The 55,100-nt window shown below is 61.9% G+C and carries 38 protein-coding genes and 4 tRNA genes (1 of these 42 only partly in view); 25 read left to right on the top strand and 17 right to left on the bottom strand.

Going from position 1 to position 55,100, the window contains the following annotated elements; all coding sequences use genetic code 11:
- Positions 1-406: 406 nt before the first annotated feature.
- From EDD78_RS06185 to EDD78_RS06165, 5 genes are all read right to left on the bottom strand, one after another.
- Entirely contained in the window at positions 407-1,252 is an 846-nt protein-coding gene (locus tag EDD78_RS06185; RefSeq protein WP_132084342.1) for a prenyltransferase/squalene oxidase repeat-containing protein, read from the bottom strand.
- 234 nt (positions 1,253-1,486) lie between these two features.
- A tRNA-Gln gene (locus EDD78_RS06180) sits at positions 1,487-1,562 on the bottom strand.
- A 58-nt stretch (positions 1,563-1,620) separates the two neighbouring features.
- Positions 1,621-1,697: transfer RNA gene (locus EDD78_RS06175), tRNA-His, on the bottom strand.
- A 14-nt stretch (positions 1,698-1,711) separates the two neighbouring features.
- A tRNA-Arg gene (locus EDD78_RS06170) sits at positions 1,712-1,788 on the bottom strand.
- A 26-nt stretch (positions 1,789-1,814) separates the two neighbouring features.
- Positions 1,815-1,888 (bottom strand) — tRNA-Gly (locus EDD78_RS06165).
- A gap of 211 nt (positions 1,889-2,099) precedes the next feature.
- Between EDD78_RS06165 and EDD78_RS06160 the strand changes: the two genes are divergently transcribed.
- Genes EDD78_RS06160 through EDD78_RS06145 form a run of 4 tightly spaced genes read left to right on the top strand, consistent with a single transcriptional unit; the run spans position 2,100 to position 6,183 of the window.
- A complete protein-coding gene (locus EDD78_RS06160) occupies positions 2,100-3,596 on the top strand; it encodes a nicotinate phosphoribosyltransferase (protein ID WP_132084341.1) in 1,497 nt (498 codons plus the stop codon).
- A gap of 18 nt (positions 3,597-3,614) precedes the next feature.
- On the top strand, positions 3,615-4,886 hold the full coding sequence (gene obgE / locus EDD78_RS06155; protein WP_132084340.1) for a GTPase ObgE: 1,272 nt from the start codon (positions 3,615-3,617) through the stop codon (positions 4,884-4,886).
- A 3-nt stretch (positions 4,887-4,889) separates the two neighbouring features.
- On the top strand, positions 4,890-5,321 hold the full coding sequence (locus EDD78_RS06150) for a Mini-ribonuclease 3 (protein ID WP_242942103.1): 432 nt from the start codon (positions 4,890-4,892) through the stop codon (positions 5,319-5,321).
- A complete protein-coding gene (locus EDD78_RS06145; RefSeq protein ID WP_242942104.1) occupies positions 5,311-6,183 on the top strand; it encodes a YitT family protein in 873 nt (290 codons plus the stop codon). Before EDD78_RS06150 ends, EDD78_RS06145 begins: the two co-directional genes overlap by 11 nt.
- Before the next feature lie 100 nt (positions 6,184-6,283).
- Here EDD78_RS06145 and EDD78_RS13950 read toward each other — a convergent pair whose 3' ends face one another.
- Positions 6,284-6,436: a hypothetical protein gene (locus tag EDD78_RS13950; RefSeq protein WP_165873126.1), complete on the bottom strand. Its 153-nt coding sequence runs from the start codon at positions 6,434-6,436 to the stop codon at positions 6,284-6,286.
- A gap of 161 nt (positions 6,437-6,597) precedes the next feature.
- Between EDD78_RS13950 and EDD78_RS06140 the strand changes: the two genes are divergently transcribed.
- The gene (locus EDD78_RS06140; RefSeq protein ID WP_079698305.1) at positions 6,598-7,149 is read left to right on the top strand and encodes an NADH peroxidase; all 552 of its coding nucleotides are present in this window, start codon (positions 6,598-6,600) and stop codon (positions 7,147-7,149) included.
- A 77-nt stretch (positions 7,150-7,226) separates the two neighbouring features.
- On the opposite strand, the gene EDD78_RS06135 is transcribed toward EDD78_RS06140, so the two are convergent.
- From EDD78_RS06135 to EDD78_RS06125, 3 genes are all read right to left on the bottom strand, one after another.
- Entirely contained in the window at positions 7,227-9,083 is a 1,857-nt protein-coding gene (locus tag EDD78_RS06135) for a heavy metal translocating P-type ATPase (protein ID WP_132084339.1), read from the bottom strand.
- Between the two features lie 66 nt (positions 9,084-9,149).
- Positions 9,150-9,368 carry a cation transporter gene (locus EDD78_RS06130; RefSeq protein WP_079698309.1) on the bottom strand — a complete coding sequence of 73 codons (219 nt, stop codon included), beginning with the start codon at positions 9,366-9,368 and terminating at the stop codon, positions 9,150-9,152.
- Between the two features lie 59 nt (positions 9,369-9,427).
- The gene (locus tag EDD78_RS06125) at positions 9,428-9,826 is read right to left on the bottom strand and encodes an ArsR/SmtB family transcription factor (RefSeq protein ID WP_350308579.1); all 399 of its coding nucleotides are present in this window, start codon (positions 9,824-9,826) and stop codon (positions 9,428-9,430) included.
- A gap of 229 nt (positions 9,827-10,055) precedes the next feature.
- On the opposite strand from EDD78_RS06125, the gene EDD78_RS06120 reads away from it, so the two are divergent.
- The 8 genes from EDD78_RS06120 to EDD78_RS06085 all read left to right on the top strand — a co-directional run bounded on the left by EDD78_RS06120 (position 10,056) and on the right by EDD78_RS06085 (position 18,041).
- Entirely contained in the window at positions 10,056-10,538 is a 483-nt protein-coding gene (locus tag EDD78_RS06120) for a hypothetical protein (protein WP_079698311.1), read from the top strand.
- 29 nt (positions 10,539-10,567) lie between these two features.
- The gene (locus tag EDD78_RS06115) at positions 10,568-14,395 is read left to right on the top strand and encodes a VWA domain-containing protein (RefSeq protein WP_132084338.1); all 3,828 of its coding nucleotides are present in this window, start codon (positions 10,568-10,570) and stop codon (positions 14,393-14,395) included.
- Between the two features lie 243 nt (positions 14,396-14,638).
- Positions 14,639-14,842, top strand: a complete 204-nt coding sequence (locus tag EDD78_RS06110; protein ID WP_079698314.1) for a YwbE family protein — start codon at positions 14,639-14,641, stop codon at positions 14,840-14,842.
- A 17-nt stretch (positions 14,843-14,859) separates the two neighbouring features.
- Entirely contained in the window at positions 14,860-15,426 is a 567-nt protein-coding gene (locus tag EDD78_RS06105) for a hydrolase (protein ID WP_132084337.1), read from the top strand.
- A 106-nt stretch (positions 15,427-15,532) separates the two neighbouring features.
- Positions 15,533-15,895, top strand: a complete 363-nt coding sequence (locus tag EDD78_RS06100; RefSeq protein WP_132084336.1) for an arsenate reductase family protein — start codon at positions 15,533-15,535, stop codon at positions 15,893-15,895.
- Positions 15,896-16,942 (top strand): alcohol dehydrogenase, encoded by a 1,047-nt coding sequence (locus EDD78_RS06095; protein ID WP_132084335.1) that lies wholly within the window; start codon positions 15,896-15,898, stop codon positions 16,940-16,942.
- A 14-nt stretch (positions 16,943-16,956) separates the two neighbouring features.
- Positions 16,957-17,667 carry an MBL fold metallo-hydrolase gene (locus EDD78_RS06090; RefSeq protein ID WP_165873127.1) on the top strand — a complete coding sequence of 237 codons (711 nt, stop codon included), beginning with the start codon at positions 16,957-16,959 and terminating at the stop codon, positions 17,665-17,667.
- Positions 17,664-18,041, top strand: a complete 378-nt coding sequence (locus EDD78_RS06085) for a cytidine deaminase family protein (protein ID WP_286170763.1) — start codon at positions 17,664-17,666, stop codon at positions 18,039-18,041. The genes EDD78_RS06090 and EDD78_RS06085 overlap by 4 nt, the downstream gene beginning before the upstream one ends.
- Positions 18,042-18,170: 129 nt before the next feature.
- On the opposite strand, the gene EDD78_RS06080 is transcribed toward EDD78_RS06085, so the two are convergent.
- Positions 18,171-18,671 carry a nitroreductase family protein gene (locus EDD78_RS06080; protein WP_286170762.1) on the bottom strand — a complete coding sequence of 167 codons (501 nt, stop codon included), beginning with the start codon at positions 18,669-18,671 and terminating at the stop codon, positions 18,171-18,173.
- Positions 18,672-18,806: 135 nt separating this feature from the next.
- Here EDD78_RS06080 and EDD78_RS06075 point away from each other — a divergent pair, with 135 nt between their 5' ends.
- The 5 genes from EDD78_RS06075 (at position 18,807) to EDD78_RS06055 (ending at position 22,499) form a co-directional block, all read left to right on the top strand.
- A complete protein-coding gene (locus EDD78_RS06075) occupies positions 18,807-19,976 on the top strand; it encodes a winged helix-turn-helix domain-containing protein (RefSeq protein ID WP_132084331.1) in 1,170 nt (389 codons plus the stop codon).
- Positions 19,977-19,988: 12 nt separating this feature from the next.
- Positions 19,989-20,888 (top strand): helix-turn-helix transcriptional regulator, encoded by a 900-nt coding sequence (locus EDD78_RS06070; protein ID WP_132084330.1) that lies wholly within the window; start codon positions 19,989-19,991, stop codon positions 20,886-20,888.
- Between the two features lie 71 nt (positions 20,889-20,959).
- Positions 20,960-21,799 (top strand): zinc finger domain-containing protein, encoded by an 840-nt coding sequence (locus EDD78_RS06065; protein WP_132084329.1) that lies wholly within the window; start codon positions 20,960-20,962, stop codon positions 21,797-21,799.
- A gap of 8 nt (positions 21,800-21,807) precedes the next feature.
- Complete coding sequence (locus EDD78_RS06060) at positions 21,808-22,071, top strand: zinc ribbon domain-containing protein (RefSeq protein ID WP_132084328.1); 264 nt, start codon at positions 21,808-21,810, stop codon at positions 22,069-22,071.
- A gap of 11 nt (positions 22,072-22,082) precedes the next feature.
- The gene (locus EDD78_RS06055; protein WP_286170773.1) at positions 22,083-22,499 is read left to right on the top strand and encodes a DUF3788 domain-containing protein; all 417 of its coding nucleotides are present in this window, start codon (positions 22,083-22,085) and stop codon (positions 22,497-22,499) included.
- 134 nt (positions 22,500-22,633) lie between these two features.
- Here EDD78_RS06055 and EDD78_RS06050 read toward each other — a convergent pair whose 3' ends face one another.
- On the bottom strand, positions 22,634-23,464 hold the full coding sequence (locus EDD78_RS06050; protein WP_079698324.1) for an Mrp/NBP35 family ATP-binding protein: 831 nt from the start codon (positions 23,462-23,464) through the stop codon (positions 22,634-22,636).
- 11 nt (positions 23,465-23,475) lie between these two features.
- The gene (locus EDD78_RS06045) at positions 23,476-24,111 is read right to left on the bottom strand and encodes a TIGR04100 family radical SAM protein (protein ID WP_350308578.1); all 636 of its coding nucleotides are present in this window, start codon (positions 24,109-24,111) and stop codon (positions 23,476-23,478) included.
- A gap of 81 nt (positions 24,112-24,192) precedes the next feature.
- On the opposite strand from EDD78_RS06045, the gene EDD78_RS06040 reads away from it, so the two are divergent.
- The 3 genes from EDD78_RS06040 (at position 24,193) to EDD78_RS06030 (ending at position 26,228) form a co-directional block, all read left to right on the top strand.
- Positions 24,193-24,453 carry a DUF3781 domain-containing protein gene (locus EDD78_RS06040; protein WP_079698326.1) on the top strand — a complete coding sequence of 87 codons (261 nt, stop codon included), beginning with the start codon at positions 24,193-24,195 and terminating at the stop codon, positions 24,451-24,453.
- 170 nt (positions 24,454-24,623) lie between these two features.
- On the top strand, positions 24,624-25,850 hold the full coding sequence (locus EDD78_RS06035) for a 6-phosphofructokinase (protein ID WP_132084326.1): 1,227 nt from the start codon (positions 24,624-24,626) through the stop codon (positions 25,848-25,850).
- Positions 25,851-26,012: 162 nt separating this feature from the next.
- A complete protein-coding gene (locus EDD78_RS06030; RefSeq protein WP_079698328.1) occupies positions 26,013-26,228 on the top strand; it encodes a heavy-metal-associated domain-containing protein in 216 nt (71 codons plus the stop codon).
- A gap of 50 nt (positions 26,229-26,278) precedes the next feature.
- Here EDD78_RS06030 and EDD78_RS06025 read toward each other — a convergent pair whose 3' ends face one another.
- The 4 genes from EDD78_RS06025 to EDD78_RS06010 form a co-directional block, all read right to left on the bottom strand.
- Positions 26,279-27,307, bottom strand: coding sequence for a DUF4349 domain-containing protein (locus EDD78_RS06025; protein ID WP_159448908.1), 1,029 nt, complete (start codon positions 27,305-27,307; stop codon positions 26,279-26,281).
- Positions 27,308-27,525: 218 nt separating this feature from the next.
- Entirely contained in the window at positions 27,526-28,245 is a 720-nt protein-coding gene (locus EDD78_RS06020) for a 5'-methylthioadenosine/adenosylhomocysteine nucleosidase (RefSeq protein WP_350308577.1), read from the bottom strand.
- 110 nt (positions 28,246-28,355) lie between these two features.
- Positions 28,356-29,189 (bottom strand): endonuclease/exonuclease/phosphatase family protein, encoded by an 834-nt coding sequence (locus tag EDD78_RS06015; protein WP_159448909.1) that lies wholly within the window; start codon positions 29,187-29,189, stop codon positions 28,356-28,358.
- Between the two features lie 89 nt (positions 29,190-29,278).
- Positions 29,279-29,875 (bottom strand): GNAT family N-acetyltransferase, encoded by a 597-nt coding sequence (locus EDD78_RS06010; protein WP_132084324.1) that lies wholly within the window; start codon positions 29,873-29,875, stop codon positions 29,279-29,281.
- A 249-nt stretch (positions 29,876-30,124) separates the two neighbouring features.
- Between EDD78_RS06010 and lon the strand changes: the two genes are divergently transcribed.
- The 3 genes from lon to lysA are packed head-to-tail and all read left to right on the top strand — an operon-like array spanning position 30,125 to position 34,536.
- Positions 30,125-32,593 (top strand): endopeptidase La, encoded by a 2,469-nt coding sequence (gene lon / locus EDD78_RS06005; RefSeq protein ID WP_079698332.1) that lies wholly within the window; start codon positions 30,125-30,127, stop codon positions 32,591-32,593.
- Positions 32,594-32,623: 30 nt separating this feature from the next.
- The gene (gene yihA / locus EDD78_RS06000) at positions 32,624-33,247 is read left to right on the top strand and encodes a ribosome biogenesis GTP-binding protein YihA/YsxC (RefSeq protein WP_132084323.1); all 624 of its coding nucleotides are present in this window, start codon (positions 32,624-32,626) and stop codon (positions 33,245-33,247) included.
- Positions 33,244-34,536 (top strand): diaminopimelate decarboxylase, encoded by a 1,293-nt coding sequence (lysA, locus tag EDD78_RS05995; RefSeq protein ID WP_132084322.1) that lies wholly within the window; start codon positions 33,244-33,246, stop codon positions 34,534-34,536. Before yihA ends, lysA begins: the two co-directional genes overlap by 4 nt.
- Positions 34,537-34,592: 56 nt before the next feature.
- On the opposite strand, the gene EDD78_RS05990 is transcribed toward lysA, so the two are convergent.
- Complete coding sequence (locus EDD78_RS05990; RefSeq protein WP_132084321.1) at positions 34,593-35,723, bottom strand: CapA family protein; 1,131 nt, start codon at positions 35,721-35,723, stop codon at positions 34,593-34,595.
- A gap of 511 nt (positions 35,724-36,234) precedes the next feature.
- Between EDD78_RS05990 and EDD78_RS05985 the strand changes: the two genes are divergently transcribed.
- Positions 36,235-55,100, top strand: the 5' portion of a protein-coding gene (locus EDD78_RS05985) for a fibronectin type III domain-containing protein (protein WP_132084320.1). It continues 11,446 nt past the right edge of the window; the window shows 18,866 of its 30,312 coding nt (coding positions 1-18,866); it begins with the start codon at positions 36,235-36,237; its stop codon lies beyond the right edge, outside the window.

Raw genomic sequence — 55,100 nt, 5'->3', positions numbered from 1 at the left:
CGGCCATCGCCGTGGGCGGGCCAGTGAGATCTGTATAATAGTCGCTTTGCGACTATTATACCATGAGCGCAAAGCGCGAATGGTATAATTGGCCATCGCCGTGGGCGGGCCAGTGAGATCTGTATAATAGTCGCTCTGCGACTGTTATACCATGAGCGCAAAGCGCGAATGGTATAATTGGCCATCGCCGTGGGCGGGCCAGTGAGATCTGTATAATAGTCGCTCTGCGACTATTATACCATGAGCGCAAAGCGCGAATGGTATAATCGGCCATCGCCGTGGGCGGGCCAGTGAGATCTGTATAATAGTCGCTTTGCGACTATTATACCACAGCGGCGGGGGCAATGACAGATTTTGGCTGTACCTTCCCGGAAAATGTGAGAAGGCGGGGCTTTTCGGGGGCCGCTCACAGGGAGGCATGGCCCTGTATATTTCGGAGGATTTCCCGATAGCGGTTGGTGGCGGGCCCGCTGGGCCGGCCCTTGCGGCAGAAGGAGAGCCGTCCGAGCTTTGGCACCACCCGCTCGACGATTATCTGCCCATCCGACAGCTTCCCGTCGAGCACCCGGAGCGCTTCCAAAAACCGCGGGTCGCTGCAAGCGCACGCGTAGAAGGAGAGTACATAGAGATAGTAGAAGAGGTTATATCCCCGAAAGGGGTACTCGACTTGCAGGAAGAGGGAACCGATCCCGTAGTGGCAGGGCCCGGCGGGCTTGCGATAAGTCCAGTGCCAGAGCAGGAACCCGACAGCGCGTTCGAGCGCCGGCTCGGCGCGAAACGTTTCGCTCTGGCGGAAGGCGTCGAGCGCCACAAGGGTCGGGAAGGGGTTGGAATACTCGGTTTCCGGGCCGCGCCCGTAACTATACTTGTTGCAGCGCCAGCCTCCGTCGGGCTGCTGAATGTCCAGCAGGTGACGAAAGGTTATGTGCAGGCGCGGATCGTCGGCATAGCCCAGCCGGCAGAGCGTGGCGGCGGCGTGGGCGGTCTGGCAGGGGTAGATGGCGCCGGTGGGGTACAGCTTAAAGCGCCCGTCCGGCTGCCATGCGTCGAGGATCAGCCCGGCCACCTCCCGCAGCGGCGGGTCGCCGGGGTCCATCCCCAGCTCGAGCAGATAACTGGCGCTTTCCAGCGCCGAGAAGGGCGCCCCCTTGATCAGACGCTTGTCCGGCGTGGTCCAGAAATCCGCCCCGCCGTCATGGCGGTGGGAGAGGATCTCCTGAACGTCCGGCAGATATTGCTGTGAAACGGACATGCTGGCCGCCCCCTTTACAATTCAGTTTATTTCTGTGCGTACGCGACATCCTGCTCTAAAGTTTAGAATATCCGGATATGTCTTGTCAATTTATATTTTAGCCTGGGGGTGCCGTTAGCGCCCCGCCGAACGGCTTGGGGCGCTTTCCCCTAAGGGGACGTGACAACGTCAAGAGGGGAATCATCCCCCTATGAAAAAATAGTCGTTAAACCGAACCGGTTTAACGACTATTTTTGGTTGGGCTGGCTGGATTCGAACCAGCGGGATGAGGGAGTCAAAGTCCCTTGCCTTACCGCTTGGCTACAGCCCAATGTTTATATAGAAAATCCCCAAGTACAGAACACTGCAATTGGGGATTCACTTTTAAATGGGGTGGATAGTCGGATTCGAACCGACGACCTCCAGGGCCACAACCTGGCGCGCTAACCAACTGTGCCATACCCACCATATATCATTTTTTGGCGCGCCAGGAGGGACTCGAACCCCCGGCCTACTGCTTAGAAGGCAGTTGCTCTATCCAGCTGAGCTACTGGCGCATAAGAGCCCGCCGATCGGTGGGCCGTGGAGCGGGTGATGGGAATCGAACCCACGCTGCCAGCTTGGAAGGCTGGAGTTCTACCATTGAACTACACCCGCGCACCTGTCCCAAGCCGGGTCCTCCCGTTTTGCGACGAACTATATTTTAACAAACTTTGTAACCGATGTCAATACAAGAATCGCGCTTTGTGCGGGGAAAAAGCAAATTGGCTGTACAAAACAGGGAAAGGGTGGTAAAATAACTCTAGTTAGGCTGTCATCGCCAATACCTGTCCGGATACGCGTAAGGACCCAAAGGAGAGATGTGAAAATGAGCCCCCAGGATAAGCTCGGCAGAAACCTGAGCATGCTGACCGATTTTTATGAGCTGACCATGTCCAACGGATATCTGCAAAACGGCATGAAGGATACGGTCGCGGTCTTCGATATGTTTTTCCGCAGGATTCCGGACGGAGGAGGCTTCGCCATCTTCGCCGGGCTCGAGCAGCTCATCGAATACCTCTCGAATCTCTCCTTTACCGAGGAGGACATCGGCTATCTGCGTTCCAAGAACTGCTTTTGCGAGGAGTTTCTGGACTACCTGCTCCACTTCAAATTCCAGTGCGACATCTGGGCGATGAAGGAGGGCACCCCCATCTTCCCCGGCGAGCCGGTGGTGGTGGTGCGCGGACCGGTCATCCAGGCCCAGCTCGTCGAGACGATGGTGCTGCTTACCATCAACCACCAGTCCCTGGTGGCCACCAAGGCCAACCGCGTGGTGCGCGCCGCGCAGGGGCGCTCGGTCTTCGAATTCGGCTCCCGCCGTGCGCAGAGCTACGACGGCGCGGTGCTCGGCGCGCGCGCCGCATACATCGGCGGGTGCGACGCGACCGCCTGCGTCATCGCCGACCGGGACTATGGGATCCCCGCCGTGGGCACCATGGCGCACAGCTGGGTGCAGATGTTTAGCAGCGAATATGAGTCCTTCGCCGAGTATGCGAAGCTCTACCCTGATAATTGTACCCTTTTGGTGGATACTTATAATGTGCTTTCGAGCGGGATCCCCAACGCCATCAAATGCTTTAACGAGGTGCTGCTCCCGATGGGCTACCGTCCGAAGGGGGTGCGCATCGACAGCGGCGACATCGCCTACCTCTCCAAGAAGGCGAGAAAAATGCTCGATGAGGCGGGCTTCGACTACGTCAACATCGTGGCCTCCAACTCGCTGGACGAGTATATCATCCGCGACCTGCTCATCCAGGGGGCGAAGATCGACCTGTTCGGGGTGGGGGAAAACCTGATCACCAGCAAGTCCGATCCGGTGTTCGGCGGGGTGTATAAGCTGGCGGCGGTGCAGAAGGGGGAGGAATACCTCCCGAAGATCAAGATCAGCGAATCGATCGAGAAGATCACCACCCCCGGCTTCAAGATGGTCTACCGCTTCTTCAGCAAGGAGACCACCCTGGCGGTGGCCGACCTGGTGACGCTGCACGATGAGGCGGTGGACGCCTCCCGTCCGGTCACCATCTTCGACCCGATCGCCACCTGGAAGAAGAAGACGCTGCAAAACGTCGAGGCCGTCGAGCTGCTGACCCCCATCTTTAGGGGAGGGGAGCTCGTCTACCGCTCGCCCGAGCTTTCGCAGATTCGCAGCTACTGCCTCGACCAGGTGGACCACCTTTGGGACGAGGTCAAGCGCTTCGAGCACCCGCACACCTATTATGTGGACCTCTCGCACAAGCTGTGGAGCATGAAGAACGCCCTGCTGGAGGAGATTTCCTCTCAAAATACGGGCGCCCCTCAAATCAACGAGGGGACATCATTTTAATTTGAAACGGGGAACAGAATGTTTGTAGATATTGCAAAAATCCGCGTTAAGGCCGGCGACGGCGGCAACGGGGCGGTGACCTTCCACCGTGAAAAGTACGTTGCGGCGGGCGGCCCGGACGGCGGCGACGGCGGCCGCGGCGGCAACGTCATCTTCCAGGTGGATACCAACCTGTCCACCCTGGTGGACTTCAAGTTTAAAAAGCGCTACATCGCCCCCAGCGGCCAGAACGGCTCGGGCAGCCGTTGCTACGGCAAAAAGGGGGAGGACCTTCTCATCAAGGTGCCGATGGGCACCCTGGTGCGGGAAGCCGAGAGCGGCCGGCTGCTGGCGGACATGTCAGACTTCGAGCCCAAGGTGATTGCAAAGGGAGGCAAGGGCGGATGGGGGAACAGCCATTTCGCCACCCCCACCCGCCAGATCCCGCGCTTCGCGAAGCCCGGGCTGCCGGGGGAGGAGTTTGAGCTGATCCTTGAGCTCAAGCTCCTGGCCGACGTGGGGCTCTGCGGCTTTCCGAACGTCGGGAAGTCCACCTTGCTGTCCATGGTCAGCTCGGCAAAGCCGAAGATCGCCAACTACCACTTCACCACCCTGTCCCCCATCCTGGGGGTGGTCCGCGTCGGGGAGGGCAGCTCCTTCGTGATGGCGGACATCCCGGGGCTGATCGAGGGGGCGGCCGAGGGCGTGGGGCTCGGGCACGAGTTTTTGCGCCACATCGAGCGCTGCCGGCTGATCGTGCATGTGGTGGACGTCTCGGGTGTGGAGGGGCGCGACCCCAAGGAGGATTTCGAGGCGATCAACCGGGAGCTCCAAGGCTTTAGCGAGGAGCTCTCAAAGCTTCGGCAGATCGTGGCGATGAACAAGACCGACATCGCCACCGGGGAGCAGGTGGAGGAATTCCGCCAATTCATCACCGGGCATGGGTATGCCTGCTTCGAGGTGTCGGCGGCCACCGGAAAAGGGCTCCAGGAGCTCATGAACGCCGTCTGGCAGGAGCTGCTGACCCTGCCGCCGATCAAGCAGTACGAGCCCGACCCGGCGCCGATGGTGGACCCCGGGAGCCTTTCGGGCCGCCGCTTCGAGGTGAAAGTCGAGGACGGCGTCTATTTTGTGGACGCGCCCTGGCTCTCCCAGGTGCTCGGTTCGGTCAACATGGACGACTACGAGTCGCTGCAGTACTTCCAGAGAGTGCTGCGGGACAGCGGGATCATCGACAGGCTGATCGAGCTTGGGATCAAGGACGGGGACACGGTCTCCATCCTGGACTTCGAGTTCGACTATGTCAGCTGAGGATTGGAGGCGGTCGGAATAGAAAATCCGAAGCTGCTGAGCCCCCTCAACCTGGCTTTCGTGGGGGATGCGGTCTATGAGCTGATGGTGCGCCGGCGCCTGGTCGAAGGCGGCAGCCGCCCGGTGAGCGAGCTGCACGCCGAGGCGGTGCGCTACGTGCGCGCCGGGGCGCAGAGCATGTGCTATGAAACGCTCTGCGCAGTACTTAACGAGGAAGAAACGGCAATTTTGAAGCGCGGGCGCAACGCGAATTCGGTGCGCCCGCCCAAGAGCAGCACGGCGATCGACTACCGCCGGGCCACCGCGGTGGAGGCGCTGCTGGGGTATCTTTTTCTGTGCGGGGAGCATGAGCGCCTGCAGCAGCTGGTCGGGCTGATGATGGAAACGATCCGGCGGCAGGCAGAAAAAATGGAGGTATGTGAAGGTGAAGATTAGGAAGGAAACGGGGAAGGAGCTCGCGCTCGACTTCCTTTATGACATCGTGGGCGGCGGGATATTCGCCATCGGGACGCACTGCTTCGTCTCCCCCAGCAACATTGCTCCGGGCGGCGCGTCCGGTATCGCGATCATGTTCAATTACCTGTTTAATTTGCCGATCGGCACCATGATCTTCGTGGTCAATGTGCCGCTGATGATCCTGGCCTATAAATACATCGGCAAGGGCTTCACCCTGCGCACCTTAAAGTCGGTGGTCGTCAGCTCGCTCATGCTCGACGTGGTGGTCGCGCCCTTCTTTCCGCAATATGTGGGGGACGAGCTGCTCGGCTCGCTCTTCGGCGGCGTTATCACCGGCGCGGGGTTGGCCATCGTCTTTATGCGCGACTCGACCACCGGCGGCAGCGACATCGCCGGCAGGCTGATCCAGGTGCGCTGGCCGCATATCCCCATCGGGCAGGCCATGCTCTTCTTCGACGTGACGGTGCTGCTCGTCTCGATCCTGGTCTTTGGCTCGATCGAGTCGGGGCTCTACGGGCTGATCTGTATGTTCGTCTGCTCCAAGGTGATCGACGGGATCATCTACGGCATGGACAAGGGCACCATGGCGGTGATCGTCTCGGACAAGACCCGGGAGATCGCCGAGAAGGTGATGGAGGAGATGGAGCGCGGCGTGACGCTTTTAAAGGGTGTCGGCGCCTATTCGGGCGAGGACAAGGAGGTCGCGCTGTGCGCGGTGGCCCGCTCGCAGTTCCACCGGCTCAAGACCATCGCCTACGAGGTGGACCCCAGGGCGTTCATCATCGTCTCCGAGGCGGGGGAGATCCTGGGCGAGGGCTTCAAGGACATCAAAAAGGATTGATCGGAATAAAAAGAGAGGGCCGTCCGGTTGGACGGCCCTCTCTCTGATTTCAGGCGGTTAACGAATAGGTTCCCTAACGGATAAACACATTTCGAACAGCTTACTTGGAGCTCTTCGGGCAATTGTTGTTTTGCTCGTTGCTGTTCTTGTTCTCGGAACGGTTCTGGGAATTCTGCTGGTTGTTCTGAGAATTGGAGAAATTGGAATTGTTCTTGTTCTTGCTGTTGTTGCTGTTGTTATTGTTGTTGGACATTTTCATTTCACCTCACTTTTGTTAGTATTATCTGTCTGTAAAAGCGTTTTATACGCCCTTGGCAAGGAAAAATCCAATTTTTTTGTTTTCCGTGGTTGACAAAAATATACCATTATAGTATAATTAAACCAAACAAAAAAGAGTCTAGGGAGGAAAATATCATGAAAAAGTTTATCTGTACCGTTTGCGGCTACGTATACACCGGCGACGCTGCGCCCGAGAAGTGCCCCCAGTGCGGCGCTCCGGCTTCCAAGTTCACCGAGCAGAAGGAGCAGGCGGGGCTTTCCTATGCGGATGAGCACAGGATCGGCGTGGCCAAGGACGTGGACGCCGAGGTTGTCGAGGGCCTGCGTATGAACTTTACCGGCGAATGCACCGAGGTCGGCATGTACCTGGCCATGTCCCGCCAGGCGGACCGCGAGGGGTATCCCGAGATCGCCGAAGCCTTCAAGAGATACGCCTTCGAGGAGGCGGAGCATGCGGCCAAGTTCGCCGAGCTGCTCGGCGAGGTCGTGAATGCCGACACCAAGAAGAACCTCGAGCTGCGGGTCGCCGCCGAGAACGGCGCCTGCGAGGGCAAGAAGCAGCTCGCCACCCGCGCCAAGGAGCTCGGGTACGACGCGATCCACGACACGGTGCATGAGATGTGCAAGGACGAGGCCCGCCACGGCTGCGGTTTTGCGGGCCTGCTGGGCCGCTACTTCGGCAAGTAAGAACATACGATATCAGGAAGGCCGCCGGTCACTGGACCGGCGGCCTTCCTTTTCCGTATTGCCTTTTGGCAGAGTGCTCAGCTTTTTAGTCCTTTTGTCTTCAGCGCCCGCGAGGCGTTGAGGATGGCGATGACCGAGACGCCCACGTCGGCGAAGACGGCCTCCCACATATTGGCCATCCCCAGCGCGCCCAGCAGCAGCACCAGCGCTTTGATCCCCAGCGCGAAGACGATGTTCTGGCGCACGATCGCAAGCGTCTTCTTGCTGATCTGCATGGCGGCGGCGATCTTTACGGGATTGTCGTCCATCAGGACGATGTCCGCCGCCTCGATGGCGGCATCCGACCCCAGCGCACCCATGGCGATCCCGATGTCGGCGCGGGAGAGCACCGGCGCGTCGTTGATCCCGTCGCCCACGAAGGCCAGCCGGCCCTTGGGCGACTTCTCCCGCAGCAGCTGCTCGACCTTCTCCACCTTCCCGGCGGGGAGCAGCTCGGCATAGACCTCGTCGAGCCCGAGCTGGAGGGCGACCCCCTCGCCCACGGCCTTGGCGTCCCCGGTGAGCATCACGGTGCGGCGTACCCCCTGGCGCCTCAGCGCGGCGACGGCCTCGGCGGCGTCCGGCTTGACCTCGTCCGAAATCACGATGTGCCCGGCGTAGGCGCCGTCCACCGCCACATGCACGGTGGTGCCGATGTGGTGGCAGGGGTGCCACTTGACCCCGATCTCCTCCATCAGCTTGTCGTTGCCCGCGCAGACGACTGTGCCGTCCACCTGCGCGCGCACCCCGCGGCCCGAAAGCTCCTCGACCTGCTGCACCCGCTTGGCGTCGAGTTCGGCGCCGTAGGCTTCCTTCAGCGAGCGGGAGATCGGGTGGTCGGAATAGCTCTCGGCGAGCGCGGCCAGCTCAAGGAGCCGCCCTTCGGAAAACTGGTCGGGATGGATGGCGGTGACGTTAAAGACCCCCTTGGTCAGGGTGCCGGTCTTATCGAAGACCACGATTTCCGTGTCGGCGAGCACTTCGAGGTAGTTGCCGCCCTTGACCAGAATCCCGCATTTCGAGGCCCCGCCGATCCCGCCGAAGAAGCTCAGCGGCACCGAGATGACCAGCGCGCAGGGGCAGGAGATGACGAGGAAGATCAGCGCCCGGTGAATCCACTCGGACCAGGCCCCGCCGAGCAGCAGGGGAGGCAGCACGGCGAGCAGGGCCGCCGCGATCACCACCGCCGGGGTGTAGTAGCGCGCAAAGCGGGTGATGAAGTTTTCGGCCTTGGCCTTTTTGCTGCTGGAGTTCTCCACCAGGTCCAGGATCTTCTGCACAGTGGATTCGCCGAAGGCCTTGGTCACCCGCACGCGCAGCAGGCCGCTCTGGTTGACGCAGCCGCTGATCACGTCGTCCCCCGGCTGCACGTCGCGCGGGAGGCTCTCGCCGGTCAGCGCGGCGGTGTTCACCGCCGAAGCGCCCTCGAGCACCACGCCGTCCAGCGGGATCTTTTCGCCCGCCTTGATCACGATGGTGTCGCCCACTGCGACCTCGTCCGGGTCCACCTGCACCAGCTTGTCGTCCATCTCGATGTTGGCGTAGTCCGGCCGGATGTCCATCAGCGAGGCGATGGACTGGCGCGAGCGCCCGACGGCGTAGCTCTGGAAGAGTTCGCCCACCTGGTAGAAGAGCATGACCACCACGCCCTCGGGGAATTCCCCGGTGAAGAAGGCGCCGATGGTGGCCAGCGCCATCAGGAAGTTTTCATCGAATACCTGCCCGTGGGAGATGTTGCGCACCGCCCGCCAGAGCACGTCCCAGCCGATCACGGCGTAGGGGAGAAGGAAGAGCGCCATTCGCAGATACCCCGTGGCCGGGACCAGCAGCGCTAGCCCTAGGAGCAGGAAGCTGGCGACGATCCGGCAGAGCATCTTTTTTTGTTTCTTGTTCATGGAAAGGTTCCCTCCGTCAAAAAGATTGGGAAGAGCCTGTAAATTTCATGGAGTCCCGAGGGGCCGTCAAAGCTGGATGGTGCAGTCGGGTTCGACGCGCTTGCAGGCCTTGACGACCTTCGCCATAATTTCATCGAAGCGGCCCTCGTCGGCCTCGATGGTCATTTTCTGGCCCAGAAAGCTGACGGTGGCGGAGTGCACCCCGTCGATCCTGTTGATGGCGTCCTCCATCTTGGCGGCGCAGTTGGCGCAATCCAGGTCGATCAGCTTAAAATGTTTTTTCATGGTGTTTTCCTCCCGAATGTAAATTTATAATAACACAGTTAAGGAATCCCAAAGGCAAGCTATTCCGCGACGTGTTCCATCCCCTGCCCGAGGATGGTGCGCACATGGCTGTCGGCCAGGGAGTAGAAGACCGTCTTCCCATCGCGGCGGTATTTGACCAGCTTGCTCTGCTTGAGCGCGCGCAGCTGGTGGGAGATGGCCGACTGGGTCATGTTCAGCAGCTGCGCGATGTCGCAGACGCACATCTCCGACTCGAAGAGCACATAGAGGATTTTGATCCGCGTGGAATCGCCGAAAATCTTGAAGAGCTCGGCCAGGTCGTAGAGGATTTCATCGTCGGGCATCTGTTCGTTGACCTTTTTGACGATCTCCTCGTGCGCATGGATGAACTCGCAGCGCTCGACGCCGTTTTGATCGATCACGGAAATGCACGTCCTTTCATATGAGCTATTGTTCATATGTTATTATATAAAACTCCCTCACGGATGTCAACCCCATATTTTAATTTTTTGTGCCCGCTCGTGCGGGCGCTCCCCTCATTATACTATGCGGGCGGACCAAAAATGAAGTTCGCATGAGAAGGGGTCATAAAAAGAAAAAAGAATTTCGCTCGCGTTACCGGAATGTGACTGCGGCGTGCCATAATGGGCCTATAGAAAGAAAAAACCTGCGAAGGAGGATTCACGATTGCCAAACACAACCGGGATTCCACCCAGCAATGTGACCCGCACCCTGGTGTGCATAGACCGCTATGAAAACTGTGAGATTTACGGCAGGCTGATCAATCCCTTTGAAAAGGCGCCGATGGATTTTAACGGCGTGCTGGATATGGCCGGGCAGATGGAGGCGCTCTTCGACCGGCTGGCGTTCCCGCAGGCAAGCTTTCGTTACCGCAGCTTCAGCGAGGACAAGAAACCACAATCATACCGCCCCGGGGAGGTGCGCAGATATATGGACGAAATCATCTTTGAAAACGAACGCGGCGAGAAAGCCACCTTTATCATACAGGTGCAATTCCGCCAGAACGCCACCTGGCAGGGCACCATCCGCTGGGCGGACAAGAAAAAGGTGCAGCGCTTCCGCAGCACCCTGGAAATGATCAAACTGATGGACGACGCTCTGGGCGGCTTGGGCAGCGAGGTCGATCCGTCTTGGCAGGATGAAGACTGAGACAGCTTGTGATGGAGGCATAATTTAACATGAAAAAGAATAAGATCCTGGCGGCTGTCGCGGCTGCGGCCTTGTGCCTGAGCGCGCTGCCCGTCAATGTGTTTGCTGCGCCCTCCGATACCCTGAGCAGCGGTGCCGCGCTGACCGCGGCCCCGGCCGCCGGGGCCAACCGCGCGGATTATCCCGAGTATCCCAAGGAGGGCTCGGTGCAGATGCAAAAGAGCGCCGAGTGGACCGATTATCAAAAGGGCGAGGCCACGATCCACTTTTCGGTCGCCGGCGTGCCGGCCAACGCGGGGGTGGACGTGGTTCTGATCCTCGACCGCTCGGGCACCATGTCGGCCCCGGCCATCCAGGACGCCGTCTGCGGGGAGCCGACGGCGAACTACACCGAACGGGATATGCCGCCGGTCGGCCTGCCGGCAGGGTACTATAGAAAATACTATACCTGTCCGGTCTGCGGTTACGGCAGCACCATCACCTACAATGAAAAGGGCGGGCCGGTCAAGGTCAAGAAGAACGCCCACGGAGACGTGATCAAGCCGGTGCAGTACGTCCCCGCCGAGGGACTGCCCGAAACCTGTCCGGGCAACACCTCCAAGATGCGCATGCAGGTGGTCAAGGGCGCGGCGAAAAACTTCGTCGAGATCATGATGAAGGAGAACGCCGACGGCACCCCCTCCCAGAACAAGGTGGGGATGGTATCCTTTGACACCTACGCCCAGGTCGATGTGGGCATTTCGGGCCGGGATCAGAAATCGCAGCTCCTCGGCGCGATCGATGAGCTCTATCCCCGCGGCGACACCGATTACACCCGTGCGTTCGAGGCGGCCGAGCGGCTGCTCGCCGCCCGGGGGGAGAGCGACCGGCCGGCCTATGTGGTCTTCCTCACCGACGGCCTCCCCGACCCGGCCAACAAGACCGGGGTCGCCGCCGCCGCGCGGATCAAGCAGGACCTGAACGTCAAGATCTACACCGTCGGGATCGGGGACGAGGCGGGGGACGGCTCGCTGCTGGGCCGGCTCTCCTCCGGCGCGGGCTACACCTACCTGGTGGGGGATTCGGACGACCTGAGCGGGCTGTACGCCACCATCGCCGGGAATATGAAGGTGGCGGGCACCGAGGCGGTGCTGCGCGACCTGATCGACTCCAAATACTTTTCCTATGACAGCTCCCGCGCCGACGAACTGGTTGCCAGCGCCGGCGAGGCGTGGGAGGAGAACAACAACGTCGAGTGGTCCATCGGGGAGATCAACGAGAACGGCGCGACCCTCTCGATCCCGGTCAAGCTCGCCCCCTCCTATGTCAACAAGACCGGCAGCTACCCGACCAACATCCCGGGGGCCAGACTGCGGTACACAAACTTTGCCGGCCATCCCTGCGCGCAGACGGTCGCCTCCCCCTACCTGCCGGTGCAGGGTGGGATGATCCGGGTGGTGCCCTATCTCGTCGACGCCGAGGGCCGTACGGTCAACAGCGAGGGTACGGTCGTCCCCTTCACGCAGCGCGTCGAGATTTCGCCCTACTACGTCGAGGACCCCTCCTCCACGGGGACGGACAAGAGGTTGCTTCCCATCGGGACGCACATCGTCACCGCGCGGGAGAGCGTCCGCTACGGGAATATGGATTGCCAATATGAGCCCGCCAGCGCCCAGCACAACGGAAGCGCAAATCCGACGCGGGGCGTCGTCAAAAACGGGCAGACCGGGATTATTTTCTTCGGCTATCGCCTCCCATCCTACCCGGTGAAGGTGGAATATTACTACGGCGACATTCGCAGCGAGCATTTCCTCGGCGAGGCGGCGCTGGGCGATTACGCCTACGGCACCTCGATCGAGCAGCTGCGCGCTCAGGTTTCCCTCACCGCCCCCGCCGGGAGCGTGCTGCCGGACGGCTATCAGACCAGCGGGACCATCCATGAGACGTCCATGCAGGCCGTCACCGAGTTTGCCGAGCGCAACGTCATCCGGGTGGTCTTCCTGCCGGGCGCCGAGACCGGCTACACCGTCAACTATTACCGCGACCGGGTGAGCACCATCGGCGAGAGCGGATACCTGGGCAGCTACCAGGGCAGCGCCGCCGCCAACACCACCCTGTCCTTCGGCGAGACGGCGGACGAGGGGCAGCTGCTGTATAAGCTGCCGCAGGGCTATCACCTCAGCGAGGGGCAGGCCCGAAGCCTGCGGATCACCGGGGACGCGGCGGCCAACGTTTTGGATGTGCTCTATCTGCCCGACCCGGTCCTCCCGCCCGAAAAGATAAAATACACCGTGCGGCTGATGACCACCGACGGGGCGTACGAGATGACCGTCTATCAGGACTCCGCCGACGAGGACACGCTGCTGACGGAGATCGACCAGCAGAAGCTGGCCCGGTCTGCCGCGGCCCTGCCGGGCGGCAAATACCAGTTCAGCCACTATGAAAACCTCCCGCTGCGGCTGTCCAAGGATGGGGAGAACGTCGTTATCGCCTACTTCGCCCCGGTACCCGAGCCGCGCGCCGAGCTGGTGGTGAAGCATGTTTACCGGGAATATCCCCAGTTCGACTATACCGAGCAGGGACTGCAGGCCACCATCGGCGAGTCCTTTGCGGCGGGCAAATATGAAAATGACGCCCCCAATGGGAACACCGATCCGAAGCTGAGCTTTTCGCTCGAGCAGATCGAGGCCGACGAGGAGGACCTGCCCGAGGTGACGAACGCCCTTGCTGCGGCGCCGCAGGAGGAATACGACGCATTGGCGGCGCTCGAGGACGAGCGGGACGAGGCGCGGCGGCTTTATGATCTCGCCGCCGGCGTGCCGGAATTGATCGCGGGCTGCCGTGAGCAGGCCGCTGGGGAGGAGACTGCCGGGGAGGAGCCCGCCGGGACGGTCGATCCCGAGGAAGACGGCGGGGAGAACAGCGGCCTCGCGGCGCTTGAAGAGGCGGTGCGCGCGGCCGAGGAGAAGGTCCGGCTGCTGCGGGAGCGCCTGGACGCGCTGGACGGGGACCCGACGATCGGGGAATCGGAAGGCGGGTCCGAGGAAACCGGGCTTGCGCTTAAGGAAGCAAAGCAGGAGCTGGAAGCGGCCCGTGCGGCGCTGAACAGTGCCAAGGATGATTCCGATCCGGACGTGGACAGCGATCAGGAGCCCGCGGATACCGGCAAGGAGCCGCCCGAGGGCGGGCGCGACTGGACAGGGGAGCTGGAAAGCGCGGCCGGCGAACTGGGGCTTTCCCTCTCGCCGGACGATCTCGACGGCTTCGCCGCCTCGGCCCAGGCGCTCATGGAAGAGCTGCAGGGGCAGATTGAGGAGCTGGACAAAAGGATCGGGCGGCAGGAGGAGCGCATTTCTTCGCTCGGGCAGGCGGCCAACGCCGTGCTGCTGGCCCTGCCCCTTGCCGGGGAGGTTTCACCCCACGATCCGCTCGCGCTGTCCCCCGGGAAGCGCCTGATCGTCACTTATTACTATAAGGCGACGGTGCAGAAGGACGATCCGCCCACCCCGCCGACGCCTCCTGATCCGCCGACGCCCCCCACTCCGCCTACTCCGCCAACCCCGCCCGCTCCGGTGGAGCCGGACGACTACCGCCCCTCCCGCCCGAACGACCGGGACGACGACGAGGGCACCCACGGCCCTTACGCGCCGGTGCGCGTACCGTCCCAGGGTGAAACGGTGACCATCGAGGACGAGGCGATCCCCCTGGCGGCGCAGCCCCTGCTGCCGCAGGCCGGCGATCTTGTCACCATCGAGGACGAGATGATCCCTCTGGGCAAGCTGCCGGTTTCGGGCGGGCAGGCCGCCGAGGCCGCCTGCGGGCTTGGGATATTGGCTCTGGCCGCCGGGGTGCTGGTCCTGCGCCAAAGCAAGAAATGAGGTGCTCCCTGCGCAGCAGGGTAAAAATAGAAGCGGCTTGCCGAAATTGCGGCAGGCCGCTTTTATATGGTCCTGTGCAAAATTTGCCGCCGTCCCGGTTGCTTAAGTAGGGTGGATGGGCTACAATAGGGAAAGTAAAGAAAGGTTACTTTCAAGCATAGAGTTTTTGTGCCTATGCCGCCGCTGGCGGCAATTTCGCGCGGCGAAACCGGCACGAAACTTTCAGAAAGGGATGGTCATTTTATGCCGGACGGCAAGCTTCGAAAGGACATCGCCCCCGGGGCACTGGTGGACGTCGTGTTAAAATGCGACCAGCCCACCGGTAAGCTGACCCGCGGGCATGTCAAACGGATTTTAACCAAGAGCCCCAACCACCCGCACGGAATCAAAGTTATGCTCGAGGAGGGCGGGGCGGTCGGCCGGGTGCAGGCAATCATTGAGCAATAGGAAGGAGACGTGTAAAAATGGGAATGGTACCGACGATAGAACAGGCGCAGGAGCTGCTGCGGCAGTACAACAAGGAGGACTTCCACCTGCGGCACGCGAAGATCGTGTCCGGGGTGATGGGCTATTTTGCAAAGGAGTACGACCCGCAGAACGTCGAGTTCTGGAAGGTGGTCGGGCTGCTGCATGATCTGGATTTCGAGCAGTTCCCGGACGAGCACTGCATAAAGGAGCAGGAGCTGATGAAGGAGGCGGGGATCGACGGGAGAATTATCCGCGCGGCGGCCTGCCACGGCTGGCCGGCCTGCACCGACCTGAAGCCCGAGCATGTGATGGAGAAGGTGCTCTACGCCACCGACGAGCTCACCGGGCTGATCGGGGCGGTGGCCATCATGCGCCCGTCCAAAAGCGTGAGCGACCTCGAGCTCAAGTCGGTCAAGAAGAAATTTAAGACCCCTGCCTTTGCCGCGGGCTGCTCGCGCGAGGTGATCGCACGGGGGGCCGAGCTGCTGGGGATGGAGCTCGACGAGCTGATCAGTAAGACCATCCTGGCCATGCGCAGCCTGATGGGGGAGATGGAAATTTGAAAGATGAATCTTTCAAACTTATGGTTTTACGTTTTAGTGGTCTTACAACCGTCATTTCGGCTTTGCCGAAACCGACGCAATTCCCGGGAAAGGAATGATTAAAGATATGAAGACGGTTTTGTTCGTGTGGTATCCCAAGTGCTCCACCTGCCAGAAGGCCAAGCGCTGGCTGGATGAAAACGGCGTCTCCTATCAGGAGCGGTACATCGTGGAGGAAAGGCCCACCGCTGGGGAGCTCGCCGACTGGCATTCGCGCAGCGGCCTGCCGCTCAAGCGCTTTTTCAACACCAGCGGCATGCTCTATAAGGAGCAGAACCTGCGCGAGCGCCTGCCGGACATGAGCGAGGAGGAGCAGCTTGACCTGCTCGCGACCAACGGCATGCTCGTCAAGCGCCCGCTGATCGTGGGGACAGATTTCGCGCTGGCGGGCTTCAAGCCGGCCGAGTGGGAAGAGAGGCTGAAGGCTTAGATGAAGGACACCATGCTGGCCCTGGTCTGCCGCGAGGGAGACGCCCTTTCGCTCGAGGAGCGGCCGGTGCCGCGCTTGCAGGACCGGCGCGATGCGATCGTGCGGGTGACCCGCTCGACCATCTGCACGAGTGATTTGCATATCCGTGCCGGGGCGGTGCCCAGGGCGCTCCCCGGGGTGGTGCTCGGGCACGAGTTTGTGGGCGAGGTCGTGCGAGCCGGGGAGGATGTGCCCCTGCGCCCCGGCGCACGGGTGGCGGCCAATTGCATATCCTTTTGCGGCTCATGCTGGCACTGCCGCCGGGGGTACGTCAACAACTGCGAGCGCGGGGGCTGGGAGCTCGGCTGCCGGATCGACGGCTGCCAGGCGCAGTATGTGCGGGTTCCCTTCGCCGACACCGGCCTTACCCCCATCCCCGATTCGGTGCGCGACGAGGAGGCCCTTTTCGTAGGGGACATCCTCTCCTCGGGCTACTTTGGGGCCGGGCTCTGTGAAATCCGGGAAGGGGACACGGTCGCGGTGATCGGCGCCGGGCCGGTCGGCCTTTGCGCCATGCAGTGCGCCCGCCTGATGGGGGCGCGGCAGATTATAGCGGTGGAGCCCATCGAAGCGCGCCGCCGGCTGGCGCTGCAGCGGGGCTTGGCCGACGCCGCCCTCGACCCGGCAGAAGACGTTTGCGAACAGGTCCTTGCCCTCACCCACGGCCGGGGCGCGGACGGGGTGATCGAATGCGCCGGGGCGAAGGGGACCTTTTCCCTCGCCTGGCGGCTGGCGCGCGCCAACGCCGTGGTGGCGCTTTTGGCGATGTACGAGGAGGACCAGACCTTCCCCCTGCCGCAGATGTACGGCAAAAACCTGGTCTTTAAGACCGGCGGGGTGGACGCCGTCCACTGCGCGCGGCTGCTCGGACTGATTGAAGCGGGGAAGCTCGACACCAGCTTTCTTATCACCCACCGCGGCCCGCTGCAAAACATCCTCGAAGGGTACCGGGTCTTTGAAAACCGGGAGGACGGCTGCCTCAAATGGGTGGTCACCTACGGCGAATGAAAGGGAACGAAAGAATGGAAAAGCTGACCGGGCGGGTCTATTACCTGCCCCACGATGCGCGCACCGACCGCCCGGTGTTGGGCTACATAAGGGGCGAGCGGTACGCTCTGATGGTGGACGCGGGCAATTCGGCGGCGCACGCCGCCCTGTTCGAGCGGCAGCGCAGGGAGCTGGGGCTGCCCGCCCCGGCTTTCGTCGGGCTGACGCACTGGCACTGGGACCATGTCTACGGGCTGCATGCGCTCGGTGCGGTTTCGATTGCCAGCCGCCAGACCGGGGATTACCTCGCGCGGATGGCCCGCTGGGGCTGGTCCGACGAGGAGATGGAGGGGCGGATCGCCTCGGGGGAGGACATCCCCTTCTGCTGTGACAACATCAAGAAGGAATATCCCGACCGCTCGCAGATCGTGGTGAAGAACGCCGACCTCCTGTTTGAGGGCGGGCTGCGCCTCGATTTGGGCGGGGAGGTCTGCCGGGCGTGCCAAGTCGGCGGCCCGCACAGCCCGGACAGCGTGGTGTATCTGCTCGAGCGGGCGGGGGTCCTCTTTTTGGGGGACTGCGCCTGCGAGGACTTCCACCACGGCCCGGCGCACTACCCGCAAAAGGAGCTGGGGGAGCTGATCGGCCGGCTGGAAGCGCTGGACTTTGAGATTGCCCTCACCGGGCACTGGCAGCCGCAGAGCAAGGAAGAGATACTGCACGATTTAAAGGAGCATATATGGTGACGGATTGGAACGAGCTCTATGAGCTGGCAAAATCGAAGCGCGGTTCCCGCGCCCTTTCAAAGCATTCCGAGGCCGGGTCGGTGGCCGCGGCGATACTAAGCGAGCAGGGCCATGTCTACTGCGGGGTATGCATCGACACCCCCTGTTCGATGGGCTTTTGCGCCGAGCACGCCGCCATCGCGGCGATGGTGACCGCCGGGGAAAACCGGATCCTGCGCATGGTGGCGGTGGGCGCAAACGACCGTGTGATCCCGCCCTGCGGGCGCTGCCGGGAGTTCATCTGCCAGGTGCACGACGACAATTACCGCTGCGAGGTGCTGCTCGACGGCGGACGGGTGAGCACCATCGGCGACCTGCTGCCCGAGCGGTGGTAGGCTCTGAGCGGCTGCGCCTGCTCCCGTTTCTGTGCGCAATTTCTGTTGCTTCGCTCACGCTCAACAATAAAAAAGCCGCGGGTCCCGGTTTCAAACCGGGGCCCGCGGCTTCCTGTATGGTCAGAATATCTACCAGCGGTCATAGTGGATCTTTTCGGGATCGAAGCGCTCGGGGCGCTTCTTCTCCTCGCCGCCGTAGCCGATGGCGATCAGGCTGAAGGGGAGCATACCCTCCGGCAGGCCAAAGCGTTCGGCCAGCGGCTGCAGGCGCTCCCCGGAGGGGTAGACCCCCAGCCAGCAGGTGTCCAGTCCCAGGCACTTGGCGGCGAGCAGGATATTCTGGGTGGCCGCGGCGCAGTCCTCGGGGAAGTAGCCGGGGCAGCAGCGCTTGCTGTCGGCGCAGACGAGGATGCATGCCGGCGCACTGGAGAGCATGTTGGAATAGGGGTGCACGCTCTGGATAAACGCGAGGTCCTCGCGCTTTTGGAGGACGACGAAATGCCAGGGGCGGCAGTCCATCGCCGAGGGGGCGTACATCCCGGCGCGCAGCACCTCCTCGAGCGCCTCCTTGGGAACCGGTTTATCCTGGTATTTGCGCACGCTGCGCCGGTCATAGATGATGTCCAGCAACAAAAACCACTCCTTTGCCGTTTTCTTCATTATACCGCAGGAATGTGAACAAATATAGTCTATTTTAAAATTTGTGCGTTTTGGGGCGGATATGGTACAATAACAGTATTCTGCGAAAAGAGGAGGGCACACGGTATGGCGCTGTATGCGAGCCGGCGGCAGCTTTGCCGGTACATGGTGGAGTACCATCACCTGAGCGCCGCCAGCGCGCTGCACGGCATGGAGGACCTGGCGGGGTACTTACGCAAGGTCGGCTGCGTGCAGTACGACCCGCTGGACGTGGTGGGGCGCAATCCGGATCTGGTGTTCCAGTCGCGCTGGTCCGGCTACCGCAAGGGGCAATATGAGCGGCTTCTCTACCGCGAACGCCGCTTTTTCGATATGTGGGACAAGAACATGTCGATCTGCGCCGTCGAGGATTGGCCCTGCTTCGCGCGCACTAGGGAGCGCCCGCTGCGCTGGTGCCGTGAGCACCCGGCGGCAATCGAGGAGATCACCGCCTATCTGAAAAAGCACGAATCCGCCTGCTCCTCCGATTTTGTGATGGAGGAGCGGGTGCTCTGGTGGTACGGCCAGCAGCGCCTGGCCAAGGCGGCGCTCGAGGCGATGTGCTACGCCGGGCTGGCACTGGTGCACCACAAGAAGGGCACGCGGCGGTACTATTGCCTTTCGGAACGGGCGCTGCCGCCCGGGCTGCTGAGCGCGCCCGACCCCAACCCCACGCCGCAGGACTACGCCCGCTGGCAGGTGCTGCGCCGGGTGGGGAGCGTCGGCGCGCTGCCCGACCGCCCGGGGGACGCCTGGCTGGGGATCGGCGGGATGGACGCCGCCGCGCGCAGCCGGGCCTTCGCCGAGCTGGAGGAATGCGGGGCGCTCGCCGCGGTGGCGGTGGAGGGGATGAAGTCCCCGCTCTATGTAAAAACACAGGACCTGCCGCTGCTGGAGGGCTGCCAGCGGCCGCTCCCGCTCGGTACGGCGCGGATTCTGGCGCCGCTGGACAATCTGATCTGGGACCGCAGGCTGATAGAAGCGCTCTTCGGCTTTGCCTACCGCTGGGAGGTCTACACCCCGGCGCAGAAGCGGCAGTACGGCTACTATGTGTTGCCGGTGCTGGCGGGCGAGCGCTTCCTCGGGCGGATCGAGCTTGCCACCGACCGGGAGCGCGGGAGGCTGATCGTGAAAAACTTCTGGTGGGAGGAGGGCGCAAAAAGGAGCGCCGCCGCCCGGGAAGCGGTCACACGGGGCCTGCGGCGCTTCATGCGCTACAACCGCTGCGGGGAAATCGAGCGGGACTGTGAAATCTGAGGGGGGATCGAATTGCAAAGCGGCAGGCTGTTTGAGATCGTCTATCTGCTGCTCGAGCGCGGACAGCTGACGGCGCGCGAGCTCGCCGCCCGCTTCGAGGTGAGCGAGCGCACCATCTACCGGGACATCGAGGCGTTGAGCATGTCCGGGGTCCCGGTCTACTGCGCCAAGGGGCGGCACGGCGGGATACGGCTGATGGAGGGGTTCGTGCTCGAGCGCTCGCTGCTCAGCGAATCCCAGCAGGAGGACATCCTGTTGGCGCTGCAAAGCCTTAGCGCCGCGCAGTACGGCGATATGACAGGGGTGCTCTCCCAGCTTGGGGCCCTCTTCCGTAAGGAGAATCTCGACTGGCTGCAGGTGGATTTTTCCCCCTGGGGCAGCGGCCCGCAATCCCAGCAGGCCTTCGAGCTGCTGAAAAAGGCGGTGGCGGGCCGCCGGGTGATCGAATTCGATTACTGCGCCTCGAACGGGCAGCGCACCCACCGCGAGGCCGAGGGGCTCCAGCTTCGCTTCAAGGACAAGGGCTGGTACCTGTGGGCGTACTGCCGCCGGCGGCAGGAGCCGCGGCTCTTCCGGGTGACCCGCATCAGGAACCTGCGGCTGCTGGGCGAGACCTTCGAGCGCCGCCCCTTAGAGCAGGAGCCCGGGGAGCAGGAGCCGGCCGGTATGATCTGCCTGCGGCTGCGGGTGGACCGGGAGCTGTCCTACCGTGTCTACGACGAGTTCGACGAGACGGACGTGCGGGAGAACCCGGACGGCAGCTTCGAGGTGCGCGCCTATCTGCCGGAAGATGGCTGGGTATATGGCTACGTCCTCTCCTTCGGCCCCTATGCCGAGGTGCTGGGCCCTCCCGGGGTGCGCGAGGGTCTGGCGGCCCTGCTGCGGGAAATGGGAAAAATCTACGAGCCGTAATAAAATATGACAGACAGGTGTCATAATAAGAGTGATAAGATCATATCAGACCACACGAAGGAGGGGAAATTATGCTGGAGCTGCCCGAGGCGGCGGTGATCAGCTGCCAGTTGCAGGAGCTGATCGGCGGCAAGCGGATTCTAAACGTCATGGCGGGGAAGACGCCGCACAAGTTCGCCTGGTTTTTCGGCGACCCCGAGGGGTACCATGCGCTGCTCGCCGGGAAGACGGTGGAGGAGGCGCGCGCCTACGGCGGGCATGTCGAGCTCAAGATCGGGGACTGCCGGTTGAGTTTTAACGACGGGGTGAACCTGCGCTACCTCGCCCCCGGGGAGGAGCGCCCGAAGCGGCACCAGCTCCTGCTGGAGTTTGAGGACTTCTCGGCCCTGGCGGCCACCGTGCAGATGTACGGCGGGCTCTACGCCTTCCGGGAGGGGGAGAACGACAGCTTTTATTACCTGGTGTCCAGGGAGAAGCCCTCGCCCCTTGGCGACGGCTTCGACGAAGGGTATTTTCTCTCGCTGTGCGGCTGCGAGGACTATGAAAAGCTCTCGGCGAAGGCCTTCCTCGCCACCGGGCAGCGGATCCCGGGGCTCGGCAACGGCGTGCTGCAGGACATCCTCTTTCGTGCGGGACTGAGCCCCAGGCAAAGGATGGGCGCTCTCGGGACAGAGGAGCTCTCCCGCCTTTTCGATTCGTTAAAGGTGACGCTGGCCGGGATGGCCTTGGCCGGCGGTCGGGACACCGAGCGGGACCTCTTCGGCTGCAAGGGGGGCTACCGCTGCCTGATGAGCAAGAACACATACGGCAATCCCTGTCCGGTCTGCGGGGAAAGGATCGTCAAGGAGACCTATCTTGGCGGGAGCGTTTACTACTGTCCGAACTGCCAACCAAACAAAAAAGGAGAATGAAAATGGAAATGGAAAACATGATTTTCTGCCAGTCCTGCGCCATGCCGATGATGAAGGATGAGGACTACGGGACCAACCAGGATGGGAGCAAGAACGAGGAATACTGCACCTACTGCTATCAAAGCGGCGCCTTCACGGCGGACGTCACCATGGAGCAGATGATCGAGGCCTGCGTGCCGATGATCTCGAAGGGCAACCCCTATCCGGACGAGGAGAGCGCCCGCAAGGCCATGCAGGAGATATTCCCCACCCTGCGCCGCTGGAAGAAATAGCGGTGGCAAGGATGGCCCCCACCGCGCAGCCCACCGCCGGGGAGCTGGCGCTGGCAGGCGGCCCCCTCTGGCGGCGGCTCTGCGAGGAACTTGGGGAGCGTTACCGGATTCAGCCAAAGATCGAATACAGCGGCTGTTCGATGGCACCGGGCTGGAACGTCAAGTACCGCAAGGGCTCGCGCGCGGTCTGCACCCTCTATCCGGCGAAGGGGATCTTCACCTGCCTGGTGGTGATCGGCCCGCGGGAGGAGGAGCGTGCGCGGCTGCTGCTGGGCGGAATGTCGCCCTATCTGCGAGATCTTTACGGGAACGCCAAGCCCATGATGGGCGCGCGCTGGCTGATGATCGAAATCGCGGACGAGCGCACCCTCTCGGAGGCCCTGGCCCTGATCGCCCTGCGCATGGAGAAGGAGAAAATGGAGAAATAGAAAAAAGCGGAGAAGAGGCGCCCCTCTTTTTATGCAGGGCGGAGCTGGCGTTGCGCCCCTTCATAAGGATACGGGCAGCAGATTTTATCTGCCGCCCGTATCCTTTCTTATGTGTGCTTCCAAGTTTTACAAAGCTATTTCTGACTTTCGATCGCCGCGGCGGCGCCGTCCAGCCAATCGCCCTCGAACAGCTCGATCATCCCGCGGTCGCACGCCGCGCTGAGTCTCGGGTCGATCGGGATGCGCCCGAGCACCGGCAGCGAGAAGTTGGCGGCCACCTCGTCGATGTGGCTCTCGCCGAACACCTTGAGCTGCTTGCCGCAGTCCGGGCAGGTGGCGTAGCTCATGTTTTCGATCAGCCCGAGGGTCGGGATGTTCATCATCTGCGCCATCTTGAGAGCCTTGGAAACGATCATCGAGACCAGCTCCTGCGGGGAGGTGACGATGATGATCCCATCGAGCGGGATGGACTGGAAGACGGTCAGCGGCACGTCGCCGGTCCCGGGCGGCATGTCCACGAACATGTAGTCCACCTCGCCCCAGATCACCTCGCTCCAGAATTGCTTGACCGTCCCGGCAATGACCGGACCGCGCCAGACCACCGGGTCGGTGTCGCTCTCGAGCAGGAGGTTGACCGACATCAGTCCGATCCCGGTCTTGCTGTAGGCGGGCAGGATCCCGTTTTCATTCCCCTGCGCGCGGGAGTGGATGCCGAACATTTTAGGCACCGAGGGGCCGGTCACGTCCGCGTCGAGGATGGCGCTGGTGTGGCCCCGGCGGTTCATCAGCACCGCCATCAGACCGGTGACGAGCGACTTGCCCACGCCCCCCTTGCCGCTGACCACGCCGATCACCTTTTTGATCTGGCTCATCTCGTGGGGGCTCTCCAGCAGGCTCTGCGGGTTCTGGCGCTGGGCGCAGTCCTGCGAGCAGCCCTCGCAGTTGTGATTACAATCCATTCGCATTCAGTCCTTTTTCAGTATTCTTTGATATATTCCCTCACCCGCAGCGGGATATCCATCTCCTGCGCGAGGGCGCGGCAGCGCTCGATCTCCTGCGGGGAGATCACGTCGACCACCGTGAAGAGCACATTGGGCACGAAGCGCTTGCAATCCAGGGCGAATTCGAGCATGCTTTGAAATGAGCCGGGCCCGAAGATCGGGCTCGTCACCTCGAGGTAGCGCTCTTCGTCCGGCGCGTTGAGGCTGATCGACACGGTGTCCACCAGCCCTTCGAGCAGGTGGGCCGTCTTGCGTTTGTGGATCAGGTCCCCCAGCCCGTTGGTGTTGAGCCTAATCGGGATGTCGCTTCGCGAGCGCACCAGGTGGCAGACCTCCAGCAGCTTTTCCAGCGCGCAGATCGGCTCGCCGTAGCCGCAGAAGACCAGCTCCTTGTAGTTTTTCAGCTCCACCCCGTCGAAGGCGGCGAGCACCTCGTCGAGGTGGGGCTCCAGCTCGAACCAGAGGTTTTCGGCCGAACCGACATGGCTGCCGTTTTTGCGGATGCAGAAGCTGCACCGGCAGGGGCAGCGGTTGGTCAGATTGATATATAGGCTGTCGCCCAAGGTGTAGAGAATATCGGTCATCAGAAAGCCTTCCTTTACTGCAGTCAATTTCAGGGCTTCCCTTTTATTTTAAACCCTGGCCGCCATAATGTCAAAGGGGGGCGGGGCGCATATGAAACGGAGGATAGCATGGCGATAAGAAAAGATGCCGGCGGCGGGCTGATTGCATGTTTGGACCGGCTCCATACGACCCGGCTCGGCGGGCAGCGGATCAGGAAAAACCTCTCGCTGGACGAGGGGGTGGACCCGGTGGCCTGGTGCGGGGAAAAGATCGGTGCGCCGCAGAGCGTGATCCGCCAAAGGGGAAAGAACTGGTATATCGCCGCGGACGGCTGCGAAATCACGGTCAACGCCCAAAGCATGACGATCATCACGGCACATAGGCGGTAAATACGGGGGTCCATGCACGCGTCAACTTTTATAGCCTCCCTTCGTGCAAAGGCTTCCCTTTTCGACAGGGGTGGGTTATAATGGAAGGCGTAACAGGAAACCGTGCGAAAGGCCGTGCCGGCACGGCCCTTTCGCACAGGGGAAAATACCGCCAAAGGAGAATCCGTTTCATGGGAAAAAATATGCTCATTGCCCAGTCCGGCGGGCCGACCGCCGCCATCAACGCCTCGCTGTCCGGGGCCGTACAGCAGGCCAGATGCAGCGGACAGATCGGTAAGGTCTATGGCGCGCGCTTCGGCGTAGAGGGGATCCTCAAGGGGAATATCGTGGACCTGGACGGGTGCCTTCGGAGTGAGGAGGACTTCCATGTGCTGGAGTGCACCCCCTCGATGGCGCTGGGCTCCTGCCGCTACAAGCTGCCCGCGCCCGGGGAGGACGGCGAGGTGTACCGCCGGCTGCTGCAGGCGCTGCACGAGTATGAGATCGGTTATTTCTTCTACATCGGCGGGAACGATTCGATGGACACGGTGGCCAAGCTCTCTCGCTACTTTGCCGAGCAAGGCGAGGACATCAAGGTCGCCGGGGTGCCCAAAACGATCGACAACGACCTGGCCGAGACCGACCATTCCCCGGGCTTCGGCTCGGCGGCCAAGTTCATCGCCACCGCCGTGCAGGAAATCATCCGGGACGCGAGCGTGTATGATACCCGTTCGGTGACCATCGTGGAGATCATGGGGCGGGACGCGGGCTGGCTGACCGCTTCGTCGGCGCTGGCGCGGGACGAACACACCGGGGCGCCGCATCTGATTTATCTGCCCGAGGTGCCCTTCTCGGTGGCCGATTTCCTCGGGGACGTCGAGCGGCTGCACAAGGAGGTCAAGAACGTGGTGGTCGCCGTCAGCGAAGGGGTGCGCACCGCCGACGGACGGTATGCCGCCGAGAGCTACCAGAGCGGGGTGGTGGACACCTTCGGGCACCGCTACCTGTCGGGGGTGGGCAAATACCTGGAAAACATGGTGCGCCACAACATCGGCTGCAAGGTGCGCTCGGTCGAGCTCAACGTGTTGCAGCGTGCGGCCGCGCACGTCCTTTCCGCCACCGACATCGACGAGGCGCGCGGGGTCGGACAGGCCGCGGTGCGCTTCGCGCTCGAGGGGAAGACCGGCTTTGTGGCGGTTATCCGGCGCGCGTCGCAGGAGCCCTATGAGGCAAGCTATGACTGCGCCCCGATCGAGCGGATCGCCAACGTCGCGCGCAACGTGCCGCCCGAGTGGATCACCCCGGAGCGCAACGATGTGACCGGGGAGATGCTGCGCTACCTCGAGCCGCTGATCCTGGGCGAGGTTCGTTTTCCCACCGAGCGCGGCCTGCCCAAGCATTTTTTGCTGCGGGCATAGGCCCGCCCCTCTCCCGCCGCGCGGTATGCGTACCGCGCGGTGCGCATAACCGGCGTGGGGGTTACCCATACTATTGGGTGAGGAAACGGCCTTGGCGGTTTCCCCGCCGCCATTTCGGCTTTGCCGGAACCGGCGCAATTCCCGGGAAAGGAAGATTTTAAAATGTCCAACAGCATTATGTTCAAGGTGGAGGGGATGTCCTGCCAGAGCTGTGCCAGCCGGATCGACACCACCCTGCACGCCTACGACAACGTGGACATCGTGACAGTGAGCATCCCTGACAAGAGCGTCACCGTGATCGGGGAGAACCTGGACGAGAACCGGCTCCGGCACACCATTGAGGACATGGGCTTCGAGGTCCGCGACGAGCGGGAATAAGAGAGAAAAACAGGGAGCGCAGCGATCGCTGCGCTCCCTGTTTTATAATATTATTCGTCTTTGGGCGGCTGCTGGGGAGTGTCCCCCTTCTCTTCGGGCGCGGTATAGGGGTTCGGGAGCTTGGCGCCGCCGTAGAGCGGGGCGGCGGACGTGCGCGTGCGCTCCTTTTTGACCAGCCGGCGTATCAGCAGCACGGCAAGCAGGACGACCACGCCAAGGATCAGCAGGTAGGGCAGGTTCACCACAAAGCCGACGAACAGGTTGGTGCCCGCCTCCTTCATATCCCCGAAGGTGTTCGACAGGCCGGTGCTGATCCGCTCGGGCACGGTTTCGGGGGTCTGCTCGCTGACCTTGCGCACCTCGTGCAGCTCCATGGTCACGGTGCTGTAGTCCACCAGGTTGTCGTACCCGCGCAGCTCGGAAGTATAGCCGTCGAGCTGGTAGCGCACCTCGCTCAGGCGTTCCTCGAGCTTGATGATCGACTCGAGGTCCTCCGCCTTTTCCAGCAGGGCCAGCAGACGCTCCTGCTCGACCTCGAGGGACTTTTTGCGCGTCTCGGTGTCGGTATATTGCAGCGTGATGTCCTCGCTGGACAGGTTGCTCGAGAGGACGTTGCAGATGCCGCCCACCTCGCCGATGAAGCCGTCCAGCTTGTCAGAGGGCACCCGGGCCGTCAGGGTGCCGTACCGGCGGGAGGGCCCGTAGCTTTCAATGCTGTTCCCCTCGACCGAGGAGCTTTCCAGGTATCCGCCCGCGGCGTTCACGGCGGCGGTCAGCTTTTCGATGGCGCTGTCAAATTCCAGCGTCTCCAGCGAGAGCCAGGCACGCCAGATTTTTTTGCGGTTGGGCTGATTCTGTCCCGAGACAATGGCGGCGGGGCCGGCCCCGGCGTCGGCGGCTTCTTCCTCGGGCACGGCCTCGTCATAGGCCATGTCTTCGACGGCCGCCTCCTTTGAGTAGAGGTTCTGCGCGGCCGCGGACGACGCGGCGGCAGTCTCCCCGCCGGACGATGATCCCCCGCAGCCCGCCAGCGTGGCCATGCAAAACAGACAGCAGAGCAGTACGGATAGCTTTTTCATATTGATCTCCCTCCTCGTTGGTTCTGGCTTCTGACTGATAGGTGGCAAAAAATCGGGGATTTGCTGCCTGCCGGGGCCCACCGGGCGCATAAAAATTTTACAGAACGGTAAGAAGTACAGCGCCCGGAGCAAGAAAGGGTGCGAAGCACCTTTTCTTCCGAAATGCGGGGTTGGACGCGCAGAATGATTCTGAACGGGGAAAGGGGGCTGCACCCGGACTAGCGGGACTCCTTGGCGGTGCGCTTTAGCTCATCCAAAAAGTCCAGGACAACATCTTTGGAGATGGTGGAAGCGCGCTGGCAGTTTTCCTCAAATTGGTCCATTCCGGAATGCGTCGCGGTGTCCGTGATGGAACGTATGGCAATGAACGGAATTTTATTGACATAGCATACATGTGCGATGCCCGCCGTCTCCATATCCACGGACAGCGGCGCGTATTTTTGATTGATTGCGTCACGAAAATCATCTTCGATGAATTTTTCTCCCGTCACCGTCCGCCCCAGGCGCACCGACGGGTTCCTTTCGCTGATGAATGCCGCTATCTCCAACAGCGCCGGATCCGCATCAAAATAGACCGAGGGCATCCATGGATGGAATTCGGTCAGGATTTCGTCATCCATGTCGTGATATGCGACCTGGGCTGAAACGACGGTGTCAAAAAGGTTGACGGACTGGTCCATTCCGCCCGCGGTACCGGCGTTGATTATCGCACCGACGCCATATCTGTCTATCAATATCTGCGTGGCGATAGCCGCGTTGACTTTGCAGACGCCGCAATACAGCGCAACGACCGGAATGCCGTGGACAGAGCCTTGGTGAAATTTCAGCATGGCGTTTTCCGTCACTTCATCATGGTCGATATGCGGCAAAAACGGTTCGAGCTCATCATCGCTTGCGCAGATGATTCCGATCTTAGGCATGGGACTGGCTTGATACATAATTGATCTCCTCTCGCTGTCTGTTGCATTTTTACGGACGGCTTACTCTTTGGCATAAGCGAAGCAATAAAAAAACAGCCGCAGCTGCTGCGGCTGTCCCTTTTACCTGTTTAGGCCATATCCTTGAACCGCAGGGTGGCCATCACCGGGTAGTGGTCGGAAGGGTAAACCCCGTCCCGGCTTTGGGTGTCGATATTCACATCCACCACCTCGAACTCGTCGGATACGAAGATGTAGTCGATGGGGGAGGAACGGGGCTTGATCTTCCCCTTGGAGCCGTGATAGGTGTTGAACACCGAGTCGAGCACCCCGTACACGTCCTTCAGATGGACATTGCGGTACTCGTGCATCTGCTCGCGGATGATCTTGACCGCCGTCGAGTTGGGATGGGCGTTGAAGTCCCCCATCACGATGGTGGGCAGCGGATCATCGAGATTGGTCTGGTTGATATAGTCGAGGATCATGCGAACCCCGAGGGTGCGCGCCATCCAGCAGACGTGGTCGAAATGGGTGTTGAACACCCGGATACGCCGCCCGCTCTTTTTGAGCTTGACCACCGCCACGGTACAGATGCGCGGGAACATCGCGAAATACGCCCGCGAAACGGTGTCCGGCTTCTTGGAAAGCCAGAAGGTCTTGTACCAGGTGACCTCGACGTCGTCGTTTTTAAGGATAATGTCAGCGTGCTCGTCGTTTTTCGGCTTCTTGCCCATCATCCGGCCCACGCCGAAGATGCTGTAATCCGTCAGCAGGTTGCGGATGTCCTGCCGCATCTGGGGCAGCACCTCCTGCACGCCGATGATTGCGGCGCCCGAATCGCGGATGATGTCGGCGGCAATGGAGCGGCGCACCTCCCACGGATATTTGCGCCGCGGACCGAAATCCCGGCGCAGGTTGAAGGAGGCAACCCGGATGATATCGTTTTCTGCCAGGGAATAGGACATGACACACACTTCCACTTCGTTTTTAACCGGCGGGCAGGACCCGCAGCGGCTGTGCAAAACAGCCCTAAATCTTATTATAGCATTCTTTTTTAATTTTGTGTATGGAATTGTTGGGAAATTTGTAAATATTCCGTCCAGTCGCCGCGCAGGATGGCATAGGTGCGGCAGTCCTGGAACCCTTCGGTGGGGGAATAGTATTTCTGCCGTGCCATCCCCTCGAAGGTCATGCCGCATTTTTCCATCACCCGGCCCGAGGCGGGATTTCGCACCGAATGGCAGGCCTCGATCCGGTTGAGGCCTACCTCCTGAAAAAGGAAGCGGATCGCGACCGCCACCGCCTCGCTCATCAGCCCGCCGCCCCACCAGTACCGTCCCAGGCAGTAGCCGAGCTCGGCGCAGGCGTCGTTTTCGCTGGTGATCGTGGCCTCCAGAGCGCCGATGGGCGTGCCGGTCTCCCGCAGCTCGATCAGCCACAGGTAAAAGCTGGGCTGGCTATAGTGCTTGACCCAGCTTTCCACCACCTGCCCCGTCTCCTGCACACTCTGGTGCGGGCTCCAGCGCATATAGCGGGTAACCTGGGGGTCGCTGGCCCAGTTTCGGTAGACAGACGGCGTGTCCTCGGGCCGGAACCGGCGCAGGGCCAGACGGGGCGTTTCCAGCGGTACGGTGCCTTTGTGCATGAGCATGGCGGCGCCTCCTTCGGCGTGTTTTCACCATCATACAAGGGCGGGGCGCGCCTGTCAAGGCGCGGCAACAGATTTGCTATATCCGGTTCACGAAGTGTTTACTTGCAAATAGGCAACTTATTTAGTATAATATTGATTCAATATAAAGCAGACACGAAACTTTTTGATAGAGCGGGCCCTGCCCGCGGGTTTTCTCAAAGGGACGAGGCCGGCAACGGGCCGGTTCCCGGGAAAGGAATGGTTATAAAAATGAGCGAAAGAATCAAAATAAAGGCCGAGGTCGTCCCCGAGGGGGGCGGCAAGGAAGTGGGGGAGATGCCGGTCATCGCCATGCGCGGGCTGGTGCTCTTTCCCCGCATGGTGCTGCACTTTGACGTGGGACGGCAAATTTCCATCCAGGCGCTGACCGCGGCGATCCAGGGCGAGCGCAAAATCTTCATGGTGGCCCAGCGCGACCTTAGTAGCGACGAGGTGAACGCCCAGTCGCTCTACCAGGTCGGGGTGGTCGCCACGGTGCGCCAGATCTTAAAGCCCCAGGACGATGTGCTGCGGGTGGTGGTCGAGGGCGAGTACCGCGCCAAGACGGTGGAGATCACCGCCTTCGAGCCCTATATCAAGGCCCGGTGCAAGCCCTTCCCGCTGCGCCCGCGCAAGGTGGTCAACACCATCCTCTGCGAGGCGCTCATCCGCACGGTCAAGGACTATTTCGAGGAGTACTGCGCGCTCTCGCCCAAGATGCCCAAGGAGTTCGTCATGGGGGTCTATATGAGCGACGACCCGGTGTACATAGCGGAATACATCGCGGGGAACATCCCGATGGACGTGGCCCAGAAGCAGGCCATCCTGGAGGAGAACAACCCCACCAAGCGCCTGGAGATGCTCGCCCATTTCCTGGAGAGCGAGAACGAGATCCTCTCCACCGAGCAGCAGATCCAGGAGCGGGTGCGCGAGCAGGTGGACAAGAACCAGCGGGAATACTACCTGCGCGAGCAGATGAAGGCCATCTCCCAGGAGCTCGACGAGGACGAAAATCCCGAGCAGGAGATCGAGGACTACCTGCAAAAGATCGAGAAGCTGGGGCTTCCGGACGAGTGCCGCGAGAAGCTCGAAAAGGAGGCCAAGCGCCTTTATAAAATGCCGGCAAACTCGCACGAGGCCGGGGTGGTCCGGGGGTACCTGGACACCTGCCTCGAGCTGCCCTGGAACACCTACACCAAGGAGAAGCTGGACGTGGACAAGGCCCGGGCCCAGCTCGAGCGGGACCACTACGGCATGCAGAAGGTCAAGGAGCGCATCCTCGAGCTGATCGCGGTGCGCAAGCTGGCCCCCGACATCAAGGGGCAGATCATCTGCCTGTACGGCCCGCCCGGCGTCGGCAAGACCTCGGTCGCCAAGTCGATCGCCAAGGCGATGGGGCGCAATTACGCCCGGCTGAGCCTCGGCGGCGTGCGGGATGAGTCGGACATCCGCGGGCACCGCAAGACCTATATCGGGTCGATGCCCGGCCGGGTGATAGGCGCCATCAAGCTCTCCGGCAGCAAGAACCCGCTGATCCTGCTCGACGAGATCGACAAGCTGGGCAGCAGCTACAACGGCGACCCCTCGAGCGCCCTGCTCGAGGTGCTGGACAGTGAGCAGAACGTGGCCTTCCGCGACCACTTCATCGAGCTGCCCTTCGACCTGAGCGACGTGCTCTTCATCGCCACGGCCAACGACCTTTCCACCATCCCGGCGCCGCTGCTCGACCGCATGGAGGTCATCGAGCTCTCGAGCTACACCCGGGAGGAAAAATATAACATCGCCAAGCGCCACCTGATCCCCAAGCAGATGAAGCGCCACGGCCTCGCCGCCTCGCAGATCACCTTTAAAAAGGAAGCGGTCTATACCCTGATCGACAACTACACCCGGGAGGCCGGGGTGCGTTCCCTCGAGCGGGAGATCGCCTCGGTGCTGCGCAAGTGCGCGAAGCTGATCGCCAGGGGGGAACAGGAGAAGATCGTCCTCTCCCAGAAAAGGATCGGCGAGCTGCTGGGGGTGGCGAAGTTTAAGCCCGACGAGCTCGAGGGGTTCGACCAGGTCGGGGTGGTCAACGGCCTGGCCTGGACCTCGGTGGGCGGCGAGCTGCTGCAAGTCGAGGTCTCGGTGCTCAAAGGCACCGGCAAGCTCGAGCTGACCGGGAGCCTGGGCGACGTGATGAAGGAGTCCGCCCAGACGGCGGTGAGCGTGGTGCGTCGGATCGGCGAACGCTACGGGATCGACCCGGACTTCTATAAGAGCAGCGACATCCACATCCACTTCCCCGAGGGCGCGGTGCCCAAGGACGGCCCGAGCGCGGGGGTGACCATCGTCACCGCCCTGATCTCGGCTTTATCGGACGTGAAGGTGCGCCACGACGTGGCGATGACCGGGGAGATCACCCTGCGCGGGCGGGTGCTGCCCATCGGCGGGCTGAGGGAGAAGACCATGGCGGCCTACCGCAATAAGATTACAACCGTCATCCTCCCGAAGCAAAACGAGCCGGACATCGAGGAGATGGAACCGGTGGTGCGGCAGGCGCTGACCCTGCGCCCGGTCTCGCAGATCGAGCAGGTGCTGCAGATCGCCCTGTGCGAGGGGCAAAAAAAGGGCCCGCGCCAGCCCCTCCCCGCGCAGAAGCCGCTGCCCGCCGCCACCGGCGAGGCGCCGGTGCACAGCAGCCCGATCCCCATCCCGCAATAAGAAGAGACCTACCCGACTGGAGGCGTGGCCATGAATTATCACAATGTCGAGTTTGAGCGCTCCTTTGGAACCTATTCGCAGCTCGGGAGGAACGACCTGCCCGAGATCGTTTTTGCCGGGCGCTCGAACGTGGGCAAGAGCTCGATGATCAACAAGCTCTTTAACCGCAAGAACCTGGCGCGGGTGAGCGCGGTGCCGGGCAAGACGGCGACCATCAATTTCTTCCGCCTGGAAAACCTGCGTTTTGTGGACCTGCCGGGCTACGGCTACGCCAAGGTCTCGAAGAGTGAAAAGCGGCGCTGGAGCGAGCTCATCGGCGGATATTTTGCCGACGAGCGGGACGTGGCGCTCGTCTTTTCCCTGATTGATATGCGCCACCCGCCCACCGCGGACGACCGGCAGATGGTGGACTTCCTCATCGAGCACGAGTTCCCCTTCGTCTGCGTGCTGACCAAGGCGGATAAGCTCGGGAAGACCGCCCGCGAGGAGCGGCTGCAAAAGATACGCCAGGAGCTGCCCTGCGGGGACCAGCTCACGCTGATCCCCTTTTCCGCCGAGACCGGCGAGGGGGTCGGGGAGATACGCGGCATCCTCGATGAGATTTCGCAGGACGTCGCCGAAGAGAGCGGTGAGGAAGGGGAGGCAGAGGAATGAACGAGAGCTTTTCGGTGAACCGGGAGGGCCACCTGACCATCGGCGGGGCGGATACCGTCGCGCTCGCCAGGGAGTACGGCACCCCGCTGTATGTGATGGACGAGGGGATGATCCGGGACAATTGCCGGCGCTACCGCCGCGCGATCGACGAGTTTTACGGCGGGCGCGGGATCGCCGCCTACGCCTCCAAGGCCTTCTCCTGCAAGGAGATCTACCGGATCGTGCAGCAGGAGGGGATGGGGGTGGACGTGGTCTCGGAGGGTGAGCTCTACACCTCTCTTCTCGCCGGGTTCCCGGCGGATAAAATCTTCTTCCACGGCAACAACAAATCAGAGGGCGAATTGCAGTTCGCCATCAGGCAGCGCGTCGGGTATATCGTGGTGGACAACCTGAGGGAGCTGCATACCCTCGAGCACCTGCTCGAGCGGGAGGGGCAGGAGATGAAAATCCTTTTGCGGGTCAAGCCCGGAGTGGACGCCCACACCCACCAGTTCATCCGCACCGGCCAGATCGACAGCAAGTTTGGCTTCGCGCTCGAGACCGGCGAGGCGCTCGCCGCGGCCAGGGAGTGCGCCGCGCTGCGGCGGGCAAGGCTCGTGGGGCTGCACTGCCACATCGGCTCCCAGATTTTCGAGGTCGAGCCCTTCTGCCTGGCGGCCAGGCGCCTGATCGGCCTGATGGGCCAGATCAGGCGGGAGTGCGGGCTGGAGCTGGGGATGCTCAACCTCGGCGGGGGCTTTGGGATCAAATACACCGAGGAGGACGACCCGGTTCCCTATGAGCGCTTCATGGAGCGGGTGAGCTTGGCGATCCACGAGGCGGCGGCGGCCGAAGGATTGCCGGTGCCCTACGTCGTGCTCGAGCCGGGACGCTCGATCGTCGGGCGGGCGGGGATCACCCTCTACACCGTCGGCGCGCGCAAGGAGATCCCCGGGGTGCGCACCTACCTTTCGGTGGACGGCGGCATGACCGACAATCCGCGCTATGCGCTCTACCAGTCGAAGTATGAGGCCATCGTTGCCAACCGCGCCGGGGAACCGAAGACAGAGACGGTCACCATCGCGGGGCGCTGCTGCGAGAGCGGCGACCTGCTCGCCGAGGGGGCGAAGGTACAGCCTTGCTCGCCGGGGGATATCCTCGCCGTGCTCTCGACCGGGGCCTATAACTACTCGATGGCCTCCAACTACAACCGGGTGCCCCGTCCGGCGGTGGTGATGGTGAAGGACGGCAAGAGCCGGGTGGTCGTGCGGCGGGAGTCGCTGGATGACCTGGTGCGCAACGACCTGTAGCGTTATATATTAATAAGAAGGCCGGGCAGAAGTAAGTGCTTCTGCCCGGCCTTTTTTTACTGTGTGATCCCGTTTTCCCGAAGGATTGCGCGTACCGTCTCGGGGGAGAGTTCCTCCCCGAAGGCGCGCACCCCGTGCCCGGCGGCGAGGTCGGGGGTATACTGCTTGAGGGGAAAGACCGCGAGGTCCCGGAAGTGGGGGCCGTAGTAGGTCACCACCGGGGTGAGCGCGGGCGGATCGATCTCCACCCGGCCGTCCGCCCCCTTGCGGATGGTGAAGCGGGGGAGCAGCCCGACGAGGTTTTGCCCCTTGCGCTGGGCGCTGACCAGGTTCCCCAGCGAATAGAGCACCCACGCCTGCCGCCCGTCCGGGGCGGCGAGCGCCTCGGCGCTCTGGACGACGTGCGGGTGGCTGCCGAGGATGATGTCGGCCCCCTCCCGGGCGAGCAGCCGCGCGCTGTCGCGCTGCGATGTGGTGACGGCGAAGGAATCCTCCTGCCCCCAATGGGTGTAGACCACCACCACGTCGGCGCGCTCACGCGCCCGCGCCATCAGGGCGCGCAGGCGTTCATCGTCGCGCAGCAGCGGCACCATCCCGCCGCCCGAATCCGCCCCGCCGCCGAGGTTGGTGTAGGAGGTGAAGCCCAGAATGGCGAAGGTGATCCCGTTTTTCTCAAGCAGCAGGGGGGCGGCCTCCTCGCCGGGCAAAAACGCCCCGGTCACCGAGAGGCCGGGGGTTTCGCGCACCAGCCCGATGGTCTCCCCCAGCCCCTCGGGCCCCATGTCCAGCATGTGGTTGTTGGCGAGGCTGAGCACGTCGAAGCCGCTCTGCGCCAGTCCCTGCGCGAGTTCCACGGGGGAGTTGAAGCGGGGGTAGCCCGAGGGCGGGAAACTGCCGGCCATCGGCGTCTCCTGGTTGATCAGCGCGAGGTCGGCTTCTTCGATCAGCGGGCGGATGTGCCGGTAGAGCGGGCAGAAGTCGTAGCCGCTCCCGGTTTTTGCCTGCTCGTAGAGCACATCGTGGATCAGGTTGTCCCCGGCGGCCACCAGAGTGACGGTATCGGGCCCGGGCTCCCGCTCGGGCGCGGGAGCTGCTTCGGGTGCCGGGAGCGGCGGCTCGGCCGGCAAAAACATGCCGACGACCCAAAGAAGCGCGAGGGCGCACAGGAGGAAGAAGAAACGTTTCATGGCAGATCCTTTTCTGGTTGTGATGGTTCTCGTTTAAGTACGCCGCGTCAGACTTGGCCATTGCCGCGGGCGGACCGGAAATTAAATGGGAAAATGGTCTTGAACCTAGGTCGGCCGCGAGAATTCTGAAAATAGATCGCAAAACGATTTTTTATCTTGCCGTTATTATAGCATTCCCACCCTCGTTTGTGCTATTTTTGTTCACAAAATGTTGTATTTTTAGACAAATTCAAAACATAAAGTCGTTCAAAATGAATGAATTTACTGATATTTCCTTTTTTTTAGGCAAAGGTTGTTGTAGTAAAATTTTTGAAATGGTATAATATTCTAAAATATAGTGGGTGAAGTGCGCCCTTTTGTAGGAATGGCGCGCTCGCCGACTGGATATTTGCCTGTCCGCATGGGGGTAGGGGTTCCCCCGCTCGGACAGATCAAAATAAAAAGAATAGACGTAGGCCGCATAAAAGAGAAAGCGCGGCGCGGTATTCCAGTGTTTAGTGGGGGATTAGGAATGAACACAGAGTACAACGAATTGTCTGTATTTCCAGAGGAGGAACCGGACCGCAAAAAGCGGATTATAACGATCTCGGCCATTGCAGTGCTGATCATCGCGATCCTGCTGTTTGTGTTCTCACAATGCACCTTCTTTGGAAGGACCTTGGTCATCGACACGGCGGGGGAATATGTCGTGTCCGACCAATATGACAATGTAATCATTCGCGCCGACGGCGTGATCATCAAGGACTCGAACATACCGGGCCGTATTGTCGTGGACAAAAATGTCGACGGGGCGAGCCTCAAGCTGTCGGGGACCAATGTGGGGGAGGTCGTCTTCCAGGGCCCGGGCGAGGATAAGCTCTATCTGGAGAACTCGTCGATCGACCTGCTGCGCGACGACAAGCCTTCGGGCACCATCACCATCATCAAGGACAAGGGGTCCACGATCGAAAAGGTGACGGTGAGCGATCCCGACCGCCAAGGCAACACGGATGAGAATATCAAAGTTGAAGAGCTGCCGGACGATGTGCTCACCCCGGTCGGCCCGACCAATCCCGACGACGACAAGAAGGCGCCGTCCGATTCGTCGGATTCCTCCGGCTCGGACAAGGACAAGGATAAGAACAGCTCGAGCTCTTCCTCATCCAGCTCCTCGGGCGGCAGCTCCTGGTGGCCCAGCGGCAACGGGAACAATAATAACAATAACAACAATACCTCCTCGGGCACAAGTTCGTCCGGTACGGGCAGCTCCTCCAAGGGGTCGTCCTCGTCCAAGAATTCTTCCTCGTCCAAGGGCCATACCAGCAAGCCGGACGACGACTTCTGGGGCGACGGCGGCGGCGGAAGCCACAACAAGCCTGACAAGGACGATGACGACGACCGCTCCAGCTCCCGTTCGAGCAGTACGTCGAGCATTTCAAGCAGCTCGAGCAGCACGCCCAGCGTGCCGGAGCTCGGGCCGATTACGGCCAACCTTACATATCGTCTGGAGGACAATACCTACGTCCTGACCTGGAACAAGCCGGCCAACGCGGGCAACGACGTCGCGTATGCCGTCCGCTTCCTGTACGGGGATATTGAAGAGGACCTGACTGCAAACGAGAGCTATCTTCCGCTCGCGTCCAGCAGCCGGAGTGTTTCCCCGCTGCAGCTTCGCGCCGCCACCATCGGCGAGAGCACTTACGAGGACACGGTGACCAGCCTCAACGATACGCTGAGCTACACCTTCCCGGCGCCCCACCCGCCCAAGACGGCGGCGGACTGCCAGATGAAGCTGGAGGATTACCTCCCTTACCGCGCCCAGGTAGCCGCTTGGCGCCCGAGTGATCCGAACAACCAAAACCAGTGGAAGCGCGCGTATTCCAACGTTTGCCACAACTACAACCCCGACTTCTCGGGCGGGTACGGCACCAAGGTCAATCCCTACCTGGTCGCACAGGCGGGAGAATTCAGCCATATCAACAACGATGTGCTCAACGGCCACGACATCACCGGCCGTTATCTCGGCATGCACTTTATGCAGGGCGCCGACATCGACTTTAGCCGGGAAGAGCAGATTGCCGGTACCTTTAACGGCAGCTTTATCAATCCTGGCAGCAAGGACGGCGCCAAACCCGGCGAGCCCGGCAAGGCCGGCGGCTATGCCTTTAACAATGTGACGCTGGGCAGCAGCGGGAATAACAGCAATCTCGGCCTGTTCAACTCCATCGGGAAAACCGGTGTGGTGGACGGGCTAAAGGTGTCTGAGTTCGCGTCGGTCAACGCCCAGGGCGGCAGCAACATCGGCGTGATCGCAGGCACTACCGACGGCACCATCAAGAACTGTGAAATCCATGCCCAGATGGATGTTGAGAGCTGCCATCTCGTCGGCGGCGTCACCGGCAAGACCGGCCCCGACGCAAAGCTGGTGGGCAACGTCACCCATGGATATATTAAGGGTGACACGATTGGCGAAAAGGTCGGCGGTATCACCGGCCAGAACGCTGGCCAGGTGGACAGCAACCGCAACGGCATGGAGATTCTGACCGGTGAAAAGCAGGTCGGCGGCATCGTCGGTGAAAACCTGGACGGCGGCTCGGTGACCAACAACCAGAACAACGGGCATATCACCAGCGATAAAGGCCCGGTTGCGGGCATCGTCGGCGAAGATAAGAATGTTGATGAGTCCGGCACGCCGAATTGGCAGGACCATGTCAAGGACAACGTCAACTCCGGGACCATCACGGTAAATGGGAAAGACGAAGAGGGGAACCTCGATGCGGGCCAGATCGTCGGCAAGCCGCAGGTCAACGGCGAAAATGAAAGCGACAACAACACCGGCGACGGTGTGGTTATCCTGCCTGAGACTGAGCGCAACAAGCTGAACACGCCGGATAATATCGTGGTCGAGCTCAAGGAGTCCGCCGGGAAGTATTCGGCTGAAGTGTTCTTCAACCGGGTCACCACCGCCTACGATCCCGACAGCGGCGAGTACACCGGTATCACCAACAACAAGGAGCGCACCGGCATCACCTACCGCGCTAGAGTTAAGAAGGGCGACAATCAGTTGCAGACGGCGGATGGGGCGAATTATCTCACTGCCCTGACGGCGAACAATCCCGCCCTGACCAGGGTTTCCATCGACATCACTCCGTTCCTCACCGAGGCGGGGATAGAAAACCCGGTCGATAAGTTGGAAACCTACACCGTGACGGTGGAGGCGATCCCCTATGCGCAGGGCGGCAATTATTTGCCGTCAGGTATGAGTACGCCCAACAACGCGTCCACCATCAAGCGGGTTCCGTCCCCGGACGAGCCGATCATCGATGTGACCACCAAGGCCTCGGCCACGGAAGCGGACGCCGGCACTGTCACCTACTGGGCGAACCATACCTATCCTGGTGTGGAGTATGCGGCGCGGTATACCTACGACGCCGACAAGACCAGGGTGGACGAGCTGGGTGTTTATGATCCGGCCGAGCCCGACGGGCAGAAGATCACCCTCGGCGCGAGCGGCTATGAATACGACAGCACTGCCGTCTTTAAGAACTTCTACAAGCGCGATTATAAAAATGGGAATACGTTGCGCGACAACAGCGTGACGGCTTCTTTGTACGCCAAGGACTTCCTGAGCGGCGACGCCACCCGCGCCCGGGTGGTGGCCGGCAAGCAGGTTTCCGGCGAATCCGCCAAGGTCGATTCCTTCCGGCTGCCGACGCCGTTGACCTCCAGCGGCGACATCCAGCTCTCCAACGGAAAGCTGGAGATCGGCTTTGAGCCGCTTACCGCTCAGCTGAGGGCCGCGATCGACTACTACGAGATCACAGCGGTTTGCAAGGATGGGGATAAGTCCATCACTCCGGTCCGGCTGAAGCCTTCCCAGATCACCAACGACACCTATAATATCCTGCCGATCATCAGCACCGGCGGCTTTGCATTGAACGACCGGGTAGAGATCACCGTAACCGCCGTGCCGAAGAACGCTGCGGTCAATATGGCCCCGGCCAGCGCATCCAAGCTGACCTATAAAGTACAGACCCCGCCGCTTCCGGCGCCGGGTTATGTGCGCGTTGAGCAGATAGCAAGCGACGATAATACCCTTGACGGTAATGTTGAGGTGGAGATCACCTGGCCCACCGGCGGCGACAACGCCGGCCTGGTGGAAGAGGTCACCATCCGCTTATTTGAGCCGGGTAGCGATACGACGGACCCGACCAAGAGCATTTGGAATAAGACGGTCAGCAAGGCCGAGGCAGCTTCGGGATCGTACACCGATACTCTCTCGAAGGCCCTGTTCTCTTCCAGCGGCCTTTACGAGGTGCAAATCCGCTCCGAGCTGCCGACAGAGCTCGAGGGCGCCTATACCGCTTCTTCCATCGAGAAGTGGCAGATCCGCAAATATGACGACCCGAGAGGGCTTGTAATCGGCGGGACCGGCGACGCCAAGGACCGCCTGACGGTCGGTTTCAGTGGGGATGCCGTGGTCGGCACCACGGGAGACAACATTGTTGCGCACTATGACGTCACCTTTGACAAGCTGGATGCGACTTCGCCCGCTGAGATCGACTATACAAAGGGGACTTATGTAAATGGCGTCGGCTCCTACGACGTTACCGACAGGGCGGCTGTGGCCGAGAAATACCGCGTCACCGTCGGCTTGCCGACCATCAACGGCGCGGTGAGCGCCGAGACGGCGACCGGGAATCAGCCGGTGCGTTACACCCAGTTGAAGACCACGACCGCCTCCAAGGAGTACGAGGTCAAAGTCTACGACCTGGAGCCCTCTGTGCCCCAGATTGACGTTGGCTCGCCCCATAGTGGCGCGCAGGGCGGCACCGGGCTCTACCTGAATACTACCCCGGTGACGAATGCGATCCGTTACCGCTTCACGCTGGACTTCCAGAAGTGGACTGGAACCAACCTTTACGGCACCGGCGGCAGAATTGACAACGCCGGCAGCAGCGCGGGCTTTGGCGGCGCGCTGGATAGCATCGTCGTTGAGGCGAGCAATGCCGACATCGAGGCGGGCAAGGTCCGCGCCGACATTGAAGAAAAGGTGAAAGCGCTCGTCGACCAGACGGACGGCGGGCAGGCTTACTATACCTTTAAGGCGAGTGTGCAGGCGCTGAGCAACTTTGGCGACGGCACCGGCTATCTGCAAAGCGCTCTCAAGACAAACGACGGCATTACCGAGAAGGGTTACAAGCTGCCGGGGCCGCTTGCCGACACCACGCCGGACCTCAGCGTGCCCGGCCAGGTCAACCTCAAACTGAACCCGGATGCGGGGGCGGTCGCCTACTTCGCGGGCCGCGCCAAGCTGACCACCTCGCCCGAATATGGGGATAGCTATATCTTCACCGCCGACGGTGAGGCACAGTCCATCAACATGATCCCGGCCATGCTCAAGGTAAAGCCCCAAGGCTCAGAGGGCGAGCTGGGATATGACCTGCAGGTGACCTCTGTCCCGAAGAGCGTGGTGCTCAACCCGCCGAACACGGGGAGCTCCGCAGTCGATTACGAGGTTAAGGGCATCCCGGCCCCGAAGGTCTCGCTCGGAATCAAGGGGATCAGCGGCACCGTGCCGGATTCCCGCTGGGATAGTATGACCGGCGCCGACGTAATCACCCTGAATATTGACGGAACCGAGGGCAACAGCCTGACCTTGGGCTACTCGGTCTCGGTGAAAAATGAGAAGACGGGGGACAGCTACAGCAAGTTTATCAGGAACACCGGGTCATACAATTACACCGTGGTCTTCCAGGAAGATGCGGATTTGGATGGTCTGGGGAACTTTGCTGCAGAAGGCAAATATACCATCGAAGTAATCGCGGCGAAAAAGACTGATCTGGAAGGGATGGAGGACTCCGTCCCGGCGACGCTCGAGGTCGTCCGGTACCAGCCGCCCACCGATGTGAAATTCTTTGCGCCCGCAGCGGACGGCAGCATCCTCAATCTCAGATTCTCGGGCGCCCAAAACCTGTCTTACACCGCACAAATCCTTTACCGTATGTCCAGCAGCTCGAACTTTGGGGTCACCCCGATCAAGAAGTCGGCGACGCCTTCCTTGGGGCCTGTCGCGCTTGACGTGCGCGCGGACATCATGGACTACGTCAACGAGAATAGTCCCGGCCAGTTTGCCGCCAAGGTTTACCGGGACGGCAAGCACACGGTGGATGGTTCGGGCAAGGAGAAGCTCGAGCTGCCGGTCGACCCGGTGCAGACCGATGCGGCCGACAACCTGGTGCAGGTGCGTTCCGCGGTCGGGATCGACGGGATCAGCCAGGAATTCGATATTTCGGACCCGGATACTCTCTTCGGACGCTGGCTCGATAAGGGCGCGGCCGACGGCTACAGCTACGAGCTGCATGAGCTCGCTCCGGTGGAGGAGAATGCCGCCGCCCCGCAGTGGAACAAGGTGGAGGCCGAGCATTCAAGCGGCTCCATCGCTTCCCCGAACGACGGCAGCAATTATGCGGCTGAGTTCACCGAGAACAGCCAGATCGAGCTGCGCCACCGCACGGCCTCCTCGACCAACCCGGCGAAGTACCGCTTGGGGGTGCGCTCCAACGCGAGCTTCGCCTATGCGCCGAACGATCCGACGCCGGACGTTGGCAACCTCTATAACTATACCTATACCGCCGAGTCCGCCCTCACCCTGAGCGATACGGTGGACGCTTACAAGCTGCCCGCTCCCTCCAACCCGGGCACCGGGCTGACAATCAACAATGGCGAATACTCCGTCATGCTCAACTGGGCGCCCGCGATCGAGGAATATGTCATCACCACCCAGCGGGTGGAAAAACAGGGTGATACCTACGTGCCGGTGGCCGGGGCCGACCCGATCGTCAAGCACGTCGACGCCCAGCAGTATAAGGACGTCGCCCAGGCCGGCGGCAACAAGTTCAGCTATTCTCTGACCGACCAGCTTTTGGAGGACGGGGAGAGTGGCTTCTATAAGGTCGCCATCGAGGCGGTTCCCTTCAACAATGTGCTCAACGCTTCCAGCAAGAGCGAATATGAGCCGGTGGAGATCAAGATCACTCGGCTTGAGAAGCCGACGATTGAAAGTTTCCTGCGCAAGAGCCAGGGCTCGGACGATCTGAGACTGGAGTTCAGCGACAACCCGGGCGGGATCAACAACTCGAACAACACCGAGAAGTATGTCGTCACCTATTATAAGGATGGGGAAGAGGTTTGCCATCAGGACTACACCGCCGATCTCTTCGATGCAAACGGCAAGCCCACCGGAAATACGTTTGCCGACGAGCAGCTGACCGCCGCTCTCATCGCGGATAAGGGTCCGGGCAGCTATTCGGTCACCGTCACCGCGGTGGCGAAGGCCGGGACTTCTTTCGAGCCCGCGACCCAGAAGCTCGATTTCGTGGTGGCGCGCAAGGTGGAGAAGAGCGACATCCACTTTAACGCCGCCCATGACAAGGTGTCCCTGGGCTTCAGCACCTCTGAGCCGGGGACCACCACCATGGAGTATACCCTCGAGCTCTACTTCAAGCAGTCCGCGTCTGAGCCGTACGGCAGGGCACCGCTCGATACCTATACCGTCACGGACAAGAGCTATCAGGAGATCACCGAGCATCTGACGAAGACCGGCTATTATATGGGCAAGGTCTCCCGTGCGGATGTCATCGACGAGAACAACTGCCTGACCCTGCTCGGGCTTTCCAGCGCGGTGGAGAGCGATGCCTATAACCTCACATCCTTCGCGCCGATGGAAGCCCCGGCAATCGACCTGAGCGACCCGGCCAAGGTGCAGGTTGTCGCCAGCAAATATGCGGACGACCTGGCGGCCCCGGGCAGCGAGGCTGAGATTCGTTATACCCTCAAGCTGTGGGTCAAGCGGGTCGGCGGCAGCGACGCCTATGCGGTTCAGGATACCTATACGGACCTGACGGCCGATGGGGCGGGCAAGCTGCTCCAGGACGTTTCGAGCAAGATCCGCAAAAACGATACCGAAACGGTGGACGGCCAGGAGAAGTATATCAACTACTACTATAAGGCCACCATCGAGCCGCAGACCAACTATGCGGCCAAGAAGCTCACCCTGCCGACCATGCAGCTGCGGGATTCCAACGAGGTGGTCGCCGGCCCGATGCTGCCGGCCAACATCGTGGGCAAGCCCTATGTCGAGGGCAGCAACAACATCAAAATGTACTTCCTGCCGGTGACGGCGGACCGCGAGGGCGATGCGTCGTTCAACGCGCTGATGTCCGATCAGACCGACCAGTACAGCGCATGGATCGGCTATCCGGGCGGCCAGGTCAAGGATTTTGAGCTGCTGACCCAGGCGCAGGCGCTCGAGGCTTACGATAAGCTGCCGGACAAGAGCATCGGCGTCGGCGTCGAGCTGGAGGACTCGGTGGACGAGACCCAGCCGGACGAGGACCATATCTTCCGCGTCTATACCGAGCCGAAGAACACCGCTCTGAACTCGGTGGGCGTCTATGAGATTTCCTGTCTCATCAAACAGATTCCGCAGCCCGGCCTGCGCTTCGAGTTCGGCGAGATGGACCCCGATCCGACCAGGAACGAGGACGACCGCGAATGGGATACCACCCTGTACGCGGTCTGGAACCCGGTGATCGGCGCGATTGAAAGCGACGTCGAAAAGATGGCGGACCGTTACCAGATCCAGGTCTATAAGGTGGACGATGCCGGCAATGAGACACAGCTGTACACCACGCCGCTGGTCATCACTTCCAGGGATGATATAGACCCGGATACGCAGTATCCGCTGGACACGACGGCGACCCAACTGCGCATCCCGATCAACCACGCGAAGAATGACGATGTCAACGTCATGAAGGACGCGGGCAGGTATGCGGTGCGCATCAAGGCGGAGTATGAAAACGCCTCCTCCCCGGTCTTCCCGGAGGAGCTGGACCCTGGCAAGACCACCAAGAATGTAGAGGTCTTTGTCTACCGTCTGGAGGAGCCGTCCAACGTGCGCCTCGCCAGCGGTGAAGACGGCGGTATGCCGGTGCAGTATCAGGGGAAAGATACCGTCCGCCTGCGCTTCGACGGCGGCAAGGCCAAGGGCAAATATAAGATCGGGATTGCCCAGATCAATCCCGAAAACCAGCAGGTCATGGGCAAGGTGCCCCTCTTCAAGGACACCACCGCCATGGATAAGCTGCTGGAGGAGCAGAACGATTACGGTGAACCGCTCTACGAGGCACAGGTCCTCAACGAGCTCGCCATCTACGGAGAGGACCAGGGCTACAACGAGTTGGACGATACCACCAAGGCGTTCTTCCGCCCGCAGGTCACCGTCTACGGCGAAAACTTCACCACTCAGTTTAACCAGCCGATCTACATCTCCTCCCAGCCCGCCGAGGGCGCGCGCAAGGAGGTCTGGTACGCGCCCAGGATCGACGATGCGGGCGTGCGCATCGACTGGAGAAGCAATACGGACTATAACGATCCCCCCGCGGCGGTCGACGCCGTTTGGAGACTGGCGGAGGGCTTTACCACCTATGGCTTTGGGCTGGTGAAGGACGGCTCACAGGGCGCGACGCTGACCCTGCGCGACGGCGATTACGACGACACCGGGTTTGAGACCGCGGGAGGCTCCTTCTATTCCCTGGGGCGGTATCCCATCTCGAGCCAGATCGTCAGCACCGGGCTGCTCAAGGACTACAAGGTCAATTTGAGCATCCCCTGCGAGGCGGGCGCACAGGATGAAAACGCCGAGGGCGTAAATGATTACATCCCGAAGATCGGCCGCCTGGAGTACCGGTATAAAGCGCCGGGCAGCAATAACTTCACCTCCGACGTGGCCTATGATTGCTCGGGCACCAGCGCGGCGGTACAGGGCGGGCAGCTCAATTACCCGAAGATTCAAAAGCTCGCCTCGGCCCCCAATTCCTTTAAACTGACCCTGACCGAGCCTGACCCGGCCTATACGCCGGTCGATCAGATCTACGGCTACGAAATCCGGGTCACCTATAACAAGGGCACCGGCCTGCGTCCGGGCGCCGAGACCTCGCATACCCTTCTGGTGAAGAAGGAGGATCTGGCGGCGGACGGCACCGTCGATTTTGAGGACCTGGTCGACCTGCTGGTTGCCGACCTCAAGGAAGTCGACTCGCCTATCCTGGTTTTCCGGGTGCAGGCGCGCTCGATCGCCCATAACAGCGTGCTCAACAGCAGCTCTGCCTGGACGACCAGCAGCAAGGCGATGGAGTACAGCGTGGTCGTCGAGAACCTGCCCGCACCGCAGTTGAAGCTCACGGTCGAGGGGTCCGACAGCGCGATGAGCGCCCCGACCCTCTCGTGGGATGCCATCGACGGCGCCGGCAACTACAACGCTTATATGACGAAGCCCGATGGCAGCCAAGTCACCTTGGGCGAGTCGTCGGTCGACCGTTCCTATAAGCTGAACACCAGCGAGTGGAGCACGGCGGCCGAGGGCGACTATACCTTCGAGGTCGTCGCCAATCCCGACGGCACCGACGCGGGCAAGCGCCCGAGCGTGCCCGCCACCCTGACGGTGCGCCGCCTGGCGGCTCCGGCCGGCGTGGAGCTGCGCGCGAGCGACGATGGAAAAGACATCGGCGTGCACTGGACCTCGGCGGATGCGGCGGTGAGCGGCCTCAGCTACCACACCACCGCACAGATCACCGCTTCGGGCCAGCAGAAGAGCCTTGACACGGCGGGGAATGAAACCTTCCTCAGCTTTAAGGATTACTTCGCTGCGCTGCCGCAGGGAGGCTACAGCTATCAGGTCGCCAAGGTCCAGGCCATCGGCGACGGGAGCGCCACCCTTACCTCCAAGGCATCCAGCCAGATGCAGGCGGTGCGCATCTCCAAGCTCGGCCAGATCGGTAAGCCGGCCTTTGACACGGCCGATGACAAGGTCACCACCTTCTGGACGGGTGTGAGCTATATCGACGGCGGCACCCCTGCCCCGGCCAGCTACGAAGGTAAGCTGAGCATGCAGCAGGGAAGCACTGCTGCGACCGAAACACCGATCACCCCGACCATCGGCACCAGTACGAGCGCCTCGGTGATCGACCTGGTGAAGGCGAACCGCGCTTCGCCCAGCCTGTGGACCTATCACAGCTCGATCCGCGCCATCGACGAGATCGACAAGGGCGTGTTCGCCGTTCCGGACTTCATGACCTCCGACCCGGTCTACGGCGGCAAACTGCGCGATGTCAGCGACATCCGCTTGGCCTACTACAACAAGCCCTCGGGCGATACGACCACTCCGAGCGTGATGGCTGAGTTTAAGCCCGTCACCAAGGACGGCGACTCCCGCGACCCGCTGGTGGACAATATCCTCGACTATGAGATCGAGGTGTCCTACGGCGCGGGCGCCACGGCCGGCAAGGTCACGGTCAACACCACCGACGTGCCTCCCGTGAAGGCTACCGCCAACATCGGAGGGACGGACGTCGAGGTCTGGCAGGTTGATCTCAGCGCCATCTACGACTACCTCAAGACCCAGAGCGGGGAAGTGACCTTCGGCGTGAAGGTGACCACCCGCACAAAGAATAGCAACCTGAGTGATCCCGCCTCGGCGGTGACCACGGCGAAGCTGCAGCTCGGGAAGCTGAGCGACCCGGTGATCACCTATCAGGACGGCGCGGACGGAAAGACCGTCACCGCCTCCTGGGCCAATGTGCCGAACGCCGGCAGCTATACCGTCACGCTCAAGAACTCCGACGGGGTCACCAGCAATCCTGAAATTAAAGAGAACGCTTCCGGACGTTATATCACCTTCGACGGGGCCAAGGCCGGCGCCTACACCGTGACGGTGCAGGCCCTGCCCGACAGCGCGCACTTCGAGCTGCTGCCCTCCGATGAGATCAGCAAGACCATCGTGCGCCTCGCGCCGCCGACCGGCGGCAAGCTGGCCCTCCCCGCAAGCGACAAGGACGGCGCCATCACCGCTCAGTGGAGCAAGAATCCGCTCAACACGGACAACAGCACCACTCCGGCGGGCTCCTTCGAGAGCGGCTACCAGCTCAAGCTGGTGCGCCGCACGGCGGGCGGCATGCAGGAGGCTGCGAACCAGCCGGCCGCCGGCGGCACGATTGCCAGCGGCATGGACGTCACCGCGCTGCTGCAGTCCGAGGCGACCAGCGGCAAATATGGAATCACCGTCCAGGCGGTGGGCGACGAGGATAAGACCTTGAGCTCCCAATGGTCGGTGCCCGACCCGAACTTTGACACCCCGATCTGGCAGATCGGGGCTGCCGCCGGCGCGCACTTTACCATTGAGACGAACAAGGTGACCGGCGCCTGGACCGTCGACTCGCAGCAGAATGACATCCGGCTGCTGCCGGGGATGGACGGCTACCAGATCCCGTATGGGGTGCAGCTCGAGGAGAAGCAGCTCGATGGGACTTGGGACAAGGTGGGTTCGGTGCGCGACGCCCACGGCTCCTTCGACTTCGGCGCGGGCGACTTCCCGAAGTTTAGTAGTCAGAACCAGCTCTACCCCTACCGCATGCGGATCGACAGCCAGCCCGACCATGTGCACGGCGTGCTGGCCCACCCCGACGTCACCATCGGCGCGAGCGAGGTGTTGGGCGGCTGGCTGCCTGCGGTGGAGCAGGACAGCGTGAGGCTCACGAGCCTCGGCGGCAAGGCGAACATCTCCTTTAAGCCGCTGACCGTCGCAAGGCCGGAGCTTCTGGAGAATATCAAGGAATACGTCGTCACCGTCCAGGGCGAGGGTGCGGACGCCGCGTTCAGCGAAACGGCGACCATCCCGGCCGCCGACATCGACGGCGAGAAGACGGTCCACGACGTGGAGATGCCCGGCCTGACGGCCGACTTTGGCAACGACAAGAGCTATACCATCAAGGTCCAGGCGGTGCCGGTGAACACCGACCTCAACGGGGACGGCAATGTGCAGACCAAGACCGGGCAGAAGATCACCCGGCGCGCGCTGGACAACCCGCTCTTGCAGGTCGTGACCGAAACGGACGGGGAAACCGGCGTCAAGACCACCTACCTCGTCGTCACCCCGAAGGACCCGGCGGACGTGCAGCAAGCGGTCGGCTCGGTCGTGATCAGCGGGGACTACAGCACCATCAAAAATCATGGAGGCACGGTGGACGCCACCGCCGGCACGCTGACCATCCCGGTCACCTACACCGGCGATGTGCCCGACGCGCTCAAGCTCGAGCTTGGTGTCAATACAGCGGGCAGCTATACTTACAAGGTGGTGGCGAAGCCCGCCGCCGACAAGATCGACGAGCTGATGGAGTCCGGCGAGGCCGAGAAGACGGTCGTGCGCCTCGCGGCGCCGAAGGACGCTTCCTTCGGCTACCGCAAGGTCGGCAGCGACGAGAGGATCGGCGCCGCCTTCACGAGCGAGGATACCGCCCTGCCGCAGGGCAGCTTCCAGTATCAGATCGGCCTGTATGAGGGGGCCGAGCTTAGGACCACCTTTACCTATTCCCAGGCCGACATCGCGGCGGGCGGCGCCTGCTTCCAGGATGTCACCGCCTGGCTGCGCGAGCATGCCGTGAGCGCGGATTACTACGTCAGGATCCAGGGGATCGGCCAGAGCGCCGACGGTTCGGTGCTCGATTCGGCCGTGACCGGCCCAGTCGGCCCCTTTGCGGCGACCCGCTTGCCCGTGATGGCAAACGTGCGCTTTGCGGCGACCAGGACCGGCACGGGGGACGAGCAGGTATTCGGCCGCTGGAACGCGCTGGGCGTATCGGTCCCCGGGTATACCCCGCAGTTCGACGTGGTGCTCTATCAAAATACCAATACCGAGGTCGCCCTCTCGAGCCAGGCCACCATCGGCACGAGCGGGATCGACCTGAGCCACGAGTTCGCGGATAAGGCGAATCCGGGCACGGTGCCCTATACCTTTAAGGTCAAGGCGAAGGACAACCTCGAAAAGGGCGTCTTCGCACAGAAGGATTACGTCTTTGCGGCGAATCCGGATAAGGTCTACTCCGGCAAGCTGCCGGCAGTCAGCGGTGTGACGCTGCGCCCGGCCCTCCGTGATGACGGCTCCGGTACGGTGCGCGCATCCTTTAAGCCGGCGGCCAGCGGAGAACTGCTGGAGAACATCCTCGGCTATGAGGTCCTCATCAAGAAGGGCGGGACCGAGCTGCAGAAGATCACCCTCACCAAGGAGCGGGCAGATGAGCTCAAAAACGCCCAGGGCGATGTGGTGCTCGACTGCGGCGATGTGTACGCCGACCTGATCGCGGAGGGGAACCTCGGCGCGCAGCAGGAGTACACCATCACGGTCACCACCCAGTCCAACAACCATTGCCTGAGCGCGGACAACAGCTTTAGCCCGACGCAGGCGAGCCATCTGACAGTGAAGAAGCTGCCGGCTCCGACCATCACCTTTACGGCGGCCGGCTCGGACGCGGACGCGGACGATCAGTCGGTGGTCAAGGCGACCTGGCAGAACGTCCTGCTCAACGCGGGCTACAGCTATCAGATCGGCAGCGGCTCCGAGCAGGAGCTGGCGGCCGATGTAAACGAGGTTTCGATGGGCGACACCAAGGCGGCGGGCGGCTACACCATCACGGTGAAGACCCTCGCGCCCAAGGTCCAGACCTCCGAAAGCGAGCTGCTGCTCGATTCCGACGCGAGCACCGGCACGGTGACCCGTCTGGCGGCTCCCGCCAGCGTTTCGATCGAGCTGCCCGCCGAAAGCGACGCCGACCCGAAGATCGACGCAAAATGGGCCGCGCTGCCCAGCGGCTCGAATGAAAAGGGCTACGAGCTGGCCTTCTGGAAGTGGACCCCGACGGGCGACGTATCGCTCGATACCGTCCTTGACGGTGCCGGCGCGGTGTCGAGCGGCAGCGACCTGCGCAAGGACGTCACCGCGACCCTGCGCGGCTTCGGCGAAACGGGCGACTACTTCCTCAAGGCGCGCGCGAGCGGCGATGCTGAGAACAAGTCGACCCTGACCTCGGATTGGAACACGGGCAGTAACAAGACCATCCAGTTCGTGGCGCAGCCCACCGACCTTACGCTCAACTTTGTGGGCGATAAGACCACCGAAAACGTGGTCACCGGTACCTGGACGGCGGACAGCGCCATCTCCGTCACCGGAAAGCCCGATTACCATCCGCCCTATCAGGCCGGCCTGGTCGAAAAGGGGATCAACCAGAGCTTCAAGGGCAAGGTCAACGACTATAAGCAGCCGTTTGAAGATACGGACTTTAAGAATGCCGGCAGCGAGCTGATTGACTACAAGCTGATGGTCAAGAGCCTGGACGATCTGGCGAACGGCATCTTTGCCTATGAAAATGGATCTGTTGAGATCGGAACTCACCAGGTCTGGGCAGGTGCGCTTCCGAAGGTCGATACCAGCACCGTCAAGCTCGAAAGCCGCAGCGCCAAGCGCGGGCTGACTTTCCAGCCGGTTGAGCAGAATACCCTTTACAGCAGCAAGCTCGAAAAGAACATCGCTTCCTATGACATTAAGATTACCGCCACCGGGAAGACACCGATCGAGCTGACAGGCTACAAGCCGTCCGGCGCCAACCCGTTTGTGGAGCTGCCGGCGCTTGAGGACAACGTCAAATACACGGTGGAGATCACGGCCAACCCGGCCAACACCATGCTCAACGCCGGTTCGAAAACCTCGGTGAAAAACCTGGAGATCACCAAGCAGAAGGTGGCGCAGCCCACCATCTCGATTGCGGCGGTGACGCCGGACGACCCGAACTCCGAGGTGCAGATCACCGTTTCCGGGCTCGACGAGCACACCGGGAGCTTTGAAATCTTTAAAGACGGACGCAGCATCGTGGCGGCGCTCGAGGCGTCGTACGCTTCGTCCCCGATCGAATTGGCGGCGAAGGATATTCCGGCTGCCGGCGTGACGGCCAACTATACCGTCAAGGCCTACCCGAAGGCCGATGCGCTCGATAGCTACATTGAAAACGAGTCGGAGCAGTACCCGCTCTCCCGCCTCGGGCAGCCCGTTTCGCCCAAGTTCGGCTATTATGCCGACAAGGCGACCATCGGCGCGAGCTGGGGCGATCCGAACGCGGGGCTGACCGGCACGTACAAGATGGAGCTCTACCGCTCTTCGCCCGATACGAAGGTGAAGGACTACGGTCCGTATACCACCGGGACCGAGATGTTCCAGAGCCTCTACAACGATTTCAAGACCGAAACCTCCTTCACCGACGGGCGGTACTACGTCAAGGTGCAGGCGATCGGCGACGGTACCAGCACCCTGACCTCGGACGCGGTAACCCAGAGCGGGACCTATCAGGTTTACAAGCTGACCGCTGCCACCGACGTCAAGCTGGACTACAGCACCGGCGTGAAGGATGGCGACGACAACGATGAGGTCTACCTGACCTGGAAGGACAATGCGCCGACCGGCCAGGATGTGGACTATGACATCCAGATCAAGAAGAACGGCACGGCCATAAGCGCGGACAACACCGACCTGGCCGCGGCGCTCACCACCCTCGATAAGACTAAGAAGTCGGTGAACCTCGAGGCGCTCACCAAGACCACGCGAGACACTTCTTCCAACACCCCGGTCTCCTACGAGGCCGCGGTCGGGATGAAGGATAAGTTCACCGACGGGGCCGCGCTGATCGCGACGGGAGCGCCCACCCCGAGCACCCCGGCGGCCGTCTATACCGGCACGCTGCCGCAGGTCGCCCAGAACAGCATAGGCATGGAGCTCTACCTCAACGCCGCGAGCGGCAAGAGCGTGCAGGCCAAGTTTACCCCGGTCGCCGACAGCAATAAGCTGGCCGGCAACATCAAGGAATACCGTCTGGTGGTCGAGCGCGCCGACGGCGCGGCCATTGCGGACGGGGCCGAGACCCAGGTGGTCAAGACCATCCCGGCGGGCACCGCCGTGGGCGGCGACGGGTACTTTACCGTCGAGCTGCCGGAGATCTACCGCGACATGACCACCGCGGGGCATATGAACCGCGACGACAACACCTACAAGGTCACGGTGACCACCGTCACCGCCAACGATGCGATGAGCGTAAACAGCGAGCCGATGGGCGCGCACAGCGACATCACCCTCAAGGCGGCCCAGCTGGCCACCCCGGTCATCACCTTCGAGGCGACCGAAAGCGACGGCACTGCCGACGCGAATGGCACCCAGTCCAAGGTCTGGGCCAAGTGGAGCTCGGTGCCGGGCAACGCCGGTTATACCGTGACAGTCAACGACGGGACGCCCGTGAGCCTGCCCGCCTCCACGGCCGAGGTCAAATTCGACCTGGGCGACACCGCGGTTGCGGGTGCCTACAAGGTGACCGTCAAGGCGATCGCTGCCGATTCGGATGCGGATAAGCTGGATTCAAACGAGGGCAGTAATACCATCACCCGCCTGGCGTCGCCAAGCGCCCCTGCGGGCGGTTCGACGATCGACCGCACGGCCGACGGCATCTTCGCGCAGTGGAGCGCGCTGACCGAGGCGGTGAAGGAGTACAGCGTCCAGATTTGGGAGAACAAGGGCGGCAGCGAAGAGCCGCTGCGCTATGCCAGCGGCGATACCTGCCAGACCTCGGTCGCCAGCGGCGAGCGCGTCTCTATCACCGCGCTGCTCGAGGGGAACCTGAAGCACAGCGGCAACTACTTTGTCAAGCTGCGCGCGCTGGGCGATATGTCCGATGCGCAGATGAACGCCGGAAAGGCCACCCTCAACTCGGCCTGGTCCGGCAACCGCACCGATGTTTCGGCGATCAAGCTCGCCGAAGCCCCGTCCGACCTGGAGTTCGACTTCGTCACTAAGAAGGCGGAGAAGACGGTGCTCGGCCTGTGGAAGACGACGGATGGCTCCATCGCCTACAAGGCGGGCCTCATCAAGGCCGGGACGCTGCAAGGCGGCACCGTGGGCGACCAGGCTGAGACTGGGAAGCGCAACTTTGCCGACGGCTCGTTTGACAAGTCTGCCGCCACGCCGGTGGAGTATAAGCTGCGCGTCGAGGCCAAGGCCGACTACGCGAACGGCGTGATCGGCGGAGCCTATACGATCGGCGAATCCTCGCCGGTCTATGCGGGCACGCTCTCAAGCATCGGAGAGGGCGACATCCAGCTCGTCAAGCAGGGCGGCGTCAACGGCGTCAAGTTTGAGACCATGACGTCGGTCGAACCGAAATTTGCACAGAACGTCGCCTCCTATACCATTACCCTCGTGAAAGAGGGCAGCACCGACCAGATCACCCTCGAATACCCTGCCAGCGGCGAGACTCTCGACGCATCCCTCACAACGGTGTTTGTGCCGCATGCGGGCATCGATTCGCAGGCGAACTATACGGTGAGCGTGGTGGCCAACCCGGTCAACGCCGGACTCAACACCAAGTCGGTGCCGGTCGGCGTCAAGACCCAGGTCGGCGTGGAAAAGCTCGACCGCCCGGTGCTGAGCATCTACACCGACGGCGAGGCGGGCGACCATGACGCCACCACCTACCTGAAGGTCTCGGGCGTCTCGGTCGATGCCGGGAGCTTCGAGGTCTACAGAGGCGATTCGGCCACCGGTACCGCGCTGAAGACCGTCCCCACCGAGCCCGGAAAGGTCGTCTACGACCTGCCGATCACGGCGGCGGACGAACTCGAGGACATCACGGCGGCGGGCACCTACACCTACACGGTCAAGGTGATCCCGAGCGCGGACAAGACAGACAGCTTCGATCCGAACGTTTCCCTGCCGGTATCGACCACCCGCCTAAGCCAGCCCACCGGGATCGGCGTCGGCTACCAGGCGGACAAGAGCGCCATCGGCGCCTACTGGACCGACACCAACACCACTGTGGCGGCAGAAAACTACCGCGTGCAGATTGCAAAGGACGGCAGCTATCTTTCCGCGCTGACCTATACCGTGGCCGGAAATGTGGAGTACCAGGCCCTGACCGAGGACCTGCGCGATGAGGCGCAGGCGACCAGCGGCAAGTATTCGGCCACCGTGCAGGCGGTCGGCGACGGGACGAAGACCCTTTCCAGCGCGCCCGCGGTCCAGACCGGCGAGGTGTATCAGGTCTATAAGCTGGGCCCGGTGCAGAACGTGCGCTTCGACACTGCGGATAACCAGGTCTTCGGCAGATGGGATGTCCAGACCTTCATCATGGACGGGGCGGACTATACGCCCAAGTATGACATGAAGCTCTGGCGCGGTATCAATCCGCTGACCAGCGGCTTCACCGTCGGCACCAGCAGCGACCTGAGCGAAGTGGTCAAGGAGACCCGCGAGTCCGTGCCGACCAAGTACTCGATCCGCGTCAAGGCGCAGGATGACCTGAGCCGCGGCGTGATCGCCGACAAGAACTATGTCCCGACTGACGACAGCGTCTTTGTCTACGGCGGTATCCTGCCGTCGGTGAGCGCCGACAGTATAGGGATGGAGCCCTTTATGAACGACGGCGGCGAGCCGAGCATGAGGGTCACCTTCCAGGCTGTGGCAAGCGGCAACCT

The organism is Harryflintia acetispora (genome assembly GCA_004340125.1).
Classification (GTDB): Bacteria; Bacillota; Clostridia; order Oscillospirales; family Ruminococcaceae; genus Harryflintia; species Harryflintia acetispora.
Note: the sequence above shows the minus strand (reverse complement) of the source record. Positions and strands in the feature narration are given on the sequence as shown.

Bases quoted from the DNA above. Each gene is read 5' to 3' on its own strand.
- EDD78_RS06135 (WP_132084339.1), bottom strand. From the start codon at position 9,083: ATGAACAAGAAACAAAAAAAGATGCTCTGCCGGATCGTCGCCAGCTTC.
- EDD78_RS06110 (WP_079698314.1), top strand. From the start codon at position 14,639: ATGCCGGACGGCAAGCTTCGAAAGGACATCGCCCCCGGGGCACTGGTG.
- EDD78_RS06010 (WP_132084324.1), bottom strand. From the start codon at position 29,875: ATGCTCATGCACAAAGGCACCGTACCGCTGGAAACGCCCCGTCTGGCC.
- EDD78_RS06125 (WP_350308579.1), bottom strand. From the start codon at position 9,826: ATGAACAATAGCTCATATGAAAGGACGTGCATTTCCGTGATCGATCAA.
- EDD78_RS06130 (WP_079698309.1), bottom strand. From the start codon at position 9,368: ATGAAAAAACATTTTAAGCTGATCGACCTGGATTGCGCCAACTGCGCC.
- EDD78_RS06055 (WP_286170773.1), top strand. From the start codon at position 22,083: ATGGCCCCCACCGCGCAGCCCACCGCCGGGGAGCTGGCGCTGGCAGGC.
- EDD78_RS06115 (WP_132084338.1), top strand. From the start codon at position 10,568: ATGAAAAAGAATAAGATCCTGGCGGCTGTCGCGGCTGCGGCCTTGTGC.
- EDD78_RS06090 (WP_165873127.1), top strand. From the start codon at position 16,957: ATGGAAAAGCTGACCGGGCGGGTCTATTACCTGCCCCACGATGCGCGC.
- EDD78_RS06015 (WP_159448909.1), bottom strand. From the start codon at position 29,189: ATGTCCTATTCCCTGGCAGAAAACGATATCATCCGGGTTGCCTCCTTC.
- EDD78_RS06060 (WP_132084328.1), top strand. From the start codon at position 21,808: ATGGAAAACATGATTTTCTGCCAGTCCTGCGCCATGCCGATGATGAAG.
- EDD78_RS06035 (WP_132084326.1), top strand. From the start codon at position 24,624: ATGGGAAAAAATATGCTCATTGCCCAGTCCGGCGGGCCGACCGCCGCC.
- EDD78_RS06095 (WP_132084335.1), top strand. From the start codon at position 15,896: ATGAAGGACACCATGCTGGCCCTGGTCTGCCGCGAGGGAGACGCCCTT.
- EDD78_RS05990 (WP_132084321.1), bottom strand. From the start codon at position 35,723: ATGAAACGTTTCTTCTTCCTCCTGTGCGCCCTCGCGCTTCTTTGGGTC.
- EDD78_RS06160 (WP_132084341.1), top strand. From the start codon at position 2,100: ATGAGCCCCCAGGATAAGCTCGGCAGAAACCTGAGCATGCTGACCGAT.
- EDD78_RS06040 (WP_079698326.1), top strand. From the start codon at position 24,193: ATGGCGATAAGAAAAGATGCCGGCGGCGGGCTGATTGCATGTTTGGAC.
- EDD78_RS06050 (WP_079698324.1), bottom strand. From the start codon at position 23,464: ATGCGAATGGATTGTAATCACAACTGCGAGGGCTGCTCGCAGGACTGC.
- EDD78_RS06065 (WP_132084329.1), top strand. From the start codon at position 20,960: ATGCTGGAGCTGCCCGAGGCGGCGGTGATCAGCTGCCAGTTGCAGGAG.
- EDD78_RS06185 (WP_132084342.1), bottom strand. From the start codon at position 1,252: ATGTCCGTTTCACAGCAATATCTGCCGGACGTTCAGGAGATCCTCTCC.
- lon (WP_079698332.1), top strand. From the start codon at position 30,125: ATGAGCGAAAGAATCAAAATAAAGGCCGAGGTCGTCCCCGAGGGGGGC.
- yihA (WP_132084323.1), top strand. From the start codon at position 32,624: ATGAATTATCACAATGTCGAGTTTGAGCGCTCCTTTGGAACCTATTCG.
- EDD78_RS06140 (WP_079698305.1), top strand. From the start codon at position 6,598: ATGAAAAAGTTTATCTGTACCGTTTGCGGCTACGTATACACCGGCGAC.
- EDD78_RS06105 (WP_132084337.1), top strand. From the start codon at position 14,860: ATGGGAATGGTACCGACGATAGAACAGGCGCAGGAGCTGCTGCGGCAG.
- EDD78_RS06100 (WP_132084336.1), top strand. From the start codon at position 15,533: ATGAAGACGGTTTTGTTCGTGTGGTATCCCAAGTGCTCCACCTGCCAG.
- lysA (WP_132084322.1), top strand. From the start codon at position 33,244: ATGAACGAGAGCTTTTCGGTGAACCGGGAGGGCCACCTGACCATCGGC.
- EDD78_RS13950 (WP_165873126.1), bottom strand. From the start codon at position 6,436: ATGTCCAACAACAATAACAACAGCAACAACAGCAAGAACAAGAACAAT.
- EDD78_RS06075 (WP_132084331.1), top strand. From the start codon at position 18,807: ATGGCGCTGTATGCGAGCCGGCGGCAGCTTTGCCGGTACATGGTGGAG.
- EDD78_RS06025 (WP_159448908.1), bottom strand. From the start codon at position 27,307: ATGAAAAAGCTATCCGTACTGCTCTGCTGTCTGTTTTGCATGGCCACG.
- obgE (WP_132084340.1), top strand. From the start codon at position 3,615: ATGTTTGTAGATATTGCAAAAATCCGCGTTAAGGCCGGCGACGGCGGC.
- EDD78_RS06020 (WP_350308577.1), bottom strand. From the start codon at position 28,245: ATGTATCAAGCCAGTCCCATGCCTAAGATCGGAATCATCTGCGCAAGC.
- EDD78_RS06030 (WP_079698328.1), top strand. From the start codon at position 26,013: ATGTCCAACAGCATTATGTTCAAGGTGGAGGGGATGTCCTGCCAGAGC.